The 56384-nt window shown below is 60.7% G+C and carries 53 protein-coding genes (1 of these 53 running past the window's edge); 21 read left to right on the top strand and 32 right to left on the bottom strand.

Features of this window, described 5'->3' with window-relative positions; translation table 11 throughout:
• Nucleotides 1-50 precede the first annotated feature (50 nt).
• Nucleotides 51-1148: a carboxynorspermidine decarboxylase gene (nspC, locus tag EM858_RS21255; protein WP_080820065.1), complete on the bottom strand. Its 1098-nt coding sequence runs from the start codon at nucleotides 1146-1148 to the stop codon at nucleotides 51-53.
• Between the two features lie 273 nt (nucleotides 1149-1421).
• Here nspC and EM858_RS21250 point away from each other — a divergent pair, with 273 nt between their 5' ends.
• The 3 genes from EM858_RS21250 to galE all read left to right on the top strand — a co-directional run bounded on the left by EM858_RS21250 (nucleotide 1422) and on the right by galE (nucleotide 3379).
• The gene (locus tag EM858_RS21250) at nucleotides 1422-1766 is read left to right on the top strand and encodes a DUF883 family protein (RefSeq protein WP_120947720.1); all 345 of its coding nucleotides are present in this window, start codon (nucleotides 1422-1424) and stop codon (nucleotides 1764-1766) included.
• Nucleotides 1767-1776: 10 nt separating this feature from the next.
• Nucleotides 1777-2214: a hypothetical protein gene (locus EM858_RS21245; protein WP_003508754.1), complete on the top strand. Its 438-nt coding sequence runs from the start codon at nucleotides 1777-1779 to the stop codon at nucleotides 2212-2214.
• Between the two features lie 181 nt (nucleotides 2215-2395).
• Complete coding sequence (gene galE, locus EM858_RS21240) at nucleotides 2396-3379, top strand: UDP-glucose 4-epimerase GalE (protein ID WP_127757889.1); 984 nt, start codon at nucleotides 2396-2398, stop codon at nucleotides 3377-3379.
• 104 nt (nucleotides 3380-3483) lie between these two features.
• On the opposite strand, the gene EM858_RS21235 is transcribed toward galE, so the two are convergent.
• Nucleotides 3484-4059 carry a PRC-barrel domain-containing protein gene (locus EM858_RS21235; protein WP_080821033.1) on the bottom strand — a complete coding sequence of 192 codons (576 nt, stop codon included), beginning with the start codon at nucleotides 4057-4059 and terminating at the stop codon, nucleotides 3484-3486.
• Nucleotides 4060-4295: 236 nt separating this feature from the next.
• On the opposite strand from EM858_RS21235, the gene EM858_RS21230 reads away from it, so the two are divergent.
• Complete coding sequence (locus EM858_RS21230) at nucleotides 4296-6020, top strand: sensor histidine kinase (RefSeq protein WP_162936906.1); 1725 nt, start codon at nucleotides 4296-4298, stop codon at nucleotides 6018-6020.
• A 296-nt stretch (nucleotides 6021-6316) separates the two neighbouring features.
• Here the strand turns inward: EM858_RS21230 and EM858_RS21225 are convergent, their stop codons facing one another.
• On the bottom strand, nucleotides 6317-7300 hold the full coding sequence (locus EM858_RS21225) for a sensor histidine kinase (protein ID WP_127757888.1): 984 nt from the start codon (nucleotides 7298-7300) through the stop codon (nucleotides 6317-6319).
• A gap of 101 nt (nucleotides 7301-7401) precedes the next feature.
• Nucleotides 7402-8196: a response regulator gene (locus EM858_RS21220; RefSeq protein ID WP_003522529.1), complete on the bottom strand. Its 795-nt coding sequence runs from the start codon at nucleotides 8194-8196 to the stop codon at nucleotides 7402-7404.
• A 138-nt stretch (nucleotides 8197-8334) separates the two neighbouring features.
• Here EM858_RS21220 and EM858_RS21215 point away from each other — a divergent pair, with 138 nt between their 5' ends.
• Nucleotides 8335-8541: a NepR family anti-sigma factor gene (locus EM858_RS21215; protein ID WP_080820056.1), complete on the top strand. Its 207-nt coding sequence runs from the start codon at nucleotides 8335-8337 to the stop codon at nucleotides 8539-8541.
• Entirely contained in the window at nucleotides 8541-9107 is a 567-nt protein-coding gene (locus EM858_RS21210) for an RNA polymerase sigma factor (RefSeq protein WP_003508744.1), read from the top strand. Before EM858_RS21215 ends, EM858_RS21210 begins: the two co-directional genes overlap by 1 nt.
• Nucleotides 9108-9355: 248 nt before the next feature.
• Here the strand turns inward: EM858_RS21210 and EM858_RS21205 are convergent, their stop codons facing one another.
• Complete coding sequence (locus tag EM858_RS21205; protein ID WP_127757887.1) at nucleotides 9356-9826, bottom strand: Lrp/AsnC ligand binding domain-containing protein; 471 nt, start codon at nucleotides 9824-9826, stop codon at nucleotides 9356-9358.
• 175 nt (nucleotides 9827-10001) lie between these two features.
• Between EM858_RS21205 and putA the strand changes: the two genes are divergently transcribed.
• Nucleotides 10002-13676: a trifunctional transcriptional regulator/proline dehydrogenase/L-glutamate gamma-semialdehyde dehydrogenase gene (gene putA, locus EM858_RS21200; RefSeq protein ID WP_127757886.1), complete on the top strand. Its 3675-nt coding sequence runs from the start codon at nucleotides 10002-10004 to the stop codon at nucleotides 13674-13676.
• 41 nt (nucleotides 13677-13717) lie between these two features.
• Here the strand turns inward: putA and EM858_RS21195 are convergent, their stop codons facing one another.
• The 4 genes from EM858_RS21195 to EM858_RS21180 all read right to left on the bottom strand — a co-directional run bounded on the left by EM858_RS21195 (nucleotide 13718) and on the right by EM858_RS21180 (nucleotide 18074).
• Complete coding sequence (locus EM858_RS21195; RefSeq protein ID WP_127757885.1) at nucleotides 13718-14539, bottom strand: ATP-binding cassette domain-containing protein; 822 nt, start codon at nucleotides 14537-14539, stop codon at nucleotides 13718-13720.
• Nucleotides 14540-14547: 8 nt separating this feature from the next.
• Entirely contained in the window at nucleotides 14548-15327 is a 780-nt protein-coding gene (locus EM858_RS21190) for an ABC transporter permease subunit (RefSeq protein WP_020009953.1), read from the bottom strand.
• A gap of 21 nt (nucleotides 15328-15348) precedes the next feature.
• Nucleotides 15349-16302, bottom strand: a complete 954-nt coding sequence (locus EM858_RS21185; protein WP_127757884.1) for an aliphatic sulfonate ABC transporter substrate-binding protein — start codon at nucleotides 16300-16302, stop codon at nucleotides 15349-15351.
• 242 nt (nucleotides 16303-16544) lie between these two features.
• The gene (locus tag EM858_RS21180) at nucleotides 16545-18074 is read right to left on the bottom strand and encodes an aldehyde dehydrogenase family protein (RefSeq protein ID WP_205649560.1); all 1530 of its coding nucleotides are present in this window, start codon (nucleotides 18072-18074) and stop codon (nucleotides 16545-16547) included.
• 202 nt (nucleotides 18075-18276) lie between these two features.
• On the opposite strand from EM858_RS21180, the gene EM858_RS21175 reads away from it, so the two are divergent.
• On the top strand, nucleotides 18277-19179 hold the full coding sequence (locus tag EM858_RS21175; RefSeq protein WP_127757882.1) for a LysR family transcriptional regulator: 903 nt from the start codon (nucleotides 18277-18279) through the stop codon (nucleotides 19177-19179).
• Between the two features lie 12 nt (nucleotides 19180-19191).
• Here EM858_RS21175 and EM858_RS21170 read toward each other — a convergent pair whose 3' ends face one another.
• Nucleotides 19192-20172, bottom strand: coding sequence for a glutathione S-transferase family protein (locus EM858_RS21170; protein WP_127757881.1), 981 nt, complete (start codon nucleotides 20170-20172; stop codon nucleotides 19192-19194).
• A 104-nt stretch (nucleotides 20173-20276) separates the two neighbouring features.
• On the bottom strand, nucleotides 20277-21164 hold the full coding sequence (locus EM858_RS21165) for a DMT family transporter (RefSeq protein ID WP_065116377.1): 888 nt from the start codon (nucleotides 21162-21164) through the stop codon (nucleotides 20277-20279).
• A gap of 383 nt (nucleotides 21165-21547) precedes the next feature.
• Here EM858_RS21165 and EM858_RS21160 point away from each other — a divergent pair, with 383 nt between their 5' ends.
• Nucleotides 21548-22879, top strand: coding sequence for a UDP-glucose/GDP-mannose dehydrogenase family protein (locus EM858_RS21160; protein ID WP_127757880.1), 1332 nt, complete (start codon nucleotides 21548-21550; stop codon nucleotides 22877-22879).
• Nucleotides 22880-22964: 85 nt separating this feature from the next.
• The gene (locus EM858_RS21155) at nucleotides 22965-23987 is read left to right on the top strand and encodes an NAD-dependent epimerase (RefSeq protein WP_127757879.1); all 1023 of its coding nucleotides are present in this window, start codon (nucleotides 22965-22967) and stop codon (nucleotides 23985-23987) included.
• A 2-nt stretch (nucleotides 23988-23989) separates the two neighbouring features.
• On the opposite strand, the gene EM858_RS21150 is transcribed toward EM858_RS21155, so the two are convergent.
• The 3 genes from EM858_RS21150 to EM858_RS21140 are packed head-to-tail and all read right to left on the bottom strand — an operon-like array spanning nucleotide 23990 to nucleotide 27751.
• Nucleotides 23990-25036 (bottom strand): glutathione synthase, encoded by a 1047-nt coding sequence (locus EM858_RS21150; RefSeq protein ID WP_080820039.1) that lies wholly within the window; start codon nucleotides 25034-25036, stop codon nucleotides 23990-23992.
• 10 nt (nucleotides 25037-25046) lie between these two features.
• Entirely contained in the window at nucleotides 25047-26924 is a 1878-nt protein-coding gene (locus EM858_RS21145; RefSeq protein WP_127757896.1) for a flavohemoglobin expression-modulating QEGLA motif protein, read from the bottom strand.
• Nucleotides 26921-27751, bottom strand: coding sequence for an N-formylglutamate amidohydrolase (locus EM858_RS21140; protein ID WP_127757897.1), 831 nt, complete (start codon nucleotides 27749-27751; stop codon nucleotides 26921-26923). The genes EM858_RS21145 and EM858_RS21140 overlap by 4 nt, the downstream gene beginning before the upstream one ends.
• A 292-nt stretch (nucleotides 27752-28043) precedes the next feature.
• On the opposite strand from EM858_RS21140, the gene EM858_RS21130 reads away from it, so the two are divergent.
• Genes EM858_RS21130 through EM858_RS21105 form a run of 6 tightly spaced genes read left to right on the top strand, consistent with a single transcriptional unit; the run spans nucleotide 28044 to nucleotide 31922 of the window.
• On the top strand, nucleotides 28044-28265 hold the full coding sequence (locus EM858_RS21130) for a hypothetical protein (protein ID WP_080820035.1): 222 nt from the start codon (nucleotides 28044-28046) through the stop codon (nucleotides 28263-28265).
• Nucleotides 28266-28283: 18 nt separating this feature from the next.
• Nucleotides 28284-28844 (top strand): type 1 glutamine amidotransferase domain-containing protein, encoded by a 561-nt coding sequence (locus EM858_RS21125; protein WP_127757878.1) that lies wholly within the window; start codon nucleotides 28284-28286, stop codon nucleotides 28842-28844.
• A gap of 59 nt (nucleotides 28845-28903) precedes the next feature.
• The gene (locus EM858_RS21120; RefSeq protein ID WP_127757877.1) at nucleotides 28904-29344 is read left to right on the top strand and encodes a PPC domain-containing DNA-binding protein; all 441 of its coding nucleotides are present in this window, start codon (nucleotides 28904-28906) and stop codon (nucleotides 29342-29344) included.
• 53 nt (nucleotides 29345-29397) lie between these two features.
• On the top strand, nucleotides 29398-30258 hold the full coding sequence (locus tag EM858_RS21115; protein ID WP_127757876.1) for a TIGR02587 family membrane protein: 861 nt from the start codon (nucleotides 29398-29400) through the stop codon (nucleotides 30256-30258).
• Between the two features lie 7 nt (nucleotides 30259-30265).
• A complete protein-coding gene (locus EM858_RS21110; protein WP_127757875.1) occupies nucleotides 30266-30676 on the top strand; it encodes a TIGR02588 family protein in 411 nt (136 codons plus the stop codon).
• A 19-nt stretch (nucleotides 30677-30695) separates the two neighbouring features.
• Nucleotides 30696-31922: an FAD-binding oxidoreductase gene (locus EM858_RS21105; protein ID WP_127757874.1), complete on the top strand. Its 1227-nt coding sequence runs from the start codon at nucleotides 30696-30698 to the stop codon at nucleotides 31920-31922.
• A gap of 6 nt (nucleotides 31923-31928) precedes the next feature.
• Here the strand turns inward: EM858_RS21105 and EM858_RS21100 are convergent, their stop codons facing one another.
• Nucleotides 31929-32384 (bottom strand): MgtC/SapB family protein, encoded by a 456-nt coding sequence (locus EM858_RS21100; protein ID WP_245483034.1) that lies wholly within the window; start codon nucleotides 32382-32384, stop codon nucleotides 31929-31931.
• Nucleotides 32385-32586: 202 nt separating this feature from the next.
• Here EM858_RS21100 and EM858_RS21095 point away from each other — a divergent pair, with 202 nt between their 5' ends.
• Nucleotides 32587-33087: a ferritin-like domain-containing protein gene (locus EM858_RS21095; RefSeq protein ID WP_065657331.1), complete on the top strand. Its 501-nt coding sequence runs from the start codon at nucleotides 32587-32589 to the stop codon at nucleotides 33085-33087.
• Nucleotides 33088-33158: 71 nt separating this feature from the next.
• On the opposite strand, the gene EM858_RS21090 is transcribed toward EM858_RS21095, so the two are convergent.
• The 12 genes from EM858_RS21090 to EM858_RS21035 form a co-directional block, all read right to left on the bottom strand.
• Nucleotides 33159-35495 carry a glucose/quinate/shikimate family membrane-bound PQQ-dependent dehydrogenase gene (locus EM858_RS21090; protein WP_127757872.1) on the bottom strand — a complete coding sequence of 779 codons (2337 nt, stop codon included), beginning with the start codon at nucleotides 35493-35495 and terminating at the stop codon, nucleotides 33159-33161.
• Nucleotides 35496-35598: 103 nt separating this feature from the next.
• Nucleotides 35599-35940: a hypothetical protein gene (locus tag EM858_RS21085; RefSeq protein WP_080820024.1), complete on the bottom strand. Its 342-nt coding sequence runs from the start codon at nucleotides 35938-35940 to the stop codon at nucleotides 35599-35601.
• A gap of 491 nt (nucleotides 35941-36431) precedes the next feature.
• Entirely contained in the window at nucleotides 36432-37475 is a 1044-nt protein-coding gene (locus EM858_RS21080) for a helix-turn-helix domain-containing protein (RefSeq protein ID WP_080820022.1), read from the bottom strand.
• Nucleotides 37476-37595: 120 nt separating this feature from the next.
• Nucleotides 37596-38381, bottom strand: a complete 786-nt coding sequence (locus tag EM858_RS21075; protein WP_080820020.1) for a 3-hydroxybutyrate dehydrogenase — start codon at nucleotides 38379-38381, stop codon at nucleotides 37596-37598.
• A gap of 4 nt (nucleotides 38382-38385) precedes the next feature.
• Nucleotides 38386-40341, bottom strand: coding sequence for an acetoacetate--CoA ligase (locus EM858_RS21070; protein WP_127757871.1), 1956 nt, complete (start codon nucleotides 40339-40341; stop codon nucleotides 38386-38388).
• Entirely contained in the window at nucleotides 40338-41222 is an 885-nt protein-coding gene (mmsB, locus tag EM858_RS21065) for a 3-hydroxyisobutyrate dehydrogenase (protein WP_127757870.1), read from the bottom strand. The genes EM858_RS21070 and mmsB overlap by 4 nt, the downstream gene beginning before the upstream one ends.
• A gap of 13 nt (nucleotides 41223-41235) precedes the next feature.
• The gene (locus tag EM858_RS21060; RefSeq protein WP_127757869.1) at nucleotides 41236-42831 is read right to left on the bottom strand and encodes a GMC family oxidoreductase; all 1596 of its coding nucleotides are present in this window, start codon (nucleotides 42829-42831) and stop codon (nucleotides 41236-41238) included.
• A gap of 74 nt (nucleotides 42832-42905) precedes the next feature.
• Nucleotides 42906-43913 (bottom strand): branched-chain amino acid ABC transporter permease, encoded by a 1008-nt coding sequence (locus EM858_RS21055; RefSeq protein ID WP_127757868.1) that lies wholly within the window; start codon nucleotides 43911-43913, stop codon nucleotides 42906-42908.
• Nucleotide 43914: 1 nt separating this feature from the next.
• Nucleotides 43915-44802 carry a branched-chain amino acid ABC transporter permease gene (locus EM858_RS21050; RefSeq protein WP_003522496.1) on the bottom strand — a complete coding sequence of 296 codons (888 nt, stop codon included), beginning with the start codon at nucleotides 44800-44802 and terminating at the stop codon, nucleotides 43915-43917.
• A gap of 2 nt (nucleotides 44803-44804) precedes the next feature.
• The gene (locus tag EM858_RS21045) at nucleotides 44805-45506 is read right to left on the bottom strand and encodes an ABC transporter ATP-binding protein (protein WP_127757867.1); all 702 of its coding nucleotides are present in this window, start codon (nucleotides 45504-45506) and stop codon (nucleotides 44805-44807) included.
• A 1-nt stretch (nucleotide 45507) separates the two neighbouring features.
• Nucleotides 45508-46293, bottom strand: a complete 786-nt coding sequence (locus tag EM858_RS21040) for an ABC transporter ATP-binding protein (protein ID WP_127757866.1) — start codon at nucleotides 46291-46293, stop codon at nucleotides 45508-45510.
• A 25-nt stretch (nucleotides 46294-46318) separates the two neighbouring features.
• Nucleotides 46319-47527 carry an ABC transporter substrate-binding protein gene (locus tag EM858_RS21035; protein ID WP_127757865.1) on the bottom strand — a complete coding sequence of 403 codons (1209 nt, stop codon included), beginning with the start codon at nucleotides 47525-47527 and terminating at the stop codon, nucleotides 46319-46321.
• 232 nt (nucleotides 47528-47759) lie between these two features.
• Between EM858_RS21035 and EM858_RS21030 the strand changes: the two genes are divergently transcribed.
• A complete protein-coding gene (locus EM858_RS21030; protein ID WP_080820005.1) occupies nucleotides 47760-48677 on the top strand; it encodes a LysR family transcriptional regulator in 918 nt (305 codons plus the stop codon).
• A 133-nt stretch (nucleotides 48678-48810) separates the two neighbouring features.
• Nucleotides 48811-49833 carry an LLM class flavin-dependent oxidoreductase gene (locus EM858_RS21025; RefSeq protein ID WP_127757864.1) on the top strand — a complete coding sequence of 341 codons (1023 nt, stop codon included), beginning with the start codon at nucleotides 48811-48813 and terminating at the stop codon, nucleotides 49831-49833.
• A gap of 103 nt (nucleotides 49834-49936) precedes the next feature.
• Here the strand turns inward: EM858_RS21025 and EM858_RS21020 are convergent, their stop codons facing one another.
• Nucleotides 49937-51055: a mandelate racemase/muconate lactonizing enzyme family protein gene (locus EM858_RS21020; RefSeq protein WP_127757863.1), complete on the bottom strand. Its 1119-nt coding sequence runs from the start codon at nucleotides 51053-51055 to the stop codon at nucleotides 49937-49939.
• Nucleotides 51056-51285: 230 nt separating this feature from the next.
• On the opposite strand from EM858_RS21020, the gene EM858_RS21015 reads away from it, so the two are divergent.
• Both EM858_RS21015 and EM858_RS21010 read left to right on the top strand, forming a co-directional pair.
• Entirely contained in the window at nucleotides 51286-51960 is a 675-nt protein-coding gene (locus EM858_RS21015; protein ID WP_127757862.1) for a GntR family transcriptional regulator, read from the top strand.
• 109 nt (nucleotides 51961-52069) lie between these two features.
• Nucleotides 52070-53539, top strand: coding sequence for a mannitol dehydrogenase family protein (locus EM858_RS21010; RefSeq protein ID WP_127757861.1), 1470 nt, complete (start codon nucleotides 52070-52072; stop codon nucleotides 53537-53539).
• A gap of 50 nt (nucleotides 53540-53589) precedes the next feature.
• Here the strand turns inward: EM858_RS21010 and EM858_RS21005 are convergent, their stop codons facing one another.
• The 4 genes in view from EM858_RS21005 to EM858_RS20990 are tightly spaced (at most 3 nt apart) and all read right to left on the bottom strand, a layout consistent with a single transcriptional unit that may run on beyond the window.
• Nucleotides 53590-54435: an ATP-binding cassette domain-containing protein gene (locus tag EM858_RS21005; RefSeq protein WP_080819997.1), complete on the bottom strand. Its 846-nt coding sequence runs from the start codon at nucleotides 54433-54435 to the stop codon at nucleotides 53590-53592.
• The gene (locus tag EM858_RS21000) at nucleotides 54432-55271 is read right to left on the bottom strand and encodes an ABC transporter ATP-binding protein (protein ID WP_127757860.1); all 840 of its coding nucleotides are present in this window, start codon (nucleotides 55269-55271) and stop codon (nucleotides 54432-54434) included. The genes EM858_RS21005 and EM858_RS21000 overlap by 4 nt, the downstream gene beginning before the upstream one ends.
• A gap of 3 nt (nucleotides 55272-55274) precedes the next feature.
• The gene (locus EM858_RS20995) at nucleotides 55275-56189 is read right to left on the bottom strand and encodes an ABC transporter permease subunit (protein WP_003522484.1); all 915 of its coding nucleotides are present in this window, start codon (nucleotides 56187-56189) and stop codon (nucleotides 55275-55277) included.
• Nucleotides 56186-56384: the 3' end of an ABC transporter permease subunit gene (locus EM858_RS20990; RefSeq protein WP_003522483.1), read on the bottom strand. The gene runs 809 nt beyond the window's last position; 199 of the gene's 1008 nt are visible here — the last part of the coding sequence; its start codon lies beyond the right edge, outside the window — the gene reads right to left on this strand; its stop codon occupies nucleotides 56186-56188. The genes EM858_RS20995 and EM858_RS20990 overlap by 4 nt, the downstream gene beginning before the upstream one ends.

Here is a 56384-nt window from a genome sequence, read left to right as displayed (position 1 = left end):
GCCTCCTTTTCCCCGCAGGGATGAGCTTCGTTTGGTGTTAAAAACAGGGTTTAAGACAGGCTTTGCTCGAAATCGGCAAAGTCGAATTCACGAACGGCGCGAACGGTGCCGTCCAGTTCCTTGATGGCGATGGTCGGCATCTTCACGCCGTTGAACCAGTTCTTCTTGACCATGGTGTAGCCGGCCGCGTCCTGGAAGGAGATGCGGTCACCGACCTTCAACTCCTTGTCGAAGCGGAAGTCGCCGAAAATATCGCCCGCAAGGCAGGATTTGCCGCAGACCATGTAGGGATGCTCGCCTTCGTTCGGCGAAACCTTGGCGGTTTCGCGGTAGATCAGCAGATCGAGCATATGCGCTTCGATGGAGCTGTCGACGATGGCGAGGTTCTTGCCGTTGAACAAAGTGTCGAGAACCGTCACCTCAAGCGTCGTGCTTCTGGTGATCGAGGCTTCGCCCGGCTCCAGATAGACCTGCACGCCGTATTTTTCCGAGAACGCCCGGAGGCGATCGCAGAACTGGTCGAGCGGATAATTATCGCCGGTAAAGTGAATGCCGCCGCCGAGGCTCACCCATTCCGCACGCGACAGCAGCGATCCGAATTTCTCCTCGATCTGCGTCAGCATACGGTCGAACAGGGAAAAATCGCTGTTTTCGCAATTATTATGGATCATGAAGCCGGAAATACGGTCCATGACCTTGTCGACCTTGGCGACATCCCATTCGCCGAGACGGCTGAAGGGGCGCGCAGGATCGGCAAGATCGAAGCTCGAAGAGCTGACCTGCGGGTTGAGGCGCAGACCGCGCGTAATGCCGGAGGCCTTGTCGGCGAAACGCTCGAGCTGACCTATGGAATTGAAGATGATCTTGTCCGCATTGGCAATCACCTCGTCGATTTCATAATCGGCATAGGCAACGGAATAGGCGTGGGTCTCGCCGCCGAATTTCTCACGGCCGAGACGCACTTCATAGAGCGAGGACGAGGTGGTGCCATCCATATATTGCGACATGAAATCGAACACCGACCATGTGGCGAAGCACTTCAGCGCCAGGAGCGCCTTCGCGCCGGATTTTTCCCGCACATAGGCAATCTTCTCCATATTGCGAAGAAGTTTTGTCTTGTCGATGAGGTAATAGGGCGTCTGGAGCATGTCGTTTCACATATTGATTGAAGTCAAGGTACGTCTCGATGATGGGCCTTATAGGATGCTTGTGACAGGAAAACAAATGTCCGGCACCGAATTCCTCGAAAATCGGCCCCGAGCCGAAGTGCCATCAAGAAAACCCGTCCCGTTACGGAACCAAGCCGGCATCGGCGCGTTTGACTGACGGACAGGCGGGTGTTTCGTCCGCCTAAACGAAGCTTCACGGACGGCGGTGACGTGTCGTCGTCCTCATCAATGATGTTCAGGAAGGACCTCCCTATGGCAAGCGTGCGTAGCAACGTCAGCGACAAGATCCAGCAATCCCTCGAAAACGGCGATGCGGCCGATGTGGCAGCGCAGCTCGCCCAGCTTCGCGAAGATCTGGCTAGTCTTGCCAAGAGCGTGAAGGCGCTCGGCGTCGGCGCTTCGCATGAGCTGAAGGCGCAGGCTGCCCGTGTGGCCGATGACGCCCTTACCGCATCCGGAGAAATGGCCGACAGCGTCCGCAATGAAATCTCCACGCTCAACGATAACCTCACCGACCACGTCCAGAAGAACCCGCTCCAGTCCCTCGGCATCGCCGTCGGCGTCGGTTTCGTGCTCGCCCTTCTGACGCGTCGATAAGGCCGCGCTCATGCTTGAGGCATTGCTGGTCTATCTGGGGGAGACCCAGCGCGAGGGGCGCGTCGTTACACGGCGATTGCGCGCGACCATAATCCTGTCGGTTCTGACCGGGATATTTTTCCTGATCGCCTTCATCGCCGCTGTGGTGGCTGGGTCCATCTATCTTGCCCGGCATGTGGGTGCAGGCCCTGCGGCGCTCGTCGTCGCCGGGACCGCCTTCCTGCTCGGCGTCATCATGCTGGTGGCGCTGGCGATCGTCAAACGTCCGAGGGTCTATGCCGCACGGCCCGCTGTCGCGCCTTTGACGGCGGCGCCGCTTGCCGCAGCGCCGCTCGCCCTGCAATCGCTGCTGACCCTGGCGATCCAGGCGCGTCCCTATGCGACGCTCGCCGTGGCTGTCGCGGCCGGTTTCCTGGCCACCAGGGTCAATACGAAAAAGTCCAAGTAATTTCTTGGCGACACGACAAGGCAAACCGCGCGTCCAGACGATGGATGCGCGGTTTTTTTTATGTTACCCGCGAAGGATAGACTGGTTGATGGCGTTACCCGCCACGCCGCCCTTATTTGAACAAAGTGACATACAGTCTCGGGCAGTCTCGGCGCGTCCGTAATTTTCTGAAAGGCAATTGATGAAGAAGAAAGTCCTTGTCGTCGGCGGTGCCGGCTATATCGGTTCGCACACCTGCCTTCTCCTGTCTGAGCGAGGATATGAACCGGTCGTTTTCGACAATCTGTCCAACGGGCATGAGGAATTCGTCCGCTGGGGACCATTCGAACAGGGCGATATTCGCGACCGGGCGCGGCTGGACGAGGTCTTCGCCAAACACCGGCCGGAAGCCGTTCTGCATTTCGCCGCGCTGATCGAAGTCGGTGAATCGGTCAAGCAGCCCGTGGCTTTCTACGACAACAACGTCATCGGCTCGCTCAACCTGCTCTCCGCCGCCATCGATGCCGGCGTCACGGCCTTCGTTTTCTCGTCCACCTGTGCAACTTACGGCTTGCCGGAACAGGTGCCGATCGACGAAACGCACCGGCAGGCGCCGATCAACCCCTATGGCCGCACCAAATGGGTGGTGGAGCAGGCGCTGAAGGACTACAGCACCTATAAGGGGCTGCGCTCGGTGATGCTGCGCTACTTCAATGCCGCCGGCGCGGATTTCGAAGGCCGCATCGGCGAATGGCACAAGCCGGAAACCCACGCGATCCCGCTGGCCATCGAAGCCGCACTCGGCCGGCGTCAGGGCTTCAAGGTGTTCGGCACGGATTACGACACCCGCGACGGCACCTGCGTGCGCGACTATATCCACATTCTCGATCTCGCCGATGCGCATGTGCGGGCCGTGGATTATCTGCTGGCCGGCGGGGAGACCGTCGAACTCAACCTCGGCACCGGCACCGGCACCACGGTGAAGGAATTGCTGGCGGCGATTTCGGACGTTTCCGGCCGCCCCTTCCCCGTCGAATATACCGGACGGCGCGACGGCGATTCCACGACGCTGGTCGCCAATAACGAGAGGGCGAAGGAGGTTCTGGGCTGGGAACCGCGCTATTCCCTGTCGGATATCATCAAATCCGCCTGGGCGTGGCATTCCTCCCGCAATGCCGGGGATTGAACAGCCGGCGAACAATCATAAAAAAGACACCGGCCTGTTGGCCGGTGCCTCCCGCGGGACAGCTGATTGAAGCCGGTCCCGCTCCTGCCTCCCAGGGATGGGAATTAGGGCTTGGTGGCGGACGTCGTCGTGCTGTCGGGAGCCGCAGGTGTTGCCGCATTCTTCTCGCTGGCCTTCTGTTCCAGCGTCTTGAATTCGGGAGCGGCCTTCAGCGTTTCCGCCGTTTCCGTCGTTGTCAGGCGGATGGTGCCGTCCTGCGCGTTGCGCGTCATCGTCACCTTGTCCATCGGAACGGCAACGTCCTTTGCGCCGATACCCAGGAAGCCGCCCACACCGATCACGGCCGCAACCAGACCACCGTCTTCTTCCATGATCAGGTTGGTGACGTTACCGATGCTTTCATCGGCCGCAGTATAGACCGACTTGCCGATATAATCGTTAGCGCTGACCTGCGTTTCGCCCTGTTCGGTCAGATAGGCGCCGCCCGTCGTTGTGGCCGCGCTGTCATTGGTCGAAGGAGCGGCAGGCGTCATCGGGGTGGCAGGCGGGGTTGCCGGCTCCGTCTGCGTACTCGGATTTGCCGGCGCAGGCTGGGTGGTGCCCTGAGCGATGGCCAGCGGCGCGAAAGCCGTCGTGCCCATCAGAGCGGCAGTGACGAGGATCGTAAGTTTCTTAGCCATTTCGTACCTTCCTTTCATCGTTCTCAACTGGCCGGCGGCGATGAATTTCATGTCCGCTCCTCGGCCGGTTCGTCTGGCAAACGGGTTGGTCGTTGAAATAGTTCCGATTTTTTCAATTACGCCGACGCAATTGTGGCCTGCCGCAACAACCGAAGGTAAAAATCAGGCATTGCTAAAGGGGGACGGCACGGTATTATCCGTGTCGTAACAATGCCATAACTGCCGGAGTTTTTTGTATGCCTCGACCCGGCGACAGACTGAAAGACATGATCTCGGCTTTGCGTCGGCGCAGTGCGAATTTTTTCCCAACCGCCTCCATCGGTACTTATCTGGTGGTGATGGCTACCGTCATTACCCTGCCGCTCATTCTTTTCGGCGGCTATCTGATGCTGCGCCTCGAGGCGGAAAAACGCGACGACCTGCAACGGGAAACCATCGAGGATGTGCGGGTGGTTTCCCGCAATATCGACCGCCGCCTGCAGGAAATCGCCACCTCGCTCAATCTCCTGTCGCAATTCCCGGAACTTGAGAGCGGCAACCTCGCCGCGTTTCAGGGGCGCGTCGCCGACAGTCTGAAACGGGAGGGCCTTTACGCCATTCTCGCCACCAAAGATGGCCAGCAGCGTCTCAATACGCGCGTGCCCTATGGCCAACCGCTCGGCAAAGTGCCGGCGGAAGCCAATCTGACCAGGGCGATCGACTCCCGCCGCATCACCGTCTCGGACATGTTTTTCGGCTCGACCAGCAAGGAATGGGTGTTCAACGTCACCATGCCGCTCGGCCCGGACCTGGACCCCGCGGGAGACGCCCTCATCCTGACGCAGAATACCAGCGACCTGAGCCGGCTTATCCCCACGGAAAACCTGCCGCGCAACTGGGCGGTCGCCATCATTGACGGCAACAACCGCGTTGTCGTCTCAAGCGCACCCGAAGAGGCGGAAGTGGGCAAGCCGTTTGTCACGCCCGATGTCCTTTCGGAAATGCAGGCCTTCAGCGGCAATTTTTTCGACGGCAAGGGTAATCTCTATGCCTATGCTCAATTGCCCGGCTGGCAATGGAAGACGGTGATGTGGGGGCCGCTCGCCGCAAGCCAGGCCGCCCTGATAGACACCTGGCGGCAGATGATGATCGGCAGCCTGATGCTGGTGCTGATTGCCATTGGCGGCGCCTATCTGGTCGGCCGGCAATTGCGCAGCTCCATTCGTGACCTGACCCTGATGGCCGAGCGCATCGGCGAGGGCGAGATCGTCGCACCCGTCGATACCAAGATAAAGGAGGCCAACCAGGTCGCCATCGCGCTCTCCAACGCATCCTTCGACAGAAGCCAGTCGGAAGAGCGGCTGCAATTGCTGCTGCACGAGCTGGTTCACCGTTCCAAGAACATTCTGACGCTGGTTCAGGCGATGATACGGCAATTGGGACGCGAAAATAAAAGCATTCCGGAATTCCAGAAGGAGGTCGATCACCGCCTGCGCGGCCTTGGAATGTCGATCCGGGCGCTGGCGGAGGTACAATGGCAGGGTCTGCCGATCCGCAAGCTGATCGAAACCCACCTCGATGTTTTCGGAACCGTGGCACAGCGCATCGTGCTGGTGGGGGACGATTTCATGCTTTCCCCGGAAGCGGCACAGAATTTCGGTCTGGTGATCCATGAGCTGACGACGAATTCCATCAAATATGGCGCATTGTCGGTTCCGCCAGGAAAAATCACCGTGCGCTGGCAGTCGCTTGAGAAAGACGGGCGGCAGATGATCCATCTCGTCTGGACCGAAACGGGCGGACCGCCGGCGAGAGAGCCGAGCCGCAAAGGCTTCGGCACCACGGTCATCAAAAGGCATGCGGAAGGCGCCTTCGGCGGGCAGGTGCTGACGGAATATCGTGAATCCGGCTTCGAGTGGTCGCTGGAAGCGCCGATGCGTTATTTCACGCCCAAACGATCGGAACAGACAGGCACGCATTGAGGCCGAGACTTGCGGACCTATCCGCCGTGCAGACTGCAAAAAAACCGGGCAAAAATGGCCGGTATTTTGCGTAATGTTAAAAAAACGCATTTTTTGGGAACCGAATCCGGTCGGGCGTGTTTTTACTGCAGGCCAAGCAATTCCCCCGTCCCCGCCTGAAGCTTGGCTGAAAATAAACAGGTTTCGCCCCTGAAAACCTGTCATAAAAATAGCACGGCTCTTTCATGAGCCGTGCTTTTTGTTTTGGTTTTCATGAAATGAAAAGATGAGCCGGCGCTGCGCGCGATCTTGAGATTTCAGGCATCCGCGCCGTCGCCGGAAGGAAATTTCAGCCGGTAGACGATCCGCTCCGGCGTCAACTCGTATTCCGCGCTTCCCCCCAATGCGGACGGAACCACCTTTTCCAGCACCACGCTGCCGAAGCTGCCGCGCCGGGTCTCCGCAGGCTCTTTTGACGGCACCATCGGCTCAATCCATTCAACGATATAAAAATCGCCCTCCTGACGACATTGCAGGGATATGGGCGGGTGATAGGCAAGATTGCCGCTGTGGCTGACGGTGTTAACGACGAGCTCATGGAAGGCAAGCCCGATATAAAGCGCCCCATTCGGGTTGAGCAGCAGGTTTTCGCCTTCCATATGGATGAGGTTCGGATATTCCGGCACGTAAAGATCGAATTGCTGGCGCAGCAACTCGAATATGCGTGCACCCCGCCAGTCCGAATCCGTGATGAGATCCTGACTCTGGGCGAGAGCATGCAGCCGGCCGCGGAACTTGCGCAGAAAATCATCCTTGGTCAGGCTGAAACGGGCCGTCTGGCCGGCAAGGCTCTGGATGATCGCCAGGAGATTCTTGGAGCGGTGGCTGACCTCGCGCAGCAACGAGCGCAGAAGCTGCTCGCGCCGCCTTTCCGCCGTCACCTCGCGAATGGTGGTCTTCATCACCACCTGGTTCGTCTGGTTAAGGGTGGAATGAACCTGAAACTGGAAGACGCGGTCATTGCCGGCATTGACTTCCAGCATGCCGCGGCTGCCCGCCGTGTTCATGTCCTTCTTGAGATCGGCCAGCCGGGCGGAGAGATCGTTGCCGAACAGAGTTTCATCAGTCGGGCGGGAGTCTGCCGGAATTTTCCATACATCCGGCAGATTGGCCACGAATATATAGTCGCGGTTCCAGTCCTGCAGCATGACTGTCTCGCCCGAATCGAGCAAGGCGAGGACGAGCGAATCGTGAAGTTCGCTTTCGTCCCTCTCCGCGTTATGCCATGCCAGCCGATGCAAATTCGTCTCCTTGCAGAAAGCCGCGGGGCAGCCCCACGACCGTAACCGCCAACGCCCGGGCACCAGACTGGTTCCCGGTCAGCCTGCGGTTTCGGCAAAATTCACGCCGCGACGCGTGAGCTTTCGTTGAAAAACAGGGCCTGGCTGATAAGCGCTTTCACCATGTCCGGATTAAACGGCTTCGTCACAAGGAAGGTCGGCTCCGGCCGCTCGCCCGTCAGAAGACGCTCGGGGAAAGCCGTGATGAAGATCACCGGCAGCGTGGTCATCTGCAGGATGTCCTTCATCGCATCGAGACCGGAACTGCCATCGGCGAGCTGAATATCGGCAAGGATCATCTTCGGCTGGGTGCGATGGAAGAGATCGAGCGCTTCCGTGTGGGTGCGGGCGATGCCCGTGACGCGGTGGCCGAGATCGGTGACCATCTGCTCGATATCCATGGCGATCAGAGGTTCGTCCTCGATGATCATGATATCGGTCGCCACCTGCCGGGCGATTTCAGACGCTGCCTCGTCGATCAGCTTGCCGACCTGATCCTCGGAGACTTTCAGAACCTCTGCGGTTTCCGAAGGTGTGAATTCTTCGACCGTGGTCAAAAGAAACGCCTGACGGGCCAGCGCCGGCACGGCGGAGAGGTTGGCCGAGGCGCGTTTTTCCCATCCCGACAGGTTTTCGTCGGTCTTAATATTGATCGTGACGGAACTAAAGATCGATACGAACAATTGATAGAGCGAAACGCGATCGCTGCTTGTCTGCGGAAAAATGCTGATATCGGCGATCAGAGCTTCGAGTGTTGCCGCAACATAGGCATCGCCCGTGGATTGTGAGCCGCAAACGGCACGCGCGAACCTGCGCAGATATGGCAGGTGCGGTGCGATGCGTGTAGAAACTGACATGGAATTCTCCCCTTTCATGCGGTCTGCAACGCAAACCCACGATAGCAACGTGCGCATCGCAAAAAAAGTTCCGGACCGCCGGAACTATTTTTTTCACCGCGCATTCTTTGCCACGACGAAAAAGGAATACCGGACGTTATGAGCATATTTCAATCGGACCAAGATCAGCCGGACAATTCGGCCGCCCCCCAGGTTCCACACTCCGGGCGGGCGGTGATTTCCCGTAAGCTCAGGGAGCTTTATGATGCCGTTCAGGATGAAGGCATCCCTGACAAATTCCTCGACCTTCTCGAAAAACTCGATGAAGCCGAAAGCAAAGCCAAAATAAAGGCTTCGGAGGAATGATGGCGAAAGAGCCGGAGCAGACAGAATACAACTTCAAACGGGAAATGCTGGCGGCGCTGCCGAACCTGCGCGCTTTCGCGATCTCGCTCATCCGCTCGCGGGACCGTGCCGACGACCTCGTGCAGGACACGATCATGAAGGCATGGGCAAAACAGGACAGCTACCAGCCGGGCACCAATATGCGGGCATGGCTGGTGACGATCCTGCGCAACGAGTTCTACAGCCAGATTCGCAAATCCGGCCGTGAGGTGCAGGATACGGACGGGGTCTATACCTCGCGCCTTTCGGTACCGCCGGAACAGCATGGTTCGGTCGACCTTCAGGATTTCCGCGCAGCACTGGCTAAACTGCCGGACGACCAGCGTGAAGCGATCCTACTGATCGGCGCCTCGGGTTTTGCCTACGAGGAAGCCGCCGAAATCTGCGGTTGCCCCGTCGGCACCATCAAGAGCCGTGTCAGCCGCGCAAGGCTGCGCCTGCAGGAATTGCTCGGCATCGAAAACGAAAACGAATTCGGCCCGGACGCGCAGATGAGCGCGGTAACCGCCGCCGCCACCGCGCGCTGAGAGCGCTGAATTCGGACAGTGGCGAACGGGCAGGCCTGCGTCTGCCCGTTAAAACGATGACAAAGGCCGCAAACCTCTCCTCCGTCATGCCGGACTTGATCCGGCATCCAGCCACGGCGCGTCTGCGCCGTGAAAGGACTCTCTCGCGATCAAGGACTTGATCGCACTGGACCCCGGATCTAGTCCGGGGTGACGGTGTGCGGATGATCCGGCGAGCGCGCGCCTGCCACTGTCTCCGTGTTACCCCTTCAGATGCCGGTTTCCTTGACCGATTGCATGACCACGAAGGTCGAGGTGTTGGCGACGGATGGCAGGCTTGAGATTTTCTCGCCGAGTACCCTTCGATATTTGCGGATATCGCTGGTGCGCACCTTCAGAAGATAATCGAAGGCGCCGGCGATCATGTGGCACTCCTCCACTTCCTTGATCCTGCGCACCGCCGTGTTGAACTCCTCCAGCGCCTTTTCGCGCGTATCGGAGAGCTTTACCTCCGCGAAGGCGATGTGATCGACACCGAGCTTCTGCGGATTGAGCATGGCGCGGAAGCCGAGAATATAGCCCTCATCCACCAGCCGCTTCAGCCGTGTCTGGCACGGCGTCTTGGAAAGACCGACCCTTTTCGAGAGCTGCAGCACGGACATGCGCCCGTCTTCGCTCAGCGCCTCGAGAATCTTGAGATCGAAGTGATCCAGATCGTCTGTTTTTTGACTATTTGCCATGTGATTTAACGCCATATCTCAAAAATAAAAGTTCATATTGCCTGTTTTATCCTGAAAATAGGGCCATAGCAATTTCTGCGGTGATGATATTGTCTGCGACAGGATGACAAGCGGCGGGCGGAGGACACGCTGCCGCCGAAGGTCTGTCTTCAACAGCGTTTTCAGGATTTTCAGAATGGCCGATGGTACAAGCAACGCCGGTGTAGTGGCGAACGGTATCTTCCAGAATTTTGCGCCGCCGGTGCGCGAACAGAGCCTGCTGCGCAAGGCGATCACCGCCGCCTATCGCCGCCCGGAGGAAGAATGCCTGGCGCCGCTGATCGAGGCGGCGACGGTGACGGCTGAGGAGGCGAAAGCCATTCGCGACACCGCCCGCAAGCTGATCGAGGCTCTGCGCGCCAAGACCAGGGGCACCGGCGTCGAGGGGCTGGTGCAGGAATATTCGCTCTCCAGCCATGAGGGCGTGGCGCTGATGTGCCTTGCCGAAGCGCTGCTGCGCATTCCCGACACCGCCACCCGCGACGCGCTGATCCGCGACAAGATCGCGCGCGGTGACTGGAAGTCCCATATTGGCGGCGGGCGCTCGCTTTTCGTCAATGCCGCCACCTGGGGCCTCGTCATCACCGGCAAGCTGACCTCAACGGTAAACGATAGCGGCCTTTCGGCGGCTCTGACAAAGCTGATCGCCCGCGCCGGCGAACCCGTCATCCGTCGCGGGGTCGATATGGCCATGCGCATGATGGGCGAGCAATTCGTGACCGGTGAGACGATCGGCGAGGCGATCAAGCGTTCGAAGCCGCTGGAAGAACAGGGCTTCCAATATTCCTACGATATGCTGGGCGAAGCCGCGACCACCGCCAAGGATGCGGAGCGTTATTATAAGGACTACGAAAACGCCATCCACGCCATCGGCAAGGCCTCTGCCGGCCGTGGCATCTATGGCGGTCCGGGCATTTCCATCAAGCTTTCGGCACTGCATCCGCGTTACGCCCGTGCGCAGGCGGAGCGCGTGATGGCAGAGCTTCTGCCGCGCGTCAAATCCCTGATGCTGCTCAGCAAGAAATACGATATCGGCCTCAATATCGATGCTGAGGAGGCCGACCGGCTGGAACTGTCGCTCGATCTTCTGGAAGAACTGGCGCTCGACAGGGATCTCGCCGGCTGGAACGGCCTCGGTTTCGTGGTGCAGGCCTATGGCCGCCGCTGCCCCTTCGTTCTGGACTACATCATCGATCTCGCCCGTCGCTCGGGCCGCCGCATCATGGTGCGTCTCGTCAAGGGCGCCTATTGGGATGCAGAAATCAAGCGCGCGCAGGTGGAGGGGCTGGAGGACTTTCCGGTCTTCACCCGCAAGGTGCATACGGATGTCTCCTACATCGCCTGCGCCCGCAAGCTGCTCGCCGCGCGCGATCTGGTCTTCCCGCAATTTGCGACCCATAACGCGCAGTCCATGGCGACGATCTACCATCTCGCTGGCCCCGGCTTCAAACTCGGCGACTATGAGTTCCAGTGCCTGCATGGCATGGGCGAACCGCTTTACAGCGAAGTCGTCGGCAAGAAGAAGCTCGACCGCCCCTGCCGTTTCTACGCGCCCGTCGGCACCCATGAGACGCTGCTCGCCTATCTCGTCCGCCGCCTGCTGGAAAACGGCGCGAACTCTTCCTTCGTCAACCGCATTGCCGACCCCGCCGTGCCGGTGGATTCCCTGCTGGAAGACCCGGTCGCGGTGGTCAAGGCCTATGCCGTTCCCGGCGCGCGTCACGACCGCATCGCCGCCCCTGAAGGCCTGTTCGGCCCGGAACGCAAAAATTCCGCCGGCCTCGATCTTTCCAGCGAAACGACGCTCGCCGCACTGGACAAAACCCTGAAGGCAGGTGCTGCAACGGAATGGAAAGCCACAGCGCCGCAGGCAGGTGGCAACACGCGCCCGGTTCTCAACCCCGGCGACCACAACGATATCGTCGGCCATGTGACGGAACCGACTGAAGGCGATGTCGAAGCGGCCATGCAGCGGGCGGCAGCCTCAAGCTGGCCTTCCACCCCGGTGGATGAACGCGCCGCCTGCCTGGAGCGGGCCGCCGATGCGATGCAGGCTGAAATGCCCGCCCTGCTCGGCCTCATCATGCGCGAGGCGGGAAAATCCATGCCGAACGCCATTGCCGAGGTGCGCGAGGCGATCGACTTCCTGCGTTATTATGCGGCGGAAGCCCGCAGGAATTTCAAATCCGGCGAAACGCCGCTCGGCGCGGTCGTCTGCATCAGCCCGTGGAACTTCCCGCTCGCCATCTTCATCGGTCAGGTGACGGCGGCGCTGGTTGCCGGCAATCCGGTGCTGGCGAAGCCCGCCGAAGAAACGCCGCTGATCGCGGCGCAGGGCGTGCGCCTGCTGCATGAGGCCGGCGTTCCGCAGGATGCCGTGCAGCTTCTGCCGGGCGACGGCAAGACGGGTGCCGCACTTGTCGGCTCACCCCTTACAGCCGGCGTGATGTTTACGGGCTCGACGGAGGTGGCGCGGCTCATTCAGGGCCAGCTTGCCGGCCGGGTTCTCGCCAATGGCCAGCCGGTGCCGCTGATTGCCGAAACCGGCGGCCAGAACGCCATGATCGTCGATTCCTCCGCACTTGCCGAGCAGGTCGTCGCCGATGTCATCGCATCTGCCTTCGACAGCGCCGGCCAGCGCTGCTCGGCATTGCGCATTCTCTGCCTTCAGGAAGATGTGGCGGACCGCACGCTGACCATGCTGAAAGGCGCGCTGCATGAATTGCGCATCGGCCGCACCGACAGGCTTTCCGTCGATGTGGGCCCCGTCATTACCGCCGAGGCGAAAGGCATCATCGAAAAGCACATCGAGGGCATGCGCGGGCTCGGCCATCGCATCGAACAGATCACGCTTGCGGGCGAAACCGGCAAGGGCACCTTCGTGCCGCCGACCATCATCGAGATGAAATCGCTCGCCGATCTGAAGCGTGAAGTCTTCGGCCCGGTGCTGCACGTCATCCGCTTCAAGCGCGACAATCTCGACCGGCTGATCGACGAGATCAACGCTACCGGCTATGGCCTGACCTTCGGCCTGCATACCCGTCTCGACGATACGATCCAGCACGTTCTGTCCCGCGTCGCGGCCGGCAATCTTTATGTGAACCGCAACATAATCGGCGCGGTAGTTGGCGTGCAGCCCTTTGGCGGACGCGGCCTTTCCGGCACCGGCCCCAAGGCGGGCGGGCCGCTCTATCTCGGCCGCATGACGCAGACCGCCCCGAAGATCGACCGCATCGCCAACCAGCAGGATCAAGCCGCCGTCGATCTCGCCCGCTGGCTGGATGAAAACGGCGAGACAGTCGCCGCCGAAGCCGCACGGCGGGCGGCGGCACTTTCCGGCCTCGGTTTCGAAACCGAACTGGCGGGTCCTGTCGGCGAGCGCAATGTCTATGCGCTGCATCCGCGTGGAAAGGTTCTGCTGGTTCCGGCAACCGAACAGGGGCTTTACCGCCAGCTTGCGGCAGCGCTCGCGACCGGAAACGCGGTTGTCATCGACAACGCTTCGGGACTGGAGAAATCCATTTACGGACTGCCGGCAACCGTGACCTCGCGCATCGTCTGGGCCGATGACTGGGCGAAGTCCGGTCCCTTCGCCGGCGCGCTGGTTGAGGGCGATGCGGAGCGTATCGTAGCCGTCAACAAAAAGATCGCCGCCCTGCCCGGCCCGCTGGTTCTCGTTCAGGCCGCGGCAACGGAAGCGCTTTCCGGGGAAAGCCAGCCCTACAACCTCGACTGGCTGGTCGAAGAAGTCTCCGTCAGCGTCAACACCACGGCCGCCGGCGGCAATGCCAGCCTGATGAGCATTGGCTGATAATATCGTCCGGCGGGGTCTCGGCCCTGCCGGTTCATGCCTTATCCGTTGGTCTCGCCACGGCCGAAGAGCTGGTTCAGAACCTGCTCTTCCAGCCTTGCGAATTCCGCAGTGCCATGACGGCGCGGACGCGGCAGTTTCACATCGAGATCGAGCGCGATGCGCCCTTCATCGATGACGACGATGCGATCCGCAAGCGCCACGGCCTCGGAAACATCGTGGGTGACGAGAACGGCGGTGAATTTCTGCTTGCGCCAGATGCGCTCCAGCAGAAGCTGCATTTCAATGCGGGTGAGCGCATCGAGCGCGCCGAGCGGCTCATCCAGCGCCAGAATCTGCGGATGGGCCACAAGCGCGCGCGCCAGCGCCACGCGCTGCTTCTGGCCACCGGAAAGCACATAGGGCCATTCGCCAGCCCGGTCCTTCAGCCCGACCTCTTCGAGAATTGTAAGCGCCTGCTCCTGCGCCGTCTCACCCTTGGCGATGCCGGTAAGCCCCACGGAGACGTTGCTCGCGATACGCTCCCACGGCAGAAGGCGTGGCTCCTGAAACATCATGCGGGTGCGGCTCGATGCATCCTTCGAGACGGTTCCGGTCGTCGGCGTGTCGAGGCCGGCCAGAATGCGCAGGAGCGTGCTCTTGCCGCAGCCGCTCTTGCCGATGATGGCCAGAAACTCGCCTTCCCGCACATCGAGATCGATGCCGCGCAGAACCGGTTTGTCGCCAAAGCTTTTCGCCACATTGCGGAAGCTGAAGGCGACCTTGCCTTCTGTCGTCTTCTCGCGTTGTTCGATTTTCCCCTGAGACGGGAGGGATGGCGGGGCATCCGGGCGTCTCAGCGTCGTAACATTGCCGGTCGACATGGGTTACCTCAGACTTTCTTGAAGGCTGGATGCCATTGCAGGAAGATGCTTTCGAGGAAGCGGGCGAAACTGTCGGCCAGCTTGCCGAGAAGCGCATAGATCAGGATCGACAGAACCACGACGTCGATCAGCAGGAACTCGCGCGCCTGCATGGCCATGTAGCCGAGGCCGGACGAGGAAGAGATGGTTTCAGCCACGATGAGCGTCAGCCACATGATGCCGAGCGCATAACGCAGGCCGGTGAAAATGGCGGGCAGCGCGCCGGGCAGGATGACCCGCCGGAACAGCGTGAAGGGCGACATGCCATAAGTGCGGCCCATTTCCACCAGTTGCGGATCGACACCCTGAATGCCGAGCAGCGTGTTGATGTAGATCGGGAAAAACACCCCGAGCGCAACCAGAAAAAGCTTCGCCTCCTCATCGATGCCGAACCAGAGGATGACCAGCGGAATGAGCGCCAGATGCGGAATGTTGCGAATCATCTGCAACGTCGTATCGGTGAAGCTGCGGGAGAATTTCGAGAGGCCGTTGGCCAGCCCGAAGATGAAACCGATGGAGCCGCCAATGGCGAAACCGGCGAGTGCGCGGGCGGAACTGACGCCGATATTGGCGACAAGCTCACCCGAGAGCAGAAGCCGCCAGAAGGCTTCCGCGACAGCCGAAGGCGCCGGCAGCACATTGGCGGAAATCAGACCGGCACGCGCCGCCGCCTCCCAGCCTGCAAGAATGAGCGCGGGGAGCAGCCAGCCTGTGATGCCGCCAATCTCGATACGCTTTCCGGTGCTCATGGCATGCCCTCCGGCTCTTGCTCAGTTCGTCGCGCCCGACCAGACGGCATCCTTGATGTTGATCTGTTTCGGGATCAGGCCGAGACGATAAAAGCGGTCGGCGGTTTCCTGCTGGCTGGCGACGATCTTGTCGTCGATCCTGGTAATGCCGAATTCCGAGCGGTTCGCGGCCAGCGTCTGCGCCTCCAGCGGCACGCCCGTCACCTCATGGAGCGCTGCGGCGACCTTTTCGCGGTTGGCGGCGGACCATTTCGCCGCCTCGCCCAGCGCATTAATCGTCGTGTTGATCGTGTCCGCATTGGATTTGGCATAGTCGCGATTGGCAAGGAAATAGGTGCTGACATTAAGAACATCGCTGGTGCGGGCAAGCGTCACCGGCTTGTAGCGAGTCTCCGCAATCGCATAGAACGGATCCCAGACAGCCCAGGCGTCGATCTTGTCACTGGCGAAGGCGGCCGAGGCATCGGCGGGGCTAAGATACACCACCTCGATATCGCTGAATTTCAGGCCGTTCTTCTCCAGCGCCGCCACCAGCAGATTGTGCGCGCTGGTGCCCTTGCCGACGCCGACCTTCTTGCCCTTGAGATCGGCAACCGATTTGATGCCGCTTTCAGGCTTGGTGAAGATCGCTTCACCCTTGCCGTTCGAAGGAAGGGCCGCGACATAGACAATGGCGGAACCCGCCGCCTGACCGAAGATCGGCGGTGCATCCCCCGTCCAGCCGACATTGATGGAGCCGACATTCAGGGCCTCCACCAGCGGCGGGCCCGCCGTGAATTCGACCCAGGAAACCTTCACGCCCTTGGCCTCGAGCGCCTTTTCGATGACGCCCTGCTGGCGGGCTATCACCGGCAGGCCGGTTTTCTGATAACCGATCTTCAGCTCTTCCGCCGCCTGCGCCTGCAGCGGCAGGACCGAGAATGCGGCGGCAACAAAAAGGCTGGCGGAAAGAGCGCGGCGGGTGATGGCTGGCATTTCATCTCCTTGTCACCAGCCCCTCTGGCCGGTTCACGATATGGAACAATGCTAGGGTTTTCCATTAAAACGATAGAGAGACGATAATTCAATATGAGCAATATTGCGGGAATAAAATTCCGCGCAAATAGCTCTTTTCCGCAAATCGTCGCGGACGCCCTCGTCCGACCCCTCGAATAGAAATGCCGGCGCAGATGGAGCCGCGCCGGCATGGTAGATCAATTTCTCTATGGAGGAGGCGATTATTCGATATCGAAGGAAACGCCCTGCGCCAGCGGCAGCGCCTTGGAGTAGTTGATGGTGTTGGTGGCGCGGCGCATATAGGCCTTCCACGCATCCGAACCGGATTCACGTCCGCCGCCGGTTTCCTTCTCACCACCGAAGGCGCCGCCGATTTCCGCACCCGAGGTGCCGATATTGACGTTGGCAATGCCACAATCGGAACCTTCCGACGACAGGAACCGTTCCGATTCCTGCATGTCGCGGGTGAAGATCGACGACGAAAGACCGGCAGCGACCGCGTTATGGTCGTCTATCGCCTGATCGAGATCGCTGTATTTCATGACGTAGAGGATCGGTGCGAAGGTTTCTTCCAGCACAGGCCCCGCCTGCTTCGGCATTTCGACAAGCGCCGGCTTGACGTAATAGGCATCCGGCGCACCCGTATCCACGCGGCCGCCGCCATTCACCACGCCATCATGCGCTTTCGCCGCTTCGAGGGCCTTCTGCATGCCGTCGAAAGCCGCCTTGTCAACCAGCGGGCCGACGAGGGCCGATGTTTCCAGCGGGTTGCCGACGGAAACGGAGGCATAGGCCTTTTTCAGACGCGGCACGAGCTGGTCATAGACGCTGTCATGCACGAAGAGACGGCGAAGCGTGGTGCAGCGCTGGCCGGCCGTGCCCATGGCGCCGAAGGCGATGGCGCGCAGCGCCATATCGAGATCGGCGGAAGGGCAGACGATGCCGGCATTGTTGCCGCCAAGTTCCAGAATGGCGCGGGCGAAACGTTTCGCCAGACGCGGGCCGACATCGCGGCCCATGCGGGTGGAGCCGGTGGCCGAGACGAGCGGCACCTTGGGATTGTCCACCAGAGCCTCACCCGCGGCGCGGTCGCCGATCAGAAGCTGCGAAAGACCTTCCGGCGCATCGCCGAAGCGGGCGGCCGCGCGCTCGAAGATGCCCTGAACGGCAAGAGCCGTGAGCGGCGTCTTTTCCGAAGGCTTCCAGACGACCGAATTGCCGCAGACGATGGCGAGCGCCGCATTCCACGACCACACTGCGACCGGGAAGTTGAAGGCGGAGATGACACCGACGACGCCGAGCGGATGCCAGGTTTCCATCATGCGGTGGCCAGGGCGTTCGGTGGCGATGGTGAGACCATAAAGCTGGCGGGAAAGGCCGACCGCGAAATCGCAGATATCGATCATTTCCTGCACTTCACCGAGGCCCTCGGAGGGAACCTTGCCCGCTTCCAGCGAGACGAGACGGCCGAGATCGGCCTTGAAGGCGCGCAGCTCTTCGCCGAGCAGCCGGATCAGTTCACCGCGACGGGGCGCCGGCACATTGCGCCATGTCTTGAAGGCGGCATCGGCCCGGTCGATCACGGCTGCGACACCTTCGACCGAGATGGTCTTGAGGCTCGCGACCTGTTCACCCGTCACCGGGCTGAAGGAGGCCATATCGCCGCCGGTATAAAGATCGCGGGCAACGCCCATCCTGTCGAGCAGGGCCGCGGCTTCCTGTTTCACGTCGAGCTTCGTGGTCGCATCCATGTCCATCGTCCTTTTGGCTTAAAAGGGGAGGAAAGGCCGCTTCGATACGGCGCTTTCAACTCCCGTCACTCTTCTTTCCCCGAATTTGCCATTCGTTCTGTGAAACTGGCATTTTACACCGTTCCATTCTTTCCCGTAATCATATATGGCCATAATGACCCTTTTCCAATGAGGAAAGCGGGTAAGTTGATGCGAGAATGGAATGGATCCGCGCAGAAGACTGGTCCCTGACATCGTTACCCTGCAGGCGTTCGAATGCGCGGCACGGCACGGCAATTTTACGCGTGCGGCGGAAGAACTCAACCTCACGCAGAGCGCGGTGAGCCGGCAGATCGGCGAACTGGAAGCACAGACGGGAATGCAGCTTTTCGAGCGCATCCGCAGGCGAGTCGTGCTTTCGGAGGCGGGGCGCAAATTCCTGCCCGATGTGCGGCGCCTGTTGCAGCAATCCGAACAATTGATGGTGCGCGCGGTCTCAGCCGGAACTTCACATGCATCGCTTTCCGTCGCCACATTGCCGACCTTCGGCAGCCGCTGGCTGATGCCGCGTCTCCATCGCTTCATCGATGCCAATCCGGAGATGACGATCACCATCGGCTCGCGCTCGCATCCCTTTGATTTCGACGAAGAAGGGTTCGATCTCGCCATTCACTATGGTCAGCCGGTCTGGGCGCATGGCACCTGCACATTCCTGTGCAACGAGGTGATCGTGCCGGTCGCAAGCCCCGCCCTTGTGCGCCGCGCCGGCGTGAACCAGCCGCAGGATCTGACCGGGCAGCCGCTCCTGCATGTGACGACGCGGCCGAAACTATGGACGGAATGGCTGGAAATGAACGGGGTGACGGCGGAGAATGCCTATCAGGGCAGCCGTTTCGACCAGTTCTCGATGATCATCGAGGCCGCCGCAAGCGGCATTGGCTTTGCCCTTCTGCCGAAATATCTCATCGAGGCGGAACTTGCCTCCGGCCGCCTCGAAATCGTCTTCGACATTCCTCTGCAGACCGACAAGAGCTATTACGTCGCCCTGCCGGAAGGACGGCAGGACAATGCGCTGGCCCGCGCCTTTCAGGCCTGGCTGCTCGATCAGGTCGGCAAACCGGTATAATCCATCATCCGCTCAGTTCGAAGGGCGGAGGGAAACATCGTCAAGTCCCGGAAGATCGGGGCCGACCGGCACGATCCGGGTCGGGTTGAGCGCCTTGATGGAGTAATAACCGCGCTTGATATGGTCGATATTCACCGTGTCGCGCACGCCCGGAATGGTCAGCACCCGCATCATATAGGCCTGCAGCGCAGGATAATCGGCGATACGGCGAAGATTGCATTTGAACAGGCCGTAATAGGCGGCATCGAAACGAACCAGCGTCACCAAAAGCCGAACATCCGTTTCGGTCAGCAGATCGCCGAAAAGGAAAGGCCCGCCTGAGACCAGGCGCTTTTCAAGTTCCTGAAGCGTTGCGAACACATCGGTAAAGGCCTCTTCATAGGCGACCTGCGTGGTGGCGAAACCGGTTCTGTAAACGCCGTTGTTGAGGCGCGGATAGATGTGGTCATTGAGAGCATCGATCTCATCGCGCAGCGCTTCCGGATACAGATTCAGGCTATTATCGGCCAGAGCGCCGAAACCGGAATTCAGCATGCGCAGAATATCGGCGGATTCGTTGTTGACGATGGTTTTCGTCTTTTTGTCCCAAAGCACGGGCACAGTGGCGCGGCCGGTATAATGCGGATTCGCGCTGGTATAGACCTCATGCATATAGGTGAAGCCGTTGAGCGCATCGCGGTCCGAGCCCGGATAGTCGCCGAATTTCCAGCCCTCGTCGGAAAGCGCCGGCTCCACCACGGAAACGGAGATCACCTCTTCCAGCTTCTTCAGCTTTCGGCCGATCAGCGTGCGCGATGCCCAGGGGCAGATCAGCGCGACGTAAAGATGATAGCGACCGGGCTCGGCCGCAAAACCGTCCTCACCCGTCGGCCCCGCCGAACCGTCAGGTGTCACCCAGTTGCGGAAGCCGGAGGTCTGGCGAACGAAGCCGCCCTTCCTGTCGGTCGCCTGCACCGGATGCCATTCGGCGGTCCATTTTCCATCCACGAGCATCTGCGGCTCTCCGTTCATCTAAAGATGAAAGCCTTATGGGCCGGGTCGCCGCCGCTTCACAAGCCGCGCTTCGGTTGACGCACTGTTTCCGATCAAGGGTGAATTCAGAGGCGATTGCGGAAAAACGGGTTCCAGCGCACGGTGCCAAGCCTCACCTTTTCGCGGATCATCGTCAGCAGTCCCGATGCGGCGATGACGGCCAGACCAAGCACGGCGACCGCATCCGGATATTCGTGGAAGAAGGCCATGCCGATCGCCACCGCCCAGAGGATTTGCGAATAATGCGACGGCGCGATCTGGCTTGCCGGCGCGATGCGGGTTGCGACCAGAAGGGTGATCTGCCCCGTCGCCGTGCAAAGGCCGATGAAGGCGAAGGCCAGGAGCTGGTGCAGGTTTGGCATGACGAAATCGGGAATGGCGGCAATACCGTTGAAGGTGAGGCCGTAGATCAGCAGCACGCCCATGATCGAGGTGCGCTTTTCCTTGCCCGCAAGCGAGCGCAGCAGAACGATGGTCATTGCCGCGAGGAACGCAACGCCGATGGCGGCGAAATGCCCGAGTTCCAGCGTCTTGAAGCCCGGCCGCACGACGAGGATGACACCGACGATGCCCGCCAGAACCGCCGCCCAGCGCCATGGGCCGATATTCTCCTTCAGCACGACGGCGGAAAGCACGGTCACGAAGAGCGGCGACAGGAAGATCAACGCATAGGCCTCCGCCAGCGGAATGGTGGTGAAGGCATAGATGCCGAAAATACCGGCGAAAAGGCCGGAGATTGCGCGCCCGTGCACGGCGAAGGGCCGGCTCATGCGCCAGAATTCACGCCACCTTTCCTCGCGCGGCTTGCTGAAGAAAATGAAGATGCCGGAAAACAGAATGCTGAAGAAGCCGATTTCGAAAACGCTGATCTGCGATCCAAGCGACTTGATGGTGGCATCGCCCATGGAAAAGGTCGCATAAGCGAACAGACCGAGCAGAAAACCCTTTTGCATTTGACTTCCCCGAACACCGACCGCAACGCAAAGCTTCTCCCGGCCGCGTGGAACGCGACCCGGACGCCCCTTTGAAGGGACAGACAGTCTGGCAGATTTGATCCTCACCCCTATGGCTAGACCCGGCTACCTATGAGTGCAAGCCGGAAAAACCGCAAAATGACCCGATTGAACACGACCGGTGCAAATGGCGGCAAGGTGCGGCAAATTTGTCCCGCCATGGCCATCACATCCCCGTCATGGAAAGAGGTTAGCCGCTGTTGATCGTGGCGCTTGGCGACGGGCATGAAGGCGGCTAAATATTATCATGCGATTTTCACCCGCCGATTTCCCCGGCCGGTATTGCCGCGTTAACATGGCCTCGCTAACCGAAAGGAAAAAGAATGCGGATTGTGATGATCGGTTCGGGTTATGTCGGCCTCGTGTCCGGCGCGTGTTTTGCGGATTTCGGCCATGACGTGGTCTGCGTCGACAAGATGCCGGAGAAGATCGAAGCCCTGAAAAATGGCCATATCCCGATCTTCGAGCCGGGTCTCGATGTCATCGTCGCCAACAATGCCAAGGCCGGGCGGTTGAGCTTCACCACCGATCTTTCCGCAGCCGTCGCCAATGCCGATGTCGTCTTCATCGCGGTCGGCACGCCGTCGCGGCGCGGCGATGGCCATGCCGATCTCGGTTATGTCTATGCGGCGGCGAAAGAGATCGCCCATTCGCTCGATGGCTTTACGGTCATCGTCACCAAATCCACCGTTCCCGTCGGCACCGGCGACGAGGTGGAGCGTATCATCCACGAGGAAAACCCCTCGGCCGATTTCGCCGTGGTCTCCAACCCCGAATTCCTGCGCGAAGGTGCCGCCATCGAGGATTTCAAGCGGCCGGACCGCATCGTTGTCGGCCTCTCGGACGAGCGCGCCCGCCCCGTCATGACCGAAGTTTACCGCCCGCTCTATCTCAATCAGTCGCCGCTGCTCTTCACCACAAGGCGCGCTTCCGAACTGATTAAATATGCCGCCAACGCCTTTCTGGCGATGAAGATCACCTTCATCAACGAGATGGCTGACCTGTGCGAAAAGGTCGGCGCCAATGTGCAGGACGTGTCGCGCGGCATCGGTCTCGATGGCCGCATCGGTTCGAAGTTCCTGCATGCCGGCCCCGGTTATGGCGGCTCCTGTTTCCCGAAGGATACGCTGGCGCTTGCCAAGACCGCGCAGGACTATGACGCGCCGGTGCGGCTGATCGAAACCACCATCGCCATTAACGACAATCGCAAGCGCGCCATGGGCCGCAAGGTCATCAACGCCGTGGGCGGCGATGTGCGCGGCAAGAAGATCGCCGTGCTTGGGCTGACCTTCAAGCCGAATACCGACGACATGCGCGACAGCCCGGCAATCGCCATCATCCAGACCCTGCAGGACGGCGGCGCGAAAGTGGTCGGTTACGACCCGGAAGGCATGGCGAATGCCCGCCATCTGATGGAGGATATCGAATACGCGGCCGGCCCCTACGAAGCGGCGGAAGACGCCGACGCCGTGGTGATCGTGACGGAATGGAACCAGTTCCGCGCGCTCGACCTGCCGCGCCTGAAGGCGATCATGAAAAGCCCTGTTCTGGTGGACCTGCGCAATATCTACCGTACGGATGAGGTCGCCGCGCATGGCTTCATCTATGCCGCGGTCGGTCGCCCGCACGAAGGCGGTTCCGGCAACGGCGCTTAAGGGTTTCGCTTCGCAATTTCATTAAAAGGTTTTCTGCGCTTCGGTCAGACCGCAAACGCACCAACGGATTCGGGATATAATCATCATGCGTTATCTGGTTACCGGCACGGCTGGCTTCATCGGCTTTTATGTTGCCAAGCGGCTCTTGGACGCCGGCCATTTCGTGACCGGCTTCGACGGCATGACGAAATATTACGATGTCAGCCTCAAGGAAAAACGCCACGCCATTCTTTCCCGCTCCAACGGCTTCCGGGCCGAAATCGGCATGCTGGAAGATACGGATGCGCTGAAGCGCGCGGCTGAGGCCGCCGAACCTGAGATCATCATACACCTCGCCGCACAGGCGGGCGTCCGTTACAGCCTTGAAAATCCGCGCGCCTATATCGATTCCAATCTCATCGGCTCGTTCAACATGCTGGAGCTTGCCAGGAGCCTTGAGGTCAAGCATCTGATGCTGGCGTCTACCTCCTCCATCTACGGCGCCAACGAGAAAATACCCTTCGCGGAAAGCGACAAGGCCGACGAGCCGATGACGCTTTATGCCGCCACCAAAAAGTCGATGGAGCTGATGGCGCACAGCTATGCCCATCTGCACAAGCTGCCCACCACCGCCTTCCGCTTCTTCACGGTCTACGGGCCGTGGGGGCGGCCGGACATGGCGCCGATCAAATTCGTCGATGCCGTTTCCAACGGCCGGCCGATCGATATTTACGGGCAAGGCAATATGAGCCGCGATTTCACCTATATAGACGATCTGGTGGAGGGCATCGTCCGGCTGAGCACGGTCATCCCTTCCGAGGAAAACCGTGTTGTGCAGGAAGGTGTCACCGACACGCTGTCGCACCACGCACCCTTCCGCGTGGTCAATATCGGCGGCGGCCAGCCGGTGGAACTGATGCACTTCGTCGAGACGGTCGAAAAGGCGGTCGGGAAACCCGCGATCCGCAACATGTTGCCGATGCAGCAGGGCGATGTTCCGCGCACCTTCGCCTCGCCCGATCTGCTGAGGGCATTGACCGGTTACGTGCCGCAAACCCCGGTCGAAGAGGGCATCAAGGCCCTCGTCGCCTGGTATCGCGAGATGCACCCGGCCCAATTACGGGAGTAACTTCACAACGTCGCCAGCAGGCGGTTGGAGATGGTGCCGCCGGAAGCGCTCTGCATGGTGATCTTGGTTTCCACGGCCTCGATGATCGTGTCGCTGAAATCCATCTCGGTGAGATCGCGGATATTGGAAAGTCCTCCCGGGGAAAACACGTTCACTTCCAGTATCTTGTCACCGACGATATCGAGCCCGACGAGGAACATGCCGTCCTCCACCAGCTTCGGCCGCACCATTTCGGCAAGCGCCACGATTTCATCCGTCACCTTCACGGCTTCCGCCGTGCCATGGGCATGGATATTGGAGCGCAGATCGCCCTTGGCCGGCACGCGGCGAAGGGCGGCATATTTGCCTTCACGCATCAGCGGACGGCCATTCATCATGAAGAAGCGGATATCGCCATCCTTGGCGGCAGGCAGATAGGCCTGCGCGATCAGATATCCCTCAAGGCTGACAGCCTCAAAAATCTGGTTGAGATTGGTCTCCTTGCTGGAGCCGATCTTGAAGACGTTCTTGCCGCCGGAACCCTGCAGCGGCTTGACGATGACGCCCTTGGGGTGCGCGTCGGCAAAGGCGCGGATTTCATCGACATTGCGCGAAATGATCGTAGTCGGGCGGACGATTTCCGGAAAGCTCTGGAAATAGAGCTTGTTCTGCGCGAGTGCCAGACCTTCTGGATCGTTCAGCACCACGACGCCCCGCTGTTCGGCAAGCCGCCCGAACAGGATGCCGGCATGCACCGCCCATGGCCGCGTCGTCTGGTCGAGCGAGGGATCGTTGCGCAGCATCAGCGCATCGATTTCCTCCACATCCATGGTCCGCCGCTCCAGCGCCTTGTCCTGAAGCGTGGAATGGAACGTCTCGCCTTTCTTGATTTTACCCTTCGGCAGCACGGTGGCGTGAATGGTCAGGCTGTCGTCCGAGCGTAATGTGAAATCGCCGGGCGTCAGATAGACCACCTCATGGCCGCGATTGAGCGCCGCCATGGCAAGCAGGCCGGTCGCGTAGTTCGGTCCTTCTGTTTCGATGGAATTGACGAAAAATGCGATACGCATGAAGCCCCTCCTATAATGTCGCCAGTTCGGCAATGGATAATCCCGCCCGTATTTTTTCCAGCCGTTCATTGGCCCTGGCGGGCAGCAGGAATGCGGGCCTGACGCCCGGCGGGCGAAGCAGGCCGCGCAGGGCAAGCTCCTGCATCACCGGAAAATGGGCGGCGGCGATCTTGCCCATCCAGAACGGATCGAGCGCCCCGCCCCTGCGCAGATGGTCCAGCACTTCAGCAAGCCCGCGCAGATAGATCGCATCCTTGGAAAGACCGCCGCCGCGATAGATGCGCAGCACCATGTTGAAGGCCCCGGCCTCGTCGAAACCGTGATCGCGGGTCATGGTGCGGAAGGTCTCCACGAAGCTTGCCCCATCCAGCATGGCGGCGCAGCCGATAACGCGGCCGGCGATCAGCCGCAGGCGCTCGCGCGTCATGCCGCCAGCCAGATGTTCCGCCAGCACCGCCAGCCCCTCCTGCACGCCCTCGTAACCGGAAAGGCCGGTTCGGAAGAGGCGCAGCCCCTGAAACGAACCGTTGAAATAGGTAAGAAGATGCACGCCGATCTCATGCGACAGCAGCGCCTCGACACGGCGCTGTTCCATGACGGTATGGCGGGAGATCAAAAGCTTCTCGCCCGTCACCATCAGGCCCGGCGGCAGGTCGTCGCGGATTTCGACGCGCGCCTTGAATTCCGGGTCTTCCGCAAGATAGGTCTCGACCATCTCCCGCGACTTCTTGGCGACCGCGTAACAATCGACCATGGCGATTTCACTGGTCTCCTCCCTGCGCGGGCAATCCGCAAGCACGCGCAGCGCCAGCTGAAGGAGAGCCGGTTCGACAGCGCCATAAAGGGCGCGTGAAAAATCGGTGAAGGTGCGATGGTGCAGATTGGCGAGCATCGTCAGTTGCAGATCGATCTCCTGCTGTTTCTCCCGGTAGAGATTATAAAGCACCGGGTCTTCCAGATGATCGAAAACGACGGAATAAAGCTTGCGTTTCTGCTCCTCCACATCGACGCCGAGCGGCCGGTAAAGCAGGCGCGGCGCGAACTGAAAGCCGCCATCGCGAAACTCCTCGAAGGCCCGCCGGGCATTGATGGGCGTGACGGAAAGCAGAAAATCGAAGGATGAAACAATATCGTCGACGGACCGGTCGGCACGCCTGACCGCATCGACGAAGGCCTTGCGCCCCAGCGCCCGATGGCTGGTGACCTTGAGGGCGTCCTTGCCCGAAGCGAAGGATGAAAAAGCCTGCAGGCCGGCATCGAAAAGATCGGCGATCATCGTCACCCGCAGGCCCGGATAATCCGCACCGGATTCCGGCTGGCGGTAGATCGGCGCAAAACGCACGCTGATACAGGGAAAATCGAGGCCCGCATTCTGGAAACGCAGAACCGGATCGGCATCCGGCTCCGGCCGGGTGATGCGCGGCGTGCGAAAACGCACTTCGGCATCGCAAACCGCCTTGATGAAGACCCTGCGGGCATTCTGCGTCTCTGGCTCAGCCGTCGCCGAGACGGAAACCTCATAATGCGGCAGGAAAGGCGAATCGTCGGCCAGCAGGATGTCATGCTCCAGCTCGCCGATATCGAGGACGATGAAGGCGCCGAAACGCTGCCGCATGACCGTGCCAACGGCCTCGATCAGCGGCGCAGCCTCCTGAATGGTCGACGCGATCAGATAGGAGGCATGGGCGGCGGCGATATCGCGGGCAGCGAGATTTTTCGTGCCGCCCGTCAGATGGAGGCAGAGGAAGGGCAACGGCCGGTCGATATGCAGGCGGCCGTCTTTGCCGACATCGCGGCGGATGGCCTTGCCAGCCTCGAGGCAGGACACGACGTCATCGACCAGATCGGCGATGGGAGACGGTGCGCTGCGGGCGGAGGAGAGGTTCATCGCCGCGACCTCAGGCACTCTTCGAGCACCGGCTGAAGTGCTGCGATCGCTTGGCGAATATCCGCCACTACACGCGCATCCGGCTTTCCCGTCCACTCGTCCATGAAGAACTTCTTGAACTCGACCGCAATGGCGCAGCCATTTTCGGCGAACCTTTCGTGGATGAAACGGGTCTGCTCCCCCTTGCCCTGAAACGCCACGTTCTCGCGAACATCGAGGCGGCGTCCGCCGATGGTCGCTGACGCGAAATGGTGCCCGACCGCGCTCACGATATCGCCCCAGCGGCTGCGATCCATGGAAAATGTGCCGATATTGATATCGGGCGCCTCCGCCTGCGCCGTCGGCGGCGCGCCGGCGCCCTGCCGGCGATGATTATAGCTGTGCACATCGAGCACCACGAAAGCGCCGTGCCGCCTTTCGATTGCAGAGAGCACGGTCTCCAGCATCGCATAATAGTCGGCGTGAAAAGCGAGCGATTGGCGGATGGCTTCCTGCGCCGGCTCCTCTTTCCAGACCTCAAGCCCCCAGGATTGTTCCGGCGTCAGATAGATCGCGTGATCGGCCGCACGGTTGAGATCGATTTCGAAACGCGAATGGCGAACGACGATGCGGTTCGTCAGTCCCGCGACCATCTCACCGGTGAAAGGGTCTTCCTCCCGCAGCCGCTGTTCCGGGGAAAGGGCGATGAGCCCGGCTACGTCCGGTCTAATGCGATGACCGTCATGAATGGCCGTGCCGATAACCGGTGAATTGCCGAAATCGATCGACCAGAAACCCTTGTTGTCGTTGTTACCGTGGTATTCGCCGTCGCTCTGTCTGGCTGCCATGCTGCCTCCCCTGCATCGGGGATAAAACAGCGGGACATGCCCGTTTGTTCCGGGAAAAAATTGCGCGCGATACATTCGGCACCGGCAACGAGGCCGCCGAAAAAACTGGGGAACCTTACCGGAAAGCTCACGTTGTTCCAGCAGGAGGGGCCGCCGTGTCAAACGGACGCGATGGCGCTGAAGAACATCGGGATTTTTCCGTTTTCTCCCGGTGGCCAACGAAATGGCAGCCGAGCTTCTTACCCATCCGGCACCCCTCCGTTCCCGCTTTCCACGCACAAGGAGCCGCGACATGGAAAAGACCGAAACTCGCAAACTTGCGGAAGAATATTTGCGTCTCGGCGGCACGCGTCAGGTGATGATCGATGACAACAAGACCTTCGTGCGCCAATGGCAGCACGAACCGGCGGAAGCCGAACGGTTCTGGCAAACGCATATCGAAAATCTCGACGCGAAGCGCCTCAAGGACGTGGAATTTTTCCTGCCCTCCATGAATTCCGACAAGGACAAGTGAACCCAGAAGGAGACAGACATGACTGCCATCAACGCTGCAAAAATCCTCATTCTCGCAACCGACGGCTATGAGCGTTCCGAACTGCGCGTGCCCTATGACCGGCTGAAGGCCAAAGGTGCAGACGTGAAGGTCGCCTCCATCAAGGAGGGCGAGATCAGGAGCTGGGACAAGAAGAACTGGGGCGACAGCATCGCCGTCGACCTTCCCGCCAAGGCCGTAAAAACGGAAGATTTTGACGCGCTGGTTCTTCCCGGGGGCCAGATCAATCCGGACGTTCTGCGCCATGACGAGGATGCGATGCGGGTGGTGCGTGATTTCATCAAATCCGGCAAGGTGGTGGCCGCCATCTGCCACGCACCCTGGCTGCTTGTAGAAGCCGACGCCCTGCGTGGCCGCGACGCCACCTCCTATTGGTCGATCAAGACCGACCTCAAGAACGCCGGCGCCAACTGGAAGGATGAAAAAGTGGTGACCGACAAGGGGATCATTACCTCCCGCAGCCCTGACGATCTCGATGCCTTCGTCGCCAAGATCGTGGAAGAGGTCGAGGAAGGCCGCCACGAACGCCGCGCCGCTTAAGGCACGTACCATATTCGTGCCGCCGGTTTCCCGGCGGCACTTCTATTTGGGAGGAAGACATGAAAAGCAGATTGCTGGCAAGCGGCTCGGAGCGCACCTTCATCCTCGTCATCGATCCAGAGGAAGAAGCCTTCGAGGCCATCAGGCGCTTTGCCAGGGCCGAGAACATCAACGCCGCCTCGGTTACCGCAATCGGTGCCTTCGCCACGGCGACACTCGCCTTTTTCGATCTTTCGACAAAGGACTATAAGGAAATACCGGTCACCGACCAGAGCGAGGTTCTGAGCCTGCTCGGCGATATCACCCTTGACGAGAACGATACGCCCAATCCGCACCTGCATGTGGTTCTGGGCTTTGCCGATGGCTCCACGAAGGGCGGCCATTTTCTGAAGGGCATGGTGCGGCCGACGCTGGAAGTCGTCATCCGCGAAACACCTGCGGAATTGCGGCGCAGCTATCGCCGGGAATTCGGCATCGCTCTCATCGATCCCGCGAAATAAACCCACGGAACCGGAAAAACGCCATTGCGTTATCGCTTTGGACAGGGGGCGGCATGGTGACGGCGATCAATCGAAGAGATGCGGATGATGACGAGGTCGGGCAATTTCTGATCGGTCTCGCGCGTGGCACGGCGGGTGCATTGCTGTTTGCCCTGCCCATGCTGATGACCATGGAAATGTGGTTTCTCGGCCTTTACGCCAATTCCTGGCGGCTTCTGCTGCTCTGCATCCTCAACCTGCCGCTGCTGCTTCTTCTCGCCCGCCGCATCGGTTTCGAGAATATTCACTCCTGGAGCCAGGCGCTGCGCGATGCGATAACGGCCTATGGGCTGGGCATCGCCGTGAGCGCGGCCGTGCTCTTGCTGTTCGGCATTCTGAACGACCAGATCACCGCTTCCAACATCGTCGCCAAGATTGCCCTGCAATCCGTTCCAGCCAGCATCGGCGCGCTGCTCGGACGCAGCCAGCTCGGTCAGCATTCCGACGCGGAGGATGAAGAGGAAGGCGAATATTCCGGCGAGACGGGTTATCTGCACGAACTGTTCATGATGGTTGTCGGTGCGCTTTTCCTCAGCCTCAATGTCGCGCCGACGGAAGAAATGATCCTGATCGCCTATAAGGTGACGCCCTATCACATTCTGGCGCTTTGCCTGCTGTCGATCGCCATCATGCATGGCTTTGTCTACGCGCTTCACTTCAAGGGCTCGCACCAGCTGCACGAGGGGCAGAAGTGGTGGCAATCCTTAATCCGCTTCACCCTGCCCGGTTATGTCATCGCCATCGCCATCAGCATCTATACGCTCTGGACCTTCGAGCGCCTTGACCACACCTCGCTGTCGCAGATCATGAACGCCGCCGTCATTCTCGGCGTTCCCGCCTCGATCGGCGCGGCCTCCGCCCGGCTGATCCTGTGAGGACAAGATGACGATATCCAAGGGCCGCAAACATACGGAAAGCTCCGAGCCCCACTGGGTGGAATGGCTGACGGGCGTCATCTGCACGCTTCTTGTCGCCGCCATGCTGGGCTGGATCGGTTATGACATTTATCGCTACAGACCGGAGGATGCCCGCTTCGAAATCGCCGTTACCGGCGTGGAGGCGCAGGCCGGGCAATACCGGGTACGGTTCGATATCCGCAACCTGTCCATGACGACGGCGGCGCAGGTGCAAGTGCGTGGCAACCTGCAGCAAAACGACGCGACACTGGAGAGCGCCGATGTGACATTCGATTACGTCGCCTCGGAGTCTCGCGACACCGGCACGCTTTTCTTCCGCAACGATCCCCGCAGCGCAACGCTCACCATCAATGTCGCCGGTTATACAGAGCCGTGACACCTTTCAGGATGATTTCATGCCGACATCGGAACTGACGAAAGAACGCGACCTCAGGGATTCAAAGCCCGTGTGGGCGGATACGCCGCGCATCGGCCTCCGCAGCAGGCATACGCCGGAAGCCGACCATTACGACACGATCGTCGTCGGCGCCGGTATCAGCGGCGCGCTGGTGTCCCATGCCCTTCAACGGCCGGGTCAATCCATGCTGATCGTTGACCGGCGCGAGCCGGTAATGGGCAGCAGCGTCGCCAGCACCGCGATGATCCAGCACGAAATCGACACGCCGCTGACACAGCTTCGAAAGATGATCGGCAGGCACGCGGCTGACCGGGCATGGCAGCGTTCCGCCCGCGCCGTCCTGCGGCTGGAGGAAATCGTTTCTTCGCTCGGCATCTCCTGCAGCATGAGGCGCAAACAGGCCCTTTATCTGGCTGGAGACGAAATGGGATCGCGGGCGTTGAAGGCCGAAACGGCAGCCCGCAAAGAAGCGGGCATCGAGGCCCGTCTTCTCACGGCTGCGGAACTGAGAGAGCAATACGGCTTGCACCGGACCGGGGCCATCCTCAGCGATATTTCGGCCTCCGCCAATCCCGCGCAGCTGACGGCCGGCCTGCTGCGCCACACGGCGGGCGCCGGCGCCGAAATCGTCTCCCAGCTTGAGATCACCGATCTCAGGAACCTCGGCGACGAGGTTGTCCTTGCCACCGCCGGCGGCAAAATCCTTTCAGCACGCAATGTCGTTTTCTGCACCGGCTATGAATTCCTGAAAATGCTGGAGAGCCCGAAACACCAGATCATTTCCACCTGGGCGCTGGCGAGCAGAAAGGGGCTGAACCTCCCCGACTGGCTGGAGAACCATATCGTCTGGGAGGCCTCCGATCCCTATCTCTACCTGCGCACCGACCGGGAGGGGCGGATGATCGCCGGAGGCGAGGACGAGGAAAACCCCACCGCCTACCAGTCGGAGCGCAAGCTCGCCGCCAAGGCGGAGACGATCCGCCGCAAGATCGAGAAGCTTCTCGGTATCGATATGGGAAAGCCGGAATATCGCTGGGCGGCGGCCTTCGGCTCGACCACCACTGGCCTGCCGCTGATTGGCGCTGTGCCCGGAATGAACAACGTCTATGCCGTGATGGGTTTCGGCGGTAACGGCATCACCTTCAGCCAGATCGCCGCTGAAATCGTGGCCGCCGCCATCAATGGCGGCAAGGATCCAGACGCCGATCTTTTCCGCTTCGGCTGATCTCGTTCATTCCTCCTTGATGCCCGCCGCCACCTGTATGCGGCGCAGCGTCCACAGGACGACAATGCCCATTCCCGAGGCAAGAAAAGCAAGCGGCCACATGCCAAGACCGACCGAGAGGCCGATTGCCGCCGAAAGCCACATGCTGGCGCCCGTCGTCAGGCCTTTGACATCGCCCCGGGTATATACAACCACACCCGCCGCGAGAAAGGCGATGCCCGCCGTCACCGCCTCAACCAGGCGGATGGGATCAAGCCGTGCGGCCTCATGGCCTTCCGCCATCGTCTCCATCATGTGGATGGTGATGACGCAGAAGGTGACGGCGGCAAGGCCGATCAGCATGTTGGTGCGCAGGCCGGCGGTGTTCTTGTGAAACTCCCGCTCCAGACCGATCAGGCCGCACAGGATGACCGCCCCGAACACACGCACCAGCAGCACCTCGAAGGGGATGGAAATATTCATGGAAAATTCTTCTGCAAGGCTCTGGGGCACTGTCGCGTCTCCTCCCGAAATTTCTTCACACTAAGTTCGCAGAGGCGTGTTGGTTCCGCACGGCAATATAAACGTTGCGCGCAACCGAGCCGGAACCATGGGCGCAGCAAAGGGTTTGTCTCCCGTGCGCGTGGGCGCACGTCATGTATTTTCACACATGGGAGAAGGACCAATGGCCGAGAAGAAACTCGATGATCTGTTCTACGACACGCTGAAAGATATCTATTACGCCGAACGGCAAATCCTGAAAGCCCTGCCGAAGATGGCACGGGCAGCGACCGATCCGAAGCTGAAACAGGCCTTTGAAAAACACAAGGAAGAAACCCAGGGCCACGTCGAACGCCTGCAGGAGGTGTTCGAGATCATCGGCAAGCGGGCGCAGGGCAAGACCTGCGAAGCCATTCAGGGCATCATCGCCGAGGGCGAGGAAATCATGGAGGACTTCAAGGGCACGCCCGCCCTCGACGCCGGTCTGGTTTCCTCGGCACAGGCGGTCGAGCACTATGAGATCGCCCGTTACGGCACGCTGAAGGCATGGGCGGAAAAGCTGGGCCACACGAAAGCAGTTTCGTTGCTGGATGCCACGCTCAAGGAAGAAGCGAAGACCGATGATGCGCTGACCGCGCTCGCCAAGACTTCGGTTAACGCCGCCGCCGAGAAAAAGGCGGCTTGATACCCTCCTTCGCAGCAAAAACCGGAATGGTCTCCCATTCCGGTTTTTTTGTATCTTGAAACCTGCAGAGATTACGGCAGGGTATAAGCGATCACATAGTCGCCCGGTTTGGTTCCGACGGAGCCGTGGCCACCCGCAACCATCACCACATATTGCTTGCCGTCATCCAGCGCATAGGTCATCGGCGTTGCCTGGCCGCCGGCCGGCAGGCGCGCTTCCCAAAGCTGTTTGCCGGTCGTCAGGTCATAGGCGCGCAGATAGTTGTCAACGGCCGCCCCGAGGAAGGCGACGCCCCCCTTGGTGATCATCGGCCCGCCAATGCCCGGCACACCCACCTTGAAGGGCAGCGGCAGCGGCGTCATGTCATGGACCGTGCCGTTCTTGTGCTTGTAGGCGATATCGCCGGTGCGCAGGTCAGCACCCGCGACATAACCCCATGGCGGGGCCTGGCAAGGAATCTGCAGCGGACCGAGGAACGGACCCATGAAGACGCCATAGGGTGCGCCGTCATTGCGGTTGAGGCCCTGTTCGCTCCCCTTTTCGTCCTGGCCCTTCGGCGGAATGTCGGCGCGCGGCACGAGCTGCGAGGTGAAGGCGAGATAGGTCGGCATGCCGAACATCACCTGGCGTTCGGGATCGACCGCCACGCTGCCCCAGTTGAAGGTACCGAAATTGCCGGGATAGATGATCGAGCCGGTGAGCGAAGGCGGCGTATAGCGGCCCTTGTAGTTCAGCTGATGGAAGCGGATGCGGCAGGCGAGCTGATCGAACATGGAGACGCCCCACATGTCCTTTTCCTGCAACGGCTCCGGTTTGAAGGACAAGGCCGTCGTCGGCTGCGTCGGGGAGGTGAAATCCTCCGGGATGGCGCCGCCCGGCGCGGGCTCTTCGGTGATCGGCAGAAGCGGCTCGCCGGTGCGCCGGTCGAGAACGTAGATATCGCCCTGCTTGGTGGGGCCGACGAGGGCCGGCACGGTCTGGCCGTCCTTGGTGATGTCGAGCAGCACCGGCTGGGCCGGCACGTCCATGTCCCAGAGATCGTGATGAACCGTCTGGCGCACCCAGCGATCCTTGCCGGTGTTTATATCCAGCGCGACGATGGAGGAGGAATATTTCTCCACATTCTCGCTGCGGCCCATGCCGAGCTGATCCGGCACCTGATTGCCAAGCGGGATATAAACGAGCCCGAGGCCCTCATCATAACTGAAGACCGACCAGCTGTTGGGCGAATTGGTGGTGTAGGTTTCACCCGCCGCAATCGGTTCGGTTTTCGCCGGGTTGCCGGAATCCCAGTTCCAGACGAGCGCGCCGCTATTCACATCGAAAGCGCGGATGACGCCGGACTGTTCCTGCGTGGAATAGTTGTCGTTCACCGCGCCGCCGATGATGATCTTGCCCGCCACGATGACGGGCGGCGAGGTCGAGTAATAATAACCGGCAGGATTGTATTTCATGCCCTGCTCAAGATGCAGCACACCCTGATCGGCAAAGGACGTGCAAACCTGACCGGTGGCGGCGTCAAGCGCGATCAGCCGCGCATCCGAGATCGGCAGGTAGACGCGCTCGGCGCAGGCCGTGCCCTGAGCGGCATTCGGCTCGGCATAATAGGAAACGCCGCGGCATGTCTGGTGCTGGCGATCCGGATTGAGACCGACATTCGGGTCGTATTTCCACTTTTCCTTGCCGGTGGCGGCATCGATGGCAATCGCCCAATTATGCGGCGTGCAGATATAAAGCGTATTGCCGATCTTGAGCGGCGTCACCTGATAGGTGGTTTCACCCACATCATCGGGCAGCTTCACATCGCCCGTCTGGTAACGCCAGGCTTCCTTGAGCTGCGAGACATTGTCGACATTGACCTGGGTCAGCGGCGAATAACGCTGGCCATAGGGCGTGCGGCCATATTGATGCCAGTCACCGTCAGGTACATTGCCGCCATAGGCAGGCGTGACCGAGGCGGTTTCCTTAGGCAGGGAACCTGCCTTATCGTGCGGATCCTGCGCCATGGAATATCCGGCCACGACGATGGAGGCGAGCACGGAAAGGGCAAGCGGCCAGGCGTTCGGCCCGTAGCTAAGCCCGGTCGGGCTCGAAAAACCAAGCGGCCTTCTGACCCATGGAACCAGAAGCCAGAGGCCGATGAGAATGATGATGCCGCCGCGCGGGCCAAGCTGCCACCAGTCGAAGCCGACTTCCCAGATGGCCCAGGCGAGTGTGGCGACAATGAAGACGGCATAGACGTGAAGGGCTGCGCGATTGCGCTTGAACAGCAGAATGGCCGTCAACAGAAAGGCCAGTCCGGAGAGCACGTAATAAAAGCTCCCGCCCAGCATGACGAGCTGAGAGCCGAAACCGAACAGCGCAAGACCGATCAGCGTGAGAACAACTGCAGTGACGGTGACTGCCATGAATGAAACCCCCGATTCCTGTCACTTTGCGTGAAATGAAATCGGGCGCGATCTGGTTCCATGAAAATCATCATCGTCGCGAAAAAACTTCACGCCATGGTGGTCATGGGTTTTGCGGTGCTCCGGTCGAATCCTGCGGCGTGGGATTTGTTTCTGTCGAGGACGGCGGTTGGGGACGGCCATTTGCCGGATTGTTGTCGAAGCTTCCCGGTCCGGACGGCTGCTGCGGCACGGGCGCTGTCTCGGTCTGCGGGTTCTGCGGCAGGTTCTCGTCGGGTTCGAAAACCGAATATTCGACAACGGCCCAGACCACCAATGCAAGAAACACGCTGACGATCAGAATGACAAGGACGGGACGTCCGCGCGATCCCTGCCGCGCGCGCGTTGCCGTTTCGCTTTTTGGAGCATCCCGACTGTCGGGATAGCTGGCATTTTCTCTGGCCATGTCTTTCACTCCCTGTAACCCTGTTGATCTAATCCCCGGGGTCAGGGTTTTGTTCCAGATCGCCGGAGAACGGCTTTCACCTCACTCGGCCGGCAAACGCGCCCTGTCACAGTCCGCTACATCCACCGCGCTGAAGCTTTGCCCGAGGCCGAGCCAGGAAACCGGCCGCCGCGCTCCATCATCCGTTTCCGATGGATCGTCTGCTGGGCTGTCAAAATTCGCCGACGACAGGGGTGATGGCCGCCTGTGAAATCCGGCGCCGGAAAAGGAGAGGTGTTGTTTCAGCTCATGGCGCCATTGGCGACACAGGTTCAGAAAAGCGAGGATTCTCAACATCATGATTGTCAGGCAATATATTGATAAAAATAACCTGCCCTGTTTGGCACGTCTGAAAGACATGCGCATCCCCATCGCGCCGCAACCGCAGCAAATGGTCGAATTGTGCCAACAAACCGTCATAAAGTGTCAGAAGGGCACCCCTAAAAGCGTGGTCAGCGGCCGAGTTGCACGATCCAGCGGGTCCATTCCGCGCTGTCCGGCTTCAGAATATCCGACGTGAGGTCACGGTTTTCCGAAGCGAAATGCCGCATCTGACGCGGCGAAAGGCCGAAGGCCTTCTTGAAGACGCGGCTGAAATTTTCCGGATTGGTGAAACCATAGGACGCCGCCACCTCGGCAATCGTCATATGCGCCGACTGCGGTGCCCGCAGGAAATCCATCGCGCGCTCAAGACGCCGATGGGTGATGCAGGCTGAAAACCCTCCCAGCGGCTCGAAGAGCCGGTAGACGGTACGTCGCGACACGCCAAATTCGCCCATGACCTTTTCCACCGACAGGGCCGGATCGAGAAGGTGATTGTCGATATAACGCCGGATGGATGCCCTGAGCGCCCGCTGCACGCCCTGCGCATTGTCGTGCCCGACATGATTGTTGATGGCGGCCGCAGCCAGTTCCAGAAGCGGCGAGACTGTCGCTGCGCCCTCGCTGGCGTTCATGACGTCGAAATGGCGATAGATGCTCGTCATCGTTTCGCGTAGCAGCGATACCAGCGGCAAACCGGCCGGCAGCACGCGTTCATGATGATTGCCGGAACCGCCAAGCCTGCCTTCCAATAGCCGGCGCGGCACGACGAGGCTGAGATGGTCGTGGTCGGTCGTGGCGGTGGCAAGCGGCTGCGCCATGTCGATGAGATAGAGGTCGCCGGGCCCTGCGGTCTCACCCGATCCGCGCCGCGACATGCTCTGTCCGCTGGCGTAAAATTGCAGCAGAAAACCGTCCATGCCGTCGCGGGCAAGCTTGTGGCGCGAACGGTCGAAATCCTGCGCCGAGGACTGGGTGCGGCCGAGCGCGACATTGCCGATGAAAGCGGCATCCACGCTGGCGAAGAAGCCGTCATCCTGCGAGCGGCGCAGGCGGGCATCGAAAAGCACGTTGATCGAATCCCGCCACAGCCCCATGGCGTCGCGTTTCGGCACCTGGCGCGTATCGAAGCGCGAACGCGCCAGCGGCGCTTCAAAAGACCCTGTGTTCATCATGACGCTTTTCCGTGGACACGGCGCTGAACCTCCGCCGTCCACGAAAACTATACAGGATTGAAACCGCTCAACAATGCCGGAAGCCGGTGAGACAGTTCGCTTAAAGCGCGCGCGTGAAAATTATTTCGCGGTCCAGCCGCCATCGATGGAAATGGTGGTGCCGGTGATGGAGCGCGCCATATCGCCCGCGAGATAAAGCGCCATTTCCGCTACTTCTTCCGGTTGCACAAACCGCCTGGTCGGCTGCGGCGCGAGCATCACCTTTTTCACCACCTCCTCCTCGCTCATGCCATGCACGCGCGCCTGATCGGCAACCTGGGCGGCGACAAGCGGGGTCCAGACATAACCGGGGCAGATGGCGTTGCAGGTGATGCCGAGTTCGGCCACTTCCAGCGCCACGCTTTTCGTCAGCCCCACCACCGCATGTTTGGTCGCCACATAAGGCCCCTTGAAGGGCGAAGCGCGCAGGCCATGCGCGGAAGCGATGTTGACGATGCGGCCCCAACCCCTTTCCTTCATGCCCGGCAGGGCGGCATGGATGGTGTGAAACGCGCTGTCGAGCGAGATGGCGACGATGCGGGAGAAATCAGCGAAATCGAACTCGTCGATCGGCGCGACCTTCTGAATGCCGGCATTGTTGACGAGGACGTCGATATGACCGAATTCGGCGATGACGGTTTCCGGCAGATGGGCGCTTTCATCATAATTGGCGAGGTTGGCCGCAAAATAGACCGGCCTGTGACGCGCCACCTGCGCGACCATCTCCAGCGCCTGCGTCGCCTCCTCCGTCGTTTCTATGCCATGTACCGCGACCAGATACCCCGCCTCGGCGAAACGCTTGGCGATGGCGAGCCCGATGCCGCTGGTGGAACCCGTGACAAGCACGGTCTTCGGTTGATCCTCCATCGGCCTAGTCCTTCAGCTGCGGCAGGTTGCGGAAAAGTTCGAGCGCTTCGGGATTGGCGAGCGCATCGGCATTCTTCACCGGCCGGCCGTGGATGGTATCGCGCACCGCGATTTCGGAAATCTTGCCAGAACGGGTGCGGGGAATGGCGCTGACTGCAATGATCCTTGCCGGCACATGCCGCGGCGTCGCACCCGAGCGGATGCGGCTGCGGATGGTCTTTTCCAACTCCTCCGTCAGGGCCGCACCTTCCTTCATGCGCAGGAAGAGAATGACCCGCTGGTCGCCCTCGATATCTTGCCCCACGGCAATCGCCTCTTCGACTTCAGGCACGGTTTCCACCTGCCGGTAGATTTCGGCCGTGCCGATGCGAACCCCGCCGGGATTGAGCGTCGTGTCCGAACGCCCATGGATGACATAGCCGCCGGAGGGGCGCATTTCGGCGAAATCGCCATGCGCCCAGATGCCGGGGAAGCGGTCGAAATAGGCTGCCCGATAGCGCGAGCCATCCTCATCGCCCCAGAACTTCACCGGCATGGAAAGGTGCGCATTGCGGCAGACAAGTTCGCCGGCAACGCCGCGAACGGAACGGCCCTCATCGTCCAGCGTGTCGATATCCATGCCGAGCATCGCACCCTGCAATTCGCCGCGATGAACCGGCTGCAAAGGGTTGCCGCCAAGGAAACAGGCGCAGATATCCGTGCCGCCGGAAATGGAGGCAAGGTGCACGTCTGCCTTCCAGTCGCGATAGATATAATCGAAGGATTGCGGGATGAGCGGCGAGCCGGTGGAGAGAATCGTCCTCAGCGACGAAAGATCGTGGCTTTCGCGCGGTTTCAGCCCGGCCTTCAGGCAGGCATCGATAAACTTCGCCGACGTGCCGAAAGTGGCGATCCGTTCGGCGTCGATGAGATCGATCAGCCGCGCGGATGTCGGATAACCGGGATTGCCGTCATAGGTGACGAGCGTTGCGCCGAGCGCCAGACCGGAGACCTGCCAGTTCCACATCATCCAGCCGCAGGTAGTGAAATAGAAGAAGCGCTCGTCTTCCTGAATATCGCATTGCAGCTTCAGTTCCTTCATGTGCTGAAGAAGCAAACCGCCGCCGGAATGGGTGATGCATTTCGGCTTGCCGGTGGTGCCGGAGGAATAAAGGATCGCCAGCGGCGCCTTGACGGGCAGACGGTTGAAGGCAATCTCGCCCGCCGCATAAGGCGCGACGAAATCCGTAAGCGTCACGCAGCCGAGATCGGCAAGACTTTCGGGAACGGCACCGCCGATCAGCACGATCTTCTCAGGCGCCGCACTTTCCGCCACGGCGCGGATGGTCGGGCCGACATCGATGCGTTTGCCGGCATAACCATATTCCGGCACGGCGATGAGGATTTTCGGGCCGATCTGCGACAGGCGGTCGGAGGCTCCCGCCGGGCCGAAATCCGGCGAGCAGGACGACCAGATGGCCCCGATGGCGCTGACAGCCAGATAGCTGACGATCGCCTCGATATCATGGGTGACGATGGCGCCGACGCGGTCGCCTTCGCTCACACCTGCATGGGTAAGCGCCTGCACCATGCGGGACACTTCGTCGTAAAGCTCTCTGCGGGTAATCTCCCGCCTGGTGCCATCGTCGCGATGGGCGATGATGGCCAGCCGCCCGTCGGCATCGCGCAGCAGGTTTTCGGCATAATTGAGCCTCGCGCCCGGATAGAACTCCGCCTCCCGTATGGTCTTGCCGGGCTTGAATGCGGTGTCGCCGCGTGTGCCGATAATGCCGAGTTCGTCCCACAGCGCATCGTAAAATTCATCCGGCGCGTCGATGGACCAGCGCAGCAGGCCGGCATAGTCATCGGCGGCCTGCCTGTGCAGCTTTGCCGTTTTCGTCGCGAAGGCGAAAAGCGCCGAGCGCTCCAGCCTCTTCTCCGGCGGTACCCATAAGATGTCGGATGGCGCGGCGTCCGTCATGCTTCGCTCCCGCGCAGCATTTCGACGATGGCGGAAAAATCGCGCCCGCCGCTCCCCTCGTCGACGAAGTTCTCATAAAGCGCCGCCGCAGCCGCACCGAGCGGGGTGGAAGCCCCGGCTCCATTCGCGGCCTCCTGCGAAAGCTTCAGATCCTTCAGCATCAGGGCCGCCGCAAATCCGGGCTGGTAATCCTTGTTGGCGGGCGATGTCGGCACCGGTCCCGGCACCGGGCAATAGGTGGTGAGCGACCAGCATTGGCCCGAAGACGTAGAGGCGACATCGAACAGCGCCTGATGCGAAAGCCCGAGCCTTTCGCCGAGCACGAAGGCTTCGGACACCGCAATCATGGAAATGCCGAGGATCATGTTGTTGCAGATCTTGGCCGCCTGGCCGTTGCCGCCCTTGCCGCAATGCACGATCTTCTTGCCCATCGCCTCAAGCACCGGTTTTGCCGCAGAGAAGGCCTCCGCCTCGCCGCCACACATGAACGTCAGGGTGCCCGCCGCAGCCCCGCCCGTGCCGCCGGAAACGGGCGCATCGACCGAGTGGCAACCGGCGGAAGCGGCCAGTTCGTGCGCCTTAAGGGCGCTTTCCATATCCACCGTCGAGCAGTCGATGAGAAGCGTGCCAGCAGGAATTTTCCGAACCAGATCGTCATAGACGGAAACCACATGTTCGCCCTTCGGCAGCATGGTGATGATCACCTCAGCCGCTTCGATAGCCTCGGCGGAATCTGCCGCTACGGGAATTCCCGCCTCTTTCGCCGCCACGCGGCAGGCTTCGGAAAGATCGTGACCCCTGACGGCATATCCGGCCATGACAAGATTGGCGGCCATGGGCAGGCCCATATGTCCCAGCCCGATAAAAGCGACGGTCTTCATCGGAGCGCTCCTTTCAGCGATTATCCGCAAGGATCATGTCGGCGGCCTTTTCGGCAATCATGATCGTCGGGGAATTGGTATTTCCGGATGTTATGCGCGGCATCACCGATGCGTCGGCGACGCGCAGCCCGGCGAGCCGGCGGAATTTCAGCCGCGCATCGACAACGCTTTCCATGTCCGACCCCATGCGCAGCGTGCCGACGGGGTGGAAGATGGTGGTGCCGATATCCCCCGCCGCCTTGGCGAGATCGTTGTCATTCTCGAAAGACGGGCCGGGCCGGTATTCCTGGGGCTTGAAGCGCGCGAAGGCCGGCTGGGCGACGATACGGCGCGTCAGCCGCATGGCGTCGATGGCCACCTGGCGGTCGCCTTCGGTGGAAAGATAGTTCGGGCGGATTTCCGGCTGCATGGCGAAATCCGGTCCTTTCACATGCACGGAGCCCCGGCTTTCCGGCCGCAGATTGCAGACACTTGCGGTAATGGCCGGAAAAGTGTGAACCGGATCGCCGAACTTGTCGAGTGAAACCGGCTGGACATGATATTCCAGATCGGCGGTTTCCTTTTCCGGCGAGGAGCGGGTGAAGACACCGAGCTGGCTGGGCGCCATCGACATCGGCCCGGAGCGCGTCAGTGCATATTCGAGGCCGATCCTCGCCTTGCCGAACAGGGTGGAGGCCCTTTCATTCAGCGTCAGGACGCCGGAGACCTTGTAGACCATGCGCAGTTGCAGATGGTCCTGCAGGTTCTCGCCCACACCCTGAACCTCCGCCACCGTGTCGATACCGGCCGCCTGCAACACATCGCCACGGCCGACGCCGGAAAGCTCCAGAATATGCGGCGAGCCGATTGCGCCGGCGGACAGCACCGTCTCGCGCCGCGCCCGCATCGTTTTCAAGACGCCGTCATGGTGAAACTCGACGCCTGTGACACGGCCTTCCTCGATGATGAGACGCTTGACATGGGCCTTGGTCAGAACCGTCAGGTTCTTGCGGCCGAGCGCCGGTTTCAGGAAGGCTTTCGCCGTGTTCCAGCGCCAGCCGGCCCTCTGGTTGACATCGAAATAACCGGCGCCTTCATTGTCGCCCCGGTTGAAATCATCGGTTGCGGGAATGCCGGCCTCGCCCGCAGCCTTCTGGAAGGCGTCCAGCACATCCCAGCGCACGCGGGCCTTTTCCACGCGCCATTCGCCGCCGGCGGAATGCATCTCGTTCTTGCCGCGATAAAAGTCTTCCGACTTCAGGAAATAGGGCAGGATATCGTTCCACCCCCAGCCCTCGCAGCCGAGCTGCCGCCACATATCGTAATCGCGCGCCTGACCGCGCATATAGATCATGCCATTGATGGAGGAGCAGCCGCCAAGCACCTTGCCGCGCGGATAGATCAGCGAGCGGCCGTTCAGCCCCGGCTCTTCCGCGGTCTTGAAACACCAGTCGGTTCGCGGGTTGTTGATGCAATAGAGATAACCGACCGGAATATGGATCCAGTGGTAATTATCGTTGCCGCCCGCTTCCAGAAGCAGCACGCGGTTGTTCGGATCTTTCGAAAGGCGGTTGGCGAGGACGCATCCGGCACTCCCCGCTCCGATGACGATATAGTCATATTCGCCCATGCTCTTCTCCATGCGCCGCCCTTGCCGCACCGTCCCGGACGCGGAGGAGGCCTTGTCTGTGTTTTCAAAAATGTCTAGCTGCGGTGCTGAAAGCCGAGTTTTCTCCCGAGCCGCGACGCGTAAAATTCGCCGATCAGACCGCGCCGGAACACCAGAACGCAGGCCATGAATACGAGGCCGGTGATGATGGTGACCGGGAAATCGGATGTCGCGAGATAGTTCTGCAGGGTGACGACGAGACCGGCACCGAAGATCGGGCCGATCATGGTGCCGATGCCGCCGAGCAGCGTCATCAGAATGACCTCACCGGACATCTGCCAGGTCACATCGGTCAGCGTGGCGAACTGGAAGACCAGCGCTTTCAGACCGCCCGCAAGCCCGGCAAGCGCCGCCGACATGACGAAGGCGCCGAGCTTGTAGCGCTGCACGCTGTAGCCCAGCGAAATGGCGCGTTGTTCGTTTTCGCGGATGGATTTCAGGATCATGCCGAAGGGCGAGTTGACAAAACGCCAGATGACAAGAAGCGCCAACACAAAGGCCGCCAGCACCGTGTAATAGATATTGAGCGGTGCATTGAGGTCGAGAAGGCCGAAGAGATGGCCGCGCGGCACGCCCTGCAAGCCGTCCTCACCATGGGTGAAGGGCGCCTGAAGGCAGAAGAAATAAAACATCTGCGACAGCGCCAGCGTAATCATGGCGAAATAGATGCCCTGACGGCGAATGGCGAAGAAACCGATGACGAGACCGAGAAGGGCCGCCCCCGCCATGCCGATGACAAGGCCGATCTCCGGCGTCACGCCCCATTCCTTCACGGAATAGGCGGTGAAATAGGCTGCACCGCCGAAAAACGCCGCATGGCCGAAGGACAGAAGGCCCGTGTAACCGATCAGCAGATTGAAGGCGCAGGCAAACAGCGCAAAGCACAGGAGCTTCATCAGAAAGATCGGGTAAACGAACATCGGCGCGGCGATGAGCACGGCAAGCCCCGCCAGAATGAGCACGGTCTTGATGGTTCCGGCAGTCGCGGACACTTCCGTCTGCGGTATCGTACCGGCAGTGGGGCTATGGGTGGCTTTGGACATATCAGGCGTCCTTTCCGAAAAGTCCGGCGGGGCGGATGAGCAGCACAAAGGCCATGATGACGAAGATGACGATGTTGGAGGCTTCCGGGTAGAACACCTTGGTCAAGCCTTCGGCCACGCCCAGCATGTAACCGGTGACGATGGCGCCCATGATCGACCCCATGCCGCCGACCACGACCACCGCAAAGACGACGATGATGAGGTTCGTGCCCATCAGCGGCGAGACCTGATAGATCGGCGCGGCGAGAACCCCGGTGAACCCGGCAAGGCCGGCGCCCAGCGCGTAGGTCAGCGTCAGGAGAACAGGCACATTGATGCCGAAAGCCTGCACCAGCGTCGGGTTTTCCGTCGCAGCGCGCAGATAGGAGCCGAGGCGCGTCTTTTCGATCAACGCCCAGGTGGCGATGCAGACGATGAGCGAAATGACGACGACGAAAGCGCGGTAATTCGGCAGGAACATGAAGCCGAGATTGGTGCCGCCGGCAAGCTCGCGCGGCACCGAATAGGGTTGGCCCGCCGCGCCATAAAGCCAGCGGAACGTGCCTTCCACCACCAGCGCCAGGCCGAAGGTGAACAGCAGCCCGTAAAGCGGATCGAGATCGTAAAGCCGCGATAGCAGGAAGCGTTCGACGATCGCACCGAAAAGCGCCACGACGAAAGGTGTGACGATGAGCGCCACCCAGAAATTGATGCCGAAATATTGCAGGCCAAGGAAGGCCACGAAAGCGCCGAGCATATATTGCGCGCCATGGGCAAAATTGATGACGCGCAGCAGGCCGAAAATGACGGCAAGGCCAAGCGACAGCAGCGCATAAAACGAGCCATTGATAAGGCCCACCAGCAATTGCCCGAGCAGTGCCTGAATTGGAACGCCGAAGATCATCGTCATCGTTAAACCCCCAGCACCTTGTTGAGCTCGCCCATGCGGCCGGAGAGCTCGCTGACCGGAAAATTGCTGACCATCTGGCCGTGATCCATCAGGTAGAAACGGTCGGCGATGCGGCTCGCAAAACGGAAATTCTGTTCGACCAGAACGACGGTCATGCCGCGGCTCTTCAGTTTCTGCAGCACCTCGCCGATGCGCTGCACGATGACGGGGGCAAGCCCTTCGGTCGGTTCGTCGAGCAGCAGCACCTTGACCCCTGTGCGCAGGATGCGTGCCATGGCCAGCATCTGCTGCTCGCCACCGGATAGCTTGGTGCCGGGGCTAGTGCGGCGTTCGTAAAGATTGGGAAACAGGTCGTATATCTCATCAATCGTCATGCCGCCGGATGCGACGACGGGCGGCAGCTTCAGGTTCTCCTCGACGCTCAGCGTCGCGAAGATGCCGCGCTCTTCCGGCACGAAACCGATGCCGTATTTCGCCGTGCGATGCAGCGGCACCGGCATCAGATCCCTGCCGCCCAGCTTGATGACGCCCTTGCGGTTGCGGATGATGCCCATGATGGTGCGCAGTGTCGTGGTCTTGCCCACACCGTTGCGGCCGAGAATGGTGATGGTTTCGCCCTCGCCGACCGTCAGATCGACACCGTGCAGCGCCTGGCTTTCGCCATACCAGGATTTCAGGTTGGAGACTTCGAGCATTGCCGCCATATCAAGCCTCCTCCGTGCCCATATAGGCCGTGCGCACACGCGGATCGGCGGAGACAGTGGCATAATCGCCCTCCGCCAGAATTTCACCCCGTTGCAAGACCGTGACGTGGTGGCAGATATCGGCCACGACTTTCAGATTATGTTCGACCATCAGCACCGCGCGTGTCTTTGCCACCTCGCGGATGAGTTCGGCGACGTGGGAGACATCCTCACCGCCCATTCCGGCCATCGGCTCATCCAGCAGCAGAACCTTCGGATCGAGCGCCAGCGTGGTGGCGATTTCAAGCACACGCTTGCGGCCGTAAGAAAGATCGGCCGCAAGCGCATGTTTTTCCCGTGTCAGGCCAACCGTTGCGATCAACTCCTCGGCGCGGGCGTTCAGCCTGTCGAGCGAGGAGAGCGGCAGCCAGAATTGCGTTGCGAGGCCATTCGGCCGCTGCAACGCCACCCGCACGTTTTCCAGAACCGTCAGGTGCGGAAACACCGCCGATATCTGGAAAGACCTGACGAGGCCCAGTCGCGCCACCTTGTCCGGCGGCGTCCTTGTTATGTCCGTTCCCATGAAGGTGATCGCCCCGCCTGTCGGCTGGAGAAACTTGGTCAACAGGTTGAAGACCGTGGTTTTGCCGGCGCCGTTCGGACCGATAAGCGCATGCACGCGGGCATGGTGGACGTCGAGATCGACGTTTTTCACGGCCGCGAATGCGCCGAAGGTCTTGGAGAGACCGCGCGCCGAAAGAACGACGCGAGGTTCCGCCTGCCCGGCAAGGGCGGGAGCGATCGTCATCAAGCTTTCCCCTTTTTATTCTTCTTTACTGCGTTACCAGCGGGCAACCGCTCTTTGCGGGGTCCATGAAGGCTTCCTTGCCGGGGATGGTGGCGAGAACCTTGTAATAATCCCACGGCTGCTTGCTCTCATCCGGCTTCTTCACTTCCATGAGATACATGTCATGGATCATGCGACCGTTGGCGGCCACATGGCCGTCCTTCGAGAAGACGTCGTTGACCGGCATTTCCTTCATGGCCTTGGCGACGGCATCGGCATCGTCGGTGCCAGCCTTTTCGATGGCCTTCAGGTAATGCAGCACGGCGGAATAGGTGCCGGCATGAACCATGTTCGGCATGGCGCCGGTGCGTTCCTTGAAGCGTTCGCCGAACTTGCGCGATTCATCGTCGCGGTCCCAATAAAAACCTTCCGTCAGCGTCAACCCTTGAGCCGCCTCAAGACCGAGGCCGTGGACTTCGGCAAGCGTGAAGAGAAGCGCGGCAAGCCGCTGGCCGCCGGCGACGATGCCGAATTCGGCCGCCTGCTTGATGGCGTTGGAGGTATCGAGACCGGCATTGGCAAGGCCGATGACCTTCGCACCCGAGGACTGCGCCTGCAGCAGGAAGGAGGAATAATCCGTCGTGGCGAGCGGATGGCGCACGGAACCCAGAACCTTACCGCTATTGGACTTGACGAAATTGGCGGTATTTTCTTCCAGCGAATAACCGAAGGCATAGTCGGCGGTCAGGAAGAACCAGCTGTCGCCGCCCTGCTTGACGAGCGCGCCGCCGGTGCCGACCGCCAGCGAATAGGTGTCATAGGCCCAGTGGAAACCATAGGGGCTGCACTGCTTGCCGGTGAGCTCGGTGGTTGCCGCACCCGTATTGATGGTGATCTTCTTCTTGTCCTTCGACAGCGCCTGCACGGCAAGACCCACCGACGACGAGGTCAGTTCCATGATCGAATCGACCTGTTCGGTATCGTACCATTGGCGGGCGATATTGGAGGCCACATCCGCCTTGTTCTGGTGGTCGGCGGTCACCACTTCCACCGGCGCATCGAGCACCTTGCCGCCGAAATCCTCAACCGCCATCTTCGCGGCTTCATAAGAGTATTTGCCGCCGAAATTGGCGTAGACGCCCGACTGGTCGTTCAGGATGCCGATCTTGACCTTGCCGTCCGAAATCTCGGCGGCATAAGCGGCGGTGCCAGCGGCCAGCGCCATGGCCGTGGATAAAACGATACTCTTGCGCATGACTTCTCCTCCCAGAGATGATTGCGAGCCTCAGATGGGTCTGTGCAACGGTGAACGAAACCGCCTGCGGGCTTCCATGCCATTGCACCTGAACGGTCACACCGCCCTCCTCAAAGCGATGCATCCTGAGCCTAGACTTCTCGAATTCGGCCGTTGACACAAGAGCGGGGCATCATCAAATTGCGAACAGGAACTGTTCATTTTTGAACAGAACTCTTGATGGGAGACAAATATGGCCACCCCTTTCACCTGGGACGACCTGCAATATTTTCTGGCCGTGGCCCGCACCGGACAGCTCTCATCGGCAGCCAGAAGCCTGCGCACCAGCCACGCCACCGTCTCCCGCCATATCGACCGGCTGGAATTTTCCCTGAAAACCAAGCTGTTCGAGCGAAACCCGCGCGGTTATGAACTGACGACGGTGGGACGGCGGCTGGTCGATACGGTCGAGCGCATCGAGGCGGAAGCCGAAAGGCTGCAATCGGATATTTCCGAAAGCGGCAGCCTGCTGCGCGGCGTGGTGCGGCTCAGCGCGCCTGAAGGTTTTTCCAATTTTTTCTTCGTGGAGAGGCTGAAAGACTTCGCCGTCACTCATCCCCATATCATGGTGGAGATGGTGACGATCCAGCAAATCATGGCGCTGTCCAAAAAGGAGGCGGATGTGGCGGTAACGCTCGATCCGCCAAAGGCCGGTCCCTACATCAATGAACAGATCATCGATTACACGCTGCATATCTATGCCTCGCGTTCCTATCTCGCCGGGCGGCCGAAAATCGTAAAGCGCGAGGACCTGCTCGACCACTTCTTCATCGGCTACGTGCAGGACCTGATCTTCTCACCGGGCCTCGATTATATGCGTGACGTGCTGCCGGGTCTGCGGCCGAGTTTCCAGTCCTCGAGCATTTTTGCGCAGCTGACCGCAACGCTGAGCGGCAGGGGGCTGTGCATCTTGCCGAATTTCATCGCCGCCCGCTTTCCGGATCTGCAAATGGTGCTTCCCGGTGAAGTGGAGCTGCGGCGAGGCTATTGGCTGACGAGCCACCAGGACCTTGCCAACGTGCCGCGGGTGCGCTCGCTCATGGATTTCATTCTCACCACGGCCCGCGCCCACCAAAATCTCTTCGTTCTCGACCGAAAGACGACCGCCTGAGCGGCAGCGTTCACATTTCGGCGACACCGTGTCTACCGGTGGCGAATTGGAGAATGCGCTCAACTGCTTATATGACTGACAACAACGAAGCCGGCTGGCAAAGCCGGCATCCTCCGACATCTGGAAGGTCATCATGAAAAAGATCGGATTCCTGTCCTTCGGCCACTGGACGCCCTCGCCCCAGTCGCAGACCCGCTCGGCTGCGGACACGCTGCTGCAATCGATAGACCTCGCTGTCGCGGCGGAAGAACTGGGCGCCGACGGCGCTTATTTCCGCGTGCACCATTTCGCCCGCCAGCTTGCCTCGCCCTTTCCGCTGCTGGCCGCCGTCGGCGCGCGCACGAGAAAGATCGAGATCGGCACCGGCGTCATCGACATGCGTTATGAAAACCCGTTCTACATGGCGGAGGACGCCGGTTCGGCCGACCTCATCGCCGGCGGACGCCTGCAGCTCGGCATCAGCCGCGGCTCGCCGGAACAGGTGATCGATGGCTGGCGTTATTTCGGTTACCGTCCGGCCGAAGGCCAGAGCGAAGAAGACATGGCGCGTCAGCACACCGAAGTCTTCCTCGAGCTTTTGAAGGGCGAAGGTTTCGCTGAGCCTAACCCGCGCCCGATGTTCCCCAACCCGCCCGGCCTTTTACGGCTGGAGCCGCATTCCGAAGGGCTGCGCGAGCGCATCTGGTGGGGTTCGAGTTCCAATGCAACGGCGGTCTGGGCGGCAAAGCTCGGCATGAATTTGCAGAGCTCCACCCTGAAGACGGATGAAACGGGCGAGCCTTTCCATGTCCAGCAGGCGCAGCAAATCCGCACCTTCCGGGAAGCATGGAAGGAAGCAGGCCACACCCGCGAGCCGCGTGTATCGGTCAGCCGCAGCATCTTCGCCCTCGTCAACGATCGCGACCGGTCCTATTTCGGTTACGGCAACGAAGGCGACGACAAGATCGGTTATATAGACGACAAGACACGCGCGATCTTCGGACGCAGCTATGCCGCCGAGCCGGAAAAACTGATCGAACAGCTGAAAGCCGATGAAGCCATCGCCGAGGCCGATACGCTGCTCCTGACCGTGCCGAACCAGCTGGGCGTCGATTACAACGCCCATGTGATCGAGACGATTCTCAAGCAGGTAGCGCCGGCTCTCGGCTGGCGCTAAATTTGGAAAAATTGCATCATCCACACTCCGTCATGCCGGATCTAGTCCGGCATGACGGAGGACGTGCTTTCCCTCCCTTAAAATCCGGGCTGTATACCGCTGCTCATTTCACCGCCTTGCCATAACGGGCGAAGCTTTCCGCCAATGGCGTCGTACTCGCGCCGGGGTGCTCCGGACGTTTGTAAACGCCATCCCGCACATGGATCGGCTCTTCGAAATGATCCTTGATCCAGGGAATATATTCGAGAATGGTCGAAGCCGGGTGCCAGTAGCTCAGATGCACATGTACCTGGCTCATCTCGCCGGCATGCGGCACCACGGGCAGGCGATGGGCGAGCGCGAGATCGGCGACCTGGATATATTCGGTGATACCGCCAAGCCGGGTCACATCCGGCTGGACATAGGCCACCGCACCGGCATCGATGAATGAGCGGAACGCGTCCACCGTGTAGAGCTGTTCCCCCAGCGCAATCGGAATGGACGTATTGCGCGCCAGCCGCGCATGGCTCGTCACATCGTCATACCAGAGAGGCTCCTCGAACCAGTAGATATCCAGATCTTTCGCCACCGCGCAGAAACGCTGGCATGTGGGCAAATCCCACTTGCCGTTGCCGTCAATGGCGATGCGGATGGACGAACCGACACGCTTGCGCACGGCCGCAAGGCGGGCAATGTCGATATTCGGGTCGTCATGCCCGACCTTGATCTTCAGCCGGGTGAACCCGTCTTCCTCCACCGCCCTTGCACTGCCCGCCAGCAAATCCTCCAGCGTGAAGGAAAGCCAGCCGATATCGGTATTATAGGCTTCCACGGCCGCCGTGCGCGCGCCGCCGAGATAGTGCCAGAGCGGCACGCCCGCCTTTTTCGCCTTCAGATCCCAGAGTGCAACGTCAATTGCGGCCAGCGCCAGATGGGTGATGCCGGCCCTGCCGACCCATTGCAGCGCCGGATAACGGGCCAGTTTCGTCCACAGCATCGAATGTTCCGATGCATCCTCCCCCAGAAGCAAGGGCGCGTAACAATCGCTGATGCAGGATGTGATCAGCCTGTCCGACGGCAGATGCGCGTGGGTGCCGGTAAAACCGTAGCCCTCGAGGCCATCACTGGTGGTGATCTTTGCACCGACGACGCCCCAATGGGTGATGCTGTGGGTGGAATCGGAAATGGACTCCGATGTCAGCGGCAGGTGCAGGATGAAAGGTTCGACGGCGGTAATTTTCATGATCGGTCATTCCTCGATGCTGATTGCTTGCGGGGAGGAATAGATGCCGCGTCCCCGCGACCATGGGCCGCGAAGATGGCTTTCGGGAAATTGCCAGACCGCCCTCCTCCAGCAGCCTGCTTCCAATGACGGATAGAGCTAAAGGAAAAACGACTTTTGTAAAATAAAAAATTTTTTATTTTTAATATTTGGCCATTGCCAGTCCCACGAGGTTGGGTGATGATGTCGCCATGAACTCGCTGGTCAAAGTCACGCTCGCCGAACAGGCGCATAAGGAACTGCGCGCGCGCATCGTCAGCGGCAGATTGCGCGGCGGCGAACGCCTACTGCCCAATGAGCTTGCCGCCGATCTCGGCATCAGCCCCACGCCGGTCAAGGAAGCATGCCTGAAACTCGAGGCCGATGGGTTGGTGGTCAATTCCTCCCGTCGCGGCATGGTGGTGCGCGATTTCACCGTGGAGGATGTGGAGGAACTTTACGCCGCCAGAATGCTGCTCGAAAAAGGCGCGGTGGAAGTGGCCTTCGACGCCGGGCAACTGGATGGAGCGCTGCACGCTGAAATGCTGGAAAGCCTGGCGAAACATCGCAAATTCGCCAAAGGCTCGACGCTCGACGAATTGTCGAAAGCGCTTTTTTATGATCGCAGCTTCCATACGACCCTTGTGTCGGCGGCGCGCATTCCAGTCATTTCCGGCTCGCATGAGCGCATTCTCGACCAGACCCACACGGTTTTCGTCTCGATCCTTGGCGACTACGCCCGCTCGGTCGAGGAGCACCAGAATATCGCCGATGCCATCGCCGCCGGCAGCAAGGCTCAGATCGTCGATGCCCTGTGGCGGCATCTCGAGCGCAGCCGCCAGAATACGCTGCGCCAGGTCCGGCTGCTCAAAGAGGCTGGCGCCTGATCAATCCGCATATAAGGGGAGGAACTGACATGATGCGCCACAAGCCGGACGCCGCAATGAGAGCGGCGCGAGCCACAACCGTCCCGTTCCGCATGGGGATTTCGCATCGATGACAGACCGGCTTTCCGCTGCAGCCCTGCCCCGCCTGCCGCAATCCGTCGCGACACCCGCCTATGACCGCCAAAGCGTCACGCCCGGCATCGTCCACCTCGGCGTCGGGGCCTTTCATCGGGCGCATCAGGCGGTTTTCATCGACGATTGCCTTAATCGCGGCGAAACCCGATGGGGCATCGTCGCCGCATCGCTGCGCAGCCCGGACACGCGCGACGCCATCGAGCCGCAGGATAATCTCTACACCTTCTGCCTGCGGGACGGTGAGAGCGAGCGCCTGCGCATCATCGGTTCGATTCTCGAAACCATCGTCGCCCCGGAAGAGCCCGAACGGCTGGTGGAGCGGATGGCCGATCCGCGCGTCCTCATCGTCACCCTGACCGTAACGGAGAAGGGTTACCTGACCAATCTCGCCTCCCGCAGCCTGCTGCGCGATCATCCCGATATCACCCATGACCTTGAAAACCCGGAGCGGCCGCGCTCCATCTTCGGCTTCATCCTTGCGGCCACACGGCGTAGGCGCAGGCAAGGTTCTCCGCCCCTGACGCTCCTTTCCTGCGACAACCTGCCCGCCAACGGCCATGTGCTGCAAAAGCTTCTGCTGGAATTTGCGGAACTGGCCGATCCGGAACTGGCATCCTTCATCGAAACCAATATTGCCTGCCCCTGCTCGATGGTGGACCGGATCGTTCCCGCCACCACGGATGCGGACCGCGAGGCGATTTCGGCCGCACTCGGCCTCAGCGACGCCTGGCCGGTGGTGGCCGAACCCTATTTCCGTTTCGTCATTGAAGATCGTTTTCCGCATGGAAGGCCGACGCTCGAGAAATCGGGTGTGGAATTCGTCGGCAATGTCGAGCCATACGAGCATATGAAGCTCAGAATGCTGAACGGCTCCCACAGCGCCATCGCCGCCATCGGCCAGATTGCCGGCCTTGCGACCGTGGCGGATGCATGGGGTGAAAAACCCGTGCGCGATTTCATCGACGCCTATTGGCGCGAGATCGAACGGACGCTCGACCCCGCCGTCGACGGGGCGGAATTCGCAGCCGGCCTGCGGGAGCGTTTCGCCAATCCCTCATTGCAGCACAAGACCATGCAGATCGCCTCCGATGCATCGCAGAAAGTACCGCTGCGCATTCTCGCCCCGTTGCGCGAGCTGCTGGAGGAGAAGGCTGAAAGCCGGACGGTCATTTTCGCCGTCGCGCTCTGGATCAGGTCCTGCGCGGACAAGAATGAAAAGGGGCAGCCGATCACCATTCTCGATCCCGCTTTCAAGGAGTGGGATGCGCCGGATCAACTGGCAATGGCGCCGGATGCGGTCGTCGACCATTTTCTGACTTTCGAACGCACATTTGGCAGCGACCTGCCCAGGAACGAAACCTTCGTCCCAACCCTGAAAGCCGCCTATCGCGACATTCGGGAACAGGGCGCACTTGCGGCAATCGAGCGTTTCCTGAAGTCCTGAAAAAGAACAGGCCGGAAATCCGGCCTGTTCTTAACCTCGGTCGTCGGCCTTCAGGCTGTCGCTGCCAGCCGTGCCGCCTTGCGGCGTTCCACGCGGGCGCGGATGGCATCGACATCCGTGATCGGTGTCGCAGCGAAGAGCTGACGGGTATAGGGGTGCTTCGGATCGGCGAAGAGTTCCTCGCGCGTGCCCTGCTCCACCGCCACGCCCTTCGAAATGACCATCACATCGTCAGCGATGTAACGCACCACAGAAAGATCGTGGCTGACGAAAACATAGGTCAGCTCGAATTCTTCCTGAAGGTCGGCGAGAAGGTTCAGCACCTGCGCCTGCACCGAAAGATCGAGCGCGGAGACCGGCTCGTCCAGCACCAGCAGCGCCGGGTTCAGCATCAGTGCACGCGCAATGGCGATGCGCTGGCGCTGGCCGCCGGAGAACATGTGCGGATAACGGTTGAAATGCTCAGGACCGAGACCAACCTTCACCAGCATGGCTTCGGCCCGCTCGCGGCGCTCGGAAGCCGGTATTTTGGTGTTGATGACCAGCGGTTCCATCAGCACGTCGCCCACCTTCTGGCGCGGATTGAGGCTGCCATAGGGGTTCTGGAACACCATCTGCACCTTGGAGCGCATCTCCGTATCGGGACGGCGTCTGGCGATATCGACGGGCTTGCCTTCGATCTTCAGTTCGCCGCCGGATGCCGGATCGATCAGCGCGATGATGCGGGCCAGCGTCGATTTACCGGAGCCGGATTCACCGACGATGGCGAGCGTCTTGCCGCGCTCGACGGCAAAGTCGATGCCCTTCAGGGCCTGCACCGTCTTGGCGCCGCCGAACAGGCCGCCGGGAACGTGATAATCGCGGGTAATGCCCTTGCCTTCGACAACGATACTCATTGAACGCCCTCCTTGCCGAAGAAATCGGAAACCGTGGGCAAACGGTCGCCGGTGGCATTTTCCGGCAGGGCCGAAAGCAGTGCCTTGGTATAGGGATGCTGCGGGGCCTCGAAGAGGCTCAAGACATCCGCCTCCTCCATCTTGCGGCCCTTATACTGCACGACGACCCGGTCCGCGGTTTCCGCCACCACGCCCATGTCATGGGTGATGAGGATCAGCGCCATGCCATATTCCGCCTGCAGGTTCATCAGCAGATCGAGGATCTGCTTCTGGATCGTGACGTCGAGCGCGGTGGTCGGCTCGTCGGCGATCAAGAGGCGCGGCTTGGAGGCGATCGCAATCGCGATCATCACACGCTGGCACTGGCCGCCCGACATCTGGTGCGGATAGGCCTTGAGCTTGGTTTCCGGCTCGGGAATGCCGACAGCCCGGAACAGTTCAAGGGCGCGGGCACGCGCGGCAGCGCCGCTCATGCCGAGATTGAGGCGCAGAACCTCCTCGATCTGGAAACCGACCGTGAAGGACGGGTTGAGCGAGGCCACCGGCTCCTGGAAGATCATGGTGATCTCGCGGCCGATCACCCGGCGGCGTTCCTGCGGCGTCATGGCCAAAAGGTTCTTGCCATCGAAGGTCATCTCGTCGGCGGTGATCGTCGCCGTGTCGGGCAGAAGCCCCATGACGGCGAGCATCGATACCGACTTGCCGGAACCTGACTCGCCGACGATGGCCAGCACCTCGTGCTTGTCCACGGAAACATCGATGCCGTTGACGGCCGTGAAGGCGCCGGTGGCGGTGGCGAATTTGACGGTGAGGTTCTTGATTTTCAGCAGGCTCATCGCTCAGCTCCGCTTCAGTTTGGGATCGAGCGCATCGCGCAGGCCGTCACCCATGAGGTTGATGGCGAGCACCGAGATCAGGATCGTCAGGCCCGGAAGGGTCACGACCCACCAGGCGCGCAGGATGAATTCACGCGCTTCCGCCAGCATCGTGCCCCATTCGGAGGCGGGCGGCTGCGCGCCCATGCCGAGGAAGCCGAGAGCGGCGGCATCGAGAACCGCGGACGAGAAAGAAAGCGTCGCCTGAACGATCAGCGGAGCAAGGCAGTTCGGCAGGATGGTCTTGAACATCAGCCGGATATTGCCGGCGCCGGCCACGCGGGCGGCGGTGACATATTCGCGCCTGAGTTCGCTCATGACCGCAGCACGTGTCAGACGCGCGAAATGCGGCTGGTAGACGATGGCAATCGCGATCATGGCATTGGTGAGACCCGGCCCGAGGACCGCAACCAGAACCAGCGCCAGAAGCAGGGACGGAAACGCCAGAATGACGTCCATCACGCGCATGATGACGGTGTCCACCCAGCCGCCGAAGAAGCCGGCGACGAGACCGATGACGATACCGCCGACAAGGGCGATGGAGACGACGACCACGCCGATGAACAGCGAATATTGCGCGCCGTAGATCAGCCGGGACAGCATGTCGCGGCCCACCGCATCGGTGCCGAAGAAGAAGCCGGCACGGCCGCCTTCCTGCCAGACCGGCGGGACGAGGAGCGCATCGCGATATTGTTGTGTCGGATCATGCGGGGCAAGGATAGGCGCGAAGATCGCCACCAGCACAAGCAGAATGAAGACGGCAAGCCCGATGACGGCGCCGCGGTTCTGGCGGAAATAGAACCAGAAATCGGCAAGCATCCGGCGGCGGATGGCGGCGTCCGAAAGGCGGACGCCGGGAGTGGTGGTCACATCGGTCATTTGTGACGGATCCTCGGATTGATAAGGCCATAGGTCAGATCGACGAGCAGATTGACGATCATCACCAGACCCGCGATCAGGAGCAGGCCGCTCTGCACGACCGGATAATCACGGCGCGAGATGGAATCGATCATCCACTTGCCGATACCCGGCCAGGAAAAGATGGTTTCGGTCAGGATAGCGCCCGCCATCAGC

It is taken from the genome of Agrobacterium sp. CNPSo 2736 (assembly GCF_004005385.1).
Taxonomy (GTDB): Bacteria; Pseudomonadota; Alphaproteobacteria; order Rhizobiales; family Rhizobiaceae; genus Agrobacterium; species Agrobacterium leguminum.
This window is presented reverse-complemented; position numbering and strand designations above follow the sequence as displayed.

Coding starts and splice junctions, on each gene's coding strand:
- EM858_RS21250 (WP_120947720.1), top strand. CDS start 1,422: ATGGCAAGCGTGCGTAGCAACGTCAGCGACAAGATCCAGCAATCCCTC.
- EM858_RS21115 (WP_127757876.1), top strand. CDS start 29,398: ATGGTGACGGCGATCAATCGAAGAGATGCGGATGATGACGAGGTCGGG.
- EM858_RS21020 (WP_127757863.1), bottom strand. CDS start 51,055: ATGAAAATTACCGCCGTCGAACCTTTCATCCTGCACCTGCCGCTGACA.
- EM858_RS21125 (WP_127757878.1), top strand. CDS start 28,284: ATGACTGCCATCAACGCTGCAAAAATCCTCATTCTCGCAACCGACGGC.
- nspC (WP_080820065.1), bottom strand. CDS start 1,148: ATGCTCCAGACGCCCTATTACCTCATCGACAAGACAAAACTTCTTCGC.
- EM858_RS21080 (WP_080820022.1), bottom strand. CDS start 37,475: ATGATGAACACAGGGTCTTTTGAAGCGCCGCTGGCGCGTTCGCGCTTC.
- EM858_RS21120 (WP_127757877.1), top strand. CDS start 28,904: ATGAAAAGCAGATTGCTGGCAAGCGGCTCGGAGCGCACCTTCATCCTC.
- EM858_RS21245 (WP_003508754.1), top strand. CDS start 1,777: ATGCTTGAGGCATTGCTGGTCTATCTGGGGGAGACCCAGCGCGAGGGG.
- EM858_RS21230 (WP_162936906.1), top strand. CDS start 4,296: ATGCCTCGACCCGGCGACAGACTGAAAGACATGATCTCGGCTTTGCGT.
- EM858_RS21150 (WP_080820039.1), bottom strand. CDS start 25,036: ATGCGTATCGCATTTTTCGTCAATTCCATCGAAACAGAAGGACCGAAC.
- EM858_RS21140 (WP_127757897.1), bottom strand. CDS start 27,751: ATGGCAGCCAGACAGAGCGACGGCGAATACCACGGTAACAACGACAAC.
- EM858_RS21155 (WP_127757879.1), top strand. CDS start 22,965: ATGCGTTATCTGGTTACCGGCACGGCTGGCTTCATCGGCTTTTATGTT.
- EM858_RS21090 (WP_127757872.1), bottom strand. CDS start 35,495: ATGGCAGTCACCGTCACTGCAGTTGTTCTCACGCTGATCGGTCTTGCG.
- EM858_RS21045 (WP_127757867.1), bottom strand. CDS start 45,506: ATGGCGGCAATGCTCGAAGTCTCCAACCTGAAATCCTGGTATGGCGAA.
- EM858_RS21055 (WP_127757868.1), bottom strand. CDS start 43,913: ATGTCCAAAGCCACCCATAGCCCCACTGCCGGTACGATACCGCAGACG.
- EM858_RS20995 (WP_003522484.1), bottom strand. CDS start 56,189: ATGACCGATGTGACCACCACTCCCGGCGTCCGCCTTTCGGACGCCGCC.
- EM858_RS21195 (WP_127757885.1), bottom strand. CDS start 14,539: ATGTCGACCGGCAATGTTACGACGCTGAGACGCCCGGATGCCCCGCCA.
- EM858_RS21205 (WP_127757887.1), bottom strand. CDS start 9,826: ATGGCAAATAGTCAAAAAACAGACGATCTGGATCACTTCGATCTCAAG.
- EM858_RS21085 (WP_080820024.1), bottom strand. CDS start 35,940: ATGGCCAGAGAAAATGCCAGCTATCCCGACAGTCGGGATGCTCCAAAA.
- EM858_RS21040 (WP_127757866.1), bottom strand. CDS start 46,293: ATGACGATCGCTCCCGCCCTTGCCGGGCAGGCGGAACCTCGCGTCGTT.
- EM858_RS21170 (WP_127757881.1), bottom strand. CDS start 20,172: ATGCTCGTGGATGGAAAATGGACCGCCGAATGGCATCCGGTGCAGGCG.
- EM858_RS21100 (WP_245483034.1), bottom strand. CDS start 32,384: ATGAATATTTCCATCCCCTTCGAGGTGCTGCTGGTGCGTGTGTTCGGG.
- EM858_RS21165 (WP_065116377.1), bottom strand. CDS start 21,164: ATGCAAAAGGGTTTTCTGCTCGGTCTGTTCGCTTATGCGACCTTTTCC.
- EM858_RS21180 (WP_205649560.1), bottom strand. CDS start 18,074: ATGGATGCGACCACGAAGCTCGACGTGAAACAGGAAGCCGCGGCCCTG.
- EM858_RS21010 (WP_127757861.1), top strand. CDS start 52,070: ATGACAGACCGGCTTTCCGCTGCAGCCCTGCCCCGCCTGCCGCAATCC.
- EM858_RS21025 (WP_127757864.1), top strand. CDS start 48,811: ATGAAAAAGATCGGATTCCTGTCCTTCGGCCACTGGACGCCCTCGCCC.
- EM858_RS21190 (WP_020009953.1), bottom strand. CDS start 15,327: ATGAGCACCGGAAAGCGTATCGAGATTGGCGGCATCACAGGCTGGCTG.
- EM858_RS21060 (WP_127757869.1), bottom strand. CDS start 42,831: ATGGGCGAATATGACTATATCGTCATCGGAGCGGGGAGTGCCGGATGC.
- EM858_RS21220 (WP_003522529.1), bottom strand. CDS start 8,196: ATGTCAGTTTCTACACGCATCGCACCGCACCTGCCATATCTGCGCAGG.
- EM858_RS21175 (WP_127757882.1), top strand. CDS start 18,277: ATGGATCCGCGCAGAAGACTGGTCCCTGACATCGTTACCCTGCAGGCG.
- EM858_RS21075 (WP_080820020.1), bottom strand. CDS start 38,381: ATGGAGGATCAACCGAAGACCGTGCTTGTCACGGGTTCCACCAGCGGC.
- EM858_RS21160 (WP_127757880.1), top strand. CDS start 21,548: ATGCGGATTGTGATGATCGGTTCGGGTTATGTCGGCCTCGTGTCCGGC.
- EM858_RS21105 (WP_127757874.1), top strand. CDS start 30,696: ATGCCGACATCGGAACTGACGAAAGAACGCGACCTCAGGGATTCAAAG.
- EM858_RS21035 (WP_127757865.1), bottom strand. CDS start 47,527: ATGCGCAAGAGTATCGTTTTATCCACGGCCATGGCGCTGGCCGCTGGC.
- EM858_RS21005 (WP_080819997.1), bottom strand. CDS start 54,435: ATGAGTATCGTTGTCGAAGGCAAGGGCATTACCCGCGATTATCACGTT.
- EM858_RS21050 (WP_003522496.1), bottom strand. CDS start 44,802: ATGACGATGATCTTCGGCGTTCCAATTCAGGCACTGCTCGGGCAATTG.
- EM858_RS21145 (WP_127757896.1), bottom strand. CDS start 26,924: ATGAACCTCTCCTCCGCCCGCAGCGCACCGTCTCCCATCGCCGATCTG.
- EM858_RS21015 (WP_127757862.1), top strand. CDS start 51,286: ATGAACTCGCTGGTCAAAGTCACGCTCGCCGAACAGGCGCATAAGGAA.
- galE (WP_127757889.1), top strand. CDS start 2,396: ATGAAGAAGAAAGTCCTTGTCGTCGGCGGTGCCGGCTATATCGGTTCG.
- EM858_RS21030 (WP_080820005.1), top strand. CDS start 47,760: ATGGCCACCCCTTTCACCTGGGACGACCTGCAATATTTTCTGGCCGTG.
- EM858_RS21130 (WP_080820035.1), top strand. CDS start 28,044: ATGGAAAAGACCGAAACTCGCAAACTTGCGGAAGAATATTTGCGTCTC.
- EM858_RS21000 (WP_127757860.1), bottom strand. CDS start 55,271: ATGAGCCTGCTGAAAATCAAGAACCTCACCGTCAAATTCGCCACCGCC.
- EM858_RS21070 (WP_127757871.1), bottom strand. CDS start 40,341: ATGACGGACGCCGCGCCATCCGACATCTTATGGGTACCGCCGGAGAAG.
- EM858_RS21185 (WP_127757884.1), bottom strand. CDS start 16,302: ATGCCAGCCATCACCCGCCGCGCTCTTTCCGCCAGCCTTTTTGTTGCC.
- EM858_RS21210 (WP_003508744.1), top strand. CDS start 8,541: ATGGCGAAAGAGCCGGAGCAGACAGAATACAACTTCAAACGGGAAATG.
- EM858_RS21215 (WP_080820056.1), top strand. CDS start 8,335: ATGAGCATATTTCAATCGGACCAAGATCAGCCGGACAATTCGGCCGCC.
- EM858_RS21235 (WP_080821033.1), bottom strand. CDS start 4,059: ATGGCTAAGAAACTTACGATCCTCGTCACTGCCGCTCTGATGGGCACG.
- EM858_RS21110 (WP_127757875.1), top strand. CDS start 30,266: ATGACGATATCCAAGGGCCGCAAACATACGGAAAGCTCCGAGCCCCAC.
- EM858_RS21095 (WP_065657331.1), top strand. CDS start 32,587: ATGGCCGAGAAGAAACTCGATGATCTGTTCTACGACACGCTGAAAGAT.
- mmsB (WP_127757870.1), bottom strand. CDS start 41,222: ATGAAGACCGTCGCTTTTATCGGGCTGGGACATATGGGCCTGCCCATG.
- putA (WP_127757886.1), top strand. CDS start 10,002: ATGGCCGATGGTACAAGCAACGCCGGTGTAGTGGCGAACGGTATCTTC.